Annotated in this window: 52 protein-coding genes and 1 pseudogene (2 of these 53 cut by a window edge); 24 read left to right on the forward strand and 29 right to left on the reverse strand. The window is 64.6% G+C overall.

Annotated elements, in window-relative coordinates; all coding sequences use genetic code 11:
• The 3 genes from D7S86_RS22550 to D7S86_RS22560 all read left to right on the forward strand — a co-directional run.
• Positions 1-247: the final stretch of an efflux transporter outer membrane subunit gene (locus tag D7S86_RS22550; RefSeq protein WP_420813302.1), read on the forward strand. It extends 1250 nt beyond the left edge of the window; 247 of the gene's 1497 nt are visible here — the last part of the coding sequence; its start codon lies beyond the left edge, outside the window; it ends in the stop codon at positions 245-247.
• Between the two features lie 325 nt (positions 248-572).
• Positions 573-1835 (forward strand): multidrug effflux MFS transporter, encoded by a 1263-nt coding sequence (locus tag D7S86_RS22555; protein WP_121089580.1) that lies wholly within the window; start codon positions 573-575, stop codon positions 1833-1835.
• A 301-nt stretch (positions 1836-2136) separates the two neighbouring features.
• Entirely contained in the window at positions 2137-3267 is a 1131-nt protein-coding gene (locus D7S86_RS22560; RefSeq protein WP_158602053.1) for a helix-turn-helix transcriptional regulator, read from the forward strand.
• A gap of 168 nt (positions 3268-3435) precedes the next feature.
• Here the strand turns inward: D7S86_RS22560 and D7S86_RS22565 are convergent, their stop codons facing one another.
• Together D7S86_RS22565 and D7S86_RS22570 are read right to left on the reverse strand one after the other, a co-directional pair.
• Positions 3436-4053: an OmpA family protein gene (locus tag D7S86_RS22565; RefSeq protein ID WP_240648351.1), complete on the reverse strand. Its 618-nt coding sequence runs from the start codon at positions 4051-4053 to the stop codon at positions 3436-3438.
• Entirely contained in the window at positions 4050-4517 is a 468-nt protein-coding gene (locus D7S86_RS22570; RefSeq protein ID WP_240648352.1) for a FecR family protein, read from the reverse strand. The genes D7S86_RS22565 and D7S86_RS22570 overlap by 4 nt, the downstream gene beginning before the upstream one ends.
• 315 nt (positions 4518-4832) lie before the next feature.
• Between D7S86_RS22570 and D7S86_RS22575 the strand changes: the two genes are divergently transcribed.
• Together D7S86_RS22575 and D7S86_RS22580 are read left to right on the forward strand one after the other, a co-directional pair.
• Positions 4833-5894 carry an NAD(P)/FAD-dependent oxidoreductase gene (locus tag D7S86_RS22575; protein ID WP_121089585.1) on the forward strand — a complete coding sequence of 354 codons (1062 nt, stop codon included), beginning with the start codon at positions 4833-4835 and terminating at the stop codon, positions 5892-5894.
• A gap of 250 nt (positions 5895-6144) precedes the next feature.
• A complete protein-coding gene (locus D7S86_RS22580; protein ID WP_121089587.1) occupies positions 6145-7161 on the forward strand; it encodes a LacI family DNA-binding transcriptional regulator in 1017 nt (338 codons plus the stop codon).
• 108 nt (positions 7162-7269) lie between these two features.
• Here the strand turns inward: D7S86_RS22580 and iolB are convergent, their stop codons facing one another.
• The 7 genes from iolB to D7S86_RS22615 form a co-directional block, all read right to left on the reverse strand.
• The gene (gene iolB / locus D7S86_RS22585; protein ID WP_121089589.1) at positions 7270-8088 is read right to left on the reverse strand and encodes a 5-deoxy-glucuronate isomerase; all 819 of its coding nucleotides are present in this window, start codon (positions 8086-8088) and stop codon (positions 7270-7272) included.
• The gene (gene iolE, locus D7S86_RS22590) at positions 8085-9038 is read right to left on the reverse strand and encodes a myo-inosose-2 dehydratase (RefSeq protein WP_121089591.1); all 954 of its coding nucleotides are present in this window, start codon (positions 9036-9038) and stop codon (positions 8085-8087) included. The genes iolB and iolE overlap by 4 nt, the downstream gene beginning before the upstream one ends.
• On the reverse strand, positions 9038-10951 hold the full coding sequence (iolD, locus tag D7S86_RS22595; RefSeq protein ID WP_121089593.1) for a 3D-(3,5/4)-trihydroxycyclohexane-1,2-dione acylhydrolase (decyclizing): 1914 nt from the start codon (positions 10949-10951) through the stop codon (positions 9038-9040). Before iolD ends, iolE begins: the two co-directional genes overlap by 1 nt.
• Positions 10948-12951 carry a bifunctional 5-dehydro-2-deoxygluconokinase/5-dehydro-2-deoxyphosphogluconate aldolase gene (locus tag D7S86_RS22600; protein WP_240648353.1) on the reverse strand — a complete coding sequence of 668 codons (2004 nt, stop codon included), beginning with the start codon at positions 12949-12951 and terminating at the stop codon, positions 10948-10950. The genes iolD and D7S86_RS22600 overlap by 4 nt, the downstream gene beginning before the upstream one ends.
• Positions 12952-12981: 30 nt before the next feature.
• Positions 12982-13785, reverse strand: a complete 804-nt coding sequence (locus tag D7S86_RS22605) for an ATP-binding cassette domain-containing protein (RefSeq protein WP_121089597.1) — start codon at positions 13783-13785, stop codon at positions 12982-12984.
• A gap of 11 nt (positions 13786-13796) precedes the next feature.
• A complete protein-coding gene (locus D7S86_RS22610; RefSeq protein ID WP_121089599.1) occupies positions 13797-14993 on the reverse strand; it encodes an ABC transporter permease in 1197 nt (398 codons plus the stop codon).
• 198 nt (positions 14994-15191) lie between these two features.
• Positions 15192-16226, reverse strand: a complete 1035-nt coding sequence (locus D7S86_RS22615) for a sugar ABC transporter substrate-binding protein (RefSeq protein ID WP_121089601.1) — start codon at positions 16224-16226, stop codon at positions 15192-15194.
• A 248-nt stretch (positions 16227-16474) separates the two neighbouring features.
• Between D7S86_RS22615 and D7S86_RS22620 the strand changes: the two genes are divergently transcribed.
• The 4 genes from D7S86_RS22620 (at position 16475) to D7S86_RS22635 (ending at position 20383) form a co-directional block, all read left to right on the forward strand.
• Positions 16475-17386 (forward strand): MurR/RpiR family transcriptional regulator, encoded by a 912-nt coding sequence (locus D7S86_RS22620; RefSeq protein WP_240648354.1) that lies wholly within the window; start codon positions 16475-16477, stop codon positions 17384-17386.
• Positions 17379-18437: an inositol 2-dehydrogenase gene (iolG, locus tag D7S86_RS22625; RefSeq protein WP_121089605.1), complete on the forward strand. Its 1059-nt coding sequence runs from the start codon at positions 17379-17381 to the stop codon at positions 18435-18437. The genes D7S86_RS22620 and iolG overlap by 8 nt, the downstream gene beginning before the upstream one ends.
• An 11-nt stretch (positions 18438-18448) precedes the next feature.
• Complete coding sequence (locus D7S86_RS22630) at positions 18449-19504, forward strand: Gfo/Idh/MocA family oxidoreductase (protein ID WP_121089607.1); 1056 nt, start codon at positions 18449-18451, stop codon at positions 19502-19504.
• A 225-nt stretch (positions 19505-19729) separates the two neighbouring features.
• Positions 19730-20383, forward strand: coding sequence for a DsbA family oxidoreductase (locus D7S86_RS22635; RefSeq protein WP_121089609.1), 654 nt, complete (start codon positions 19730-19732; stop codon positions 20381-20383).
• Positions 20384-20421: 38 nt separating this feature from the next.
• Here the strand turns inward: D7S86_RS22635 and D7S86_RS29265 are convergent, their stop codons facing one another.
• The gene (locus D7S86_RS29265; RefSeq protein ID WP_147432427.1) at positions 20422-20775 is read right to left on the reverse strand and encodes a hypothetical protein; all 354 of its coding nucleotides are present in this window, start codon (positions 20773-20775) and stop codon (positions 20422-20424) included.
• Positions 20776-21124: 349 nt separating this feature from the next.
• On the opposite strand from D7S86_RS29265, the gene bcsD reads away from it, so the two are divergent.
• The 9 genes from bcsD (at position 21125) to D7S86_RS22680 (ending at position 35718) form a co-directional block, all read left to right on the forward strand.
• The gene (gene bcsD, locus D7S86_RS22640; protein ID WP_240648355.1) at positions 21125-21634 is read left to right on the forward strand and encodes a cellulose biosynthesis protein BcsD; all 510 of its coding nucleotides are present in this window, start codon (positions 21125-21127) and stop codon (positions 21632-21634) included.
• A 26-nt stretch (positions 21635-21660) separates the two neighbouring features.
• On the forward strand, positions 21661-22536 hold the full coding sequence (gene bcsP / locus D7S86_RS22645) for a cellulose biosynthesis protein BcsP (RefSeq protein WP_121089610.1): 876 nt from the start codon (positions 21661-21663) through the stop codon (positions 22534-22536).
• A complete protein-coding gene (bcsQ, locus tag D7S86_RS22650) occupies positions 22533-23333 on the forward strand; it encodes a cellulose biosynthesis protein BcsQ (RefSeq protein WP_121089612.1) in 801 nt (266 codons plus the stop codon). Before bcsP ends, bcsQ begins: the two co-directional genes overlap by 4 nt.
• A 136-nt stretch (positions 23334-23469) precedes the next feature.
• Positions 23470-25725, forward strand: a complete 2256-nt coding sequence (bcsA, locus tag D7S86_RS22655) for a UDP-forming cellulose synthase catalytic subunit (protein WP_240648356.1) — start codon at positions 23470-23472, stop codon at positions 25723-25725.
• Positions 25722-28283 carry a cellulose biosynthesis cyclic di-GMP-binding regulatory protein BcsB gene (gene bcsB / locus D7S86_RS22660; protein WP_240648357.1) on the forward strand — a complete coding sequence of 854 codons (2562 nt, stop codon included), beginning with the start codon at positions 25722-25724 and terminating at the stop codon, positions 28281-28283. Before bcsA ends, bcsB begins: the two co-directional genes overlap by 4 nt.
• Before the next feature lie 170 nt (positions 28284-28453).
• Entirely contained in the window at positions 28454-29569 is a 1116-nt protein-coding gene (bcsZ, locus tag D7S86_RS22665; protein ID WP_121089768.1) for a cellulose synthase complex periplasmic endoglucanase BcsZ, read from the forward strand.
• Positions 29545-34626 (forward strand): cellulose synthase subunit BcsC-related outer membrane protein, encoded by a 5082-nt coding sequence (locus D7S86_RS22670; protein WP_121089616.1) that lies wholly within the window; start codon positions 29545-29547, stop codon positions 34624-34626. The genes bcsZ and D7S86_RS22670 overlap by 25 nt, the downstream gene beginning before the upstream one ends.
• Positions 34627-34676: 50 nt before the next feature.
• Positions 34677-35135, forward strand: coding sequence for a tetratricopeptide repeat protein (locus D7S86_RS22675; protein WP_158602054.1), 459 nt, complete (start codon positions 34677-34679; stop codon positions 35133-35135).
• Between the two features lie 55 nt (positions 35136-35190).
• Positions 35191-35718 (forward strand): hypothetical protein, encoded by a 528-nt coding sequence (locus tag D7S86_RS22680; protein ID WP_121089621.1) that lies wholly within the window; start codon positions 35191-35193, stop codon positions 35716-35718.
• A gap of 203 nt (positions 35719-35921) precedes the next feature.
• Here D7S86_RS22680 and D7S86_RS22685 read toward each other — a convergent pair whose 3' ends face one another.
• The 9 genes from D7S86_RS22685 to D7S86_RS22725 form a co-directional block, all read right to left on the reverse strand.
• Entirely contained in the window at positions 35922-37634 is a 1713-nt protein-coding gene (locus D7S86_RS22685; RefSeq protein ID WP_121089623.1) for an FAD-dependent oxidoreductase, read from the reverse strand.
• The gene (locus D7S86_RS30005; RefSeq protein WP_205962871.1) at positions 37631-37789 is read right to left on the reverse strand and encodes a hypothetical protein; all 159 of its coding nucleotides are present in this window, start codon (positions 37787-37789) and stop codon (positions 37631-37633) included. Before D7S86_RS30005 ends, D7S86_RS22685 begins: the two co-directional genes overlap by 4 nt.
• A 75-nt stretch (positions 37790-37864) precedes the next feature.
• Positions 37865-38617 (reverse strand): SDR family NAD(P)-dependent oxidoreductase, encoded by a 753-nt coding sequence (locus D7S86_RS22695; RefSeq protein WP_121089625.1) that lies wholly within the window; start codon positions 38615-38617, stop codon positions 37865-37867.
• A 1-nt stretch (position 38618) separates the two neighbouring features.
• A complete protein-coding gene (locus D7S86_RS22700) occupies positions 38619-39329 on the reverse strand; it encodes an ABC transporter ATP-binding protein (protein ID WP_121089770.1) in 711 nt (236 codons plus the stop codon).
• 95 nt (positions 39330-39424) lie between these two features.
• A complete protein-coding gene (locus tag D7S86_RS22705) occupies positions 39425-40186 on the reverse strand; it encodes an ABC transporter ATP-binding protein (protein WP_121089627.1) in 762 nt (253 codons plus the stop codon).
• On the reverse strand, positions 40183-41163 hold the full coding sequence (locus tag D7S86_RS22710; RefSeq protein ID WP_121089629.1) for a branched-chain amino acid ABC transporter permease: 981 nt from the start codon (positions 41161-41163) through the stop codon (positions 40183-40185). Before D7S86_RS22710 ends, D7S86_RS22705 begins: the two co-directional genes overlap by 4 nt.
• Positions 41160-42059 (reverse strand): branched-chain amino acid ABC transporter permease, encoded by a 900-nt coding sequence (locus tag D7S86_RS22715; protein ID WP_121089631.1) that lies wholly within the window; start codon positions 42057-42059, stop codon positions 41160-41162. Before D7S86_RS22715 ends, D7S86_RS22710 begins: the two co-directional genes overlap by 4 nt.
• Positions 42060-42181: 122 nt before the next feature.
• Complete coding sequence (locus D7S86_RS22720; RefSeq protein WP_121089633.1) at positions 42182-43387, reverse strand: ABC transporter substrate-binding protein; 1206 nt, start codon at positions 43385-43387, stop codon at positions 42182-42184.
• A gap of 58 nt (positions 43388-43445) precedes the next feature.
• A complete protein-coding gene (locus D7S86_RS22725) occupies positions 43446-44294 on the reverse strand; it encodes an SDR family NAD(P)-dependent oxidoreductase (protein WP_121089635.1) in 849 nt (282 codons plus the stop codon).
• A gap of 159 nt (positions 44295-44453) precedes the next feature.
• Between D7S86_RS22725 and D7S86_RS22730 the strand changes: the two genes are divergently transcribed.
• Positions 44454-45161 (forward strand): GntR family transcriptional regulator, encoded by a 708-nt coding sequence (locus D7S86_RS22730; protein ID WP_121089637.1) that lies wholly within the window; start codon positions 44454-44456, stop codon positions 45159-45161.
• A 61-nt stretch (positions 45162-45222) separates the two neighbouring features.
• On the opposite strand, the pseudogene D7S86_RS22735 reads toward D7S86_RS22730, so the two are convergent.
• From D7S86_RS22735 to D7S86_RS22750, 3 genes and pseudogenes are all read right to left on the reverse strand, one after another.
• Positions 45223-45399: pseudogene (locus D7S86_RS22735) on the reverse strand (IS3 family transposase); the annotation flags it as partial.
• Positions 45400-46051: 652 nt separating this feature from the next.
• Positions 46052-46498, reverse strand: coding sequence for a WapI family immunity protein (locus D7S86_RS22745; RefSeq protein ID WP_147432429.1), 447 nt, complete (start codon positions 46496-46498; stop codon positions 46052-46054).
• A 360-nt stretch (positions 46499-46858) separates the two neighbouring features.
• On the reverse strand, positions 46859-47743 hold the full coding sequence (locus D7S86_RS22750; protein WP_121089643.1) for a LysR family transcriptional regulator: 885 nt from the start codon (positions 47741-47743) through the stop codon (positions 46859-46861).
• Between the two features lie 101 nt (positions 47744-47844).
• On the opposite strand from D7S86_RS22750, the gene D7S86_RS22755 reads away from it, so the two are divergent.
• The 3 genes from D7S86_RS22755 to D7S86_RS22765 all read left to right on the forward strand — a co-directional run bounded on the left by D7S86_RS22755 (position 47845) and on the right by D7S86_RS22765 (position 49885).
• Positions 47845-48837, forward strand: a complete 993-nt coding sequence (locus tag D7S86_RS22755; RefSeq protein WP_121089645.1) for an HPP family protein — start codon at positions 47845-47847, stop codon at positions 48835-48837.
• A 99-nt stretch (positions 48838-48936) separates the two neighbouring features.
• Complete coding sequence (locus D7S86_RS22760) at positions 48937-49689, forward strand: haloacid dehalogenase type II (RefSeq protein ID WP_121089647.1); 753 nt, start codon at positions 48937-48939, stop codon at positions 49687-49689.
• A 52-nt stretch (positions 49690-49741) separates the two neighbouring features.
• Positions 49742-49885: a hypothetical protein gene (locus tag D7S86_RS22765; RefSeq protein ID WP_205962873.1), complete on the forward strand. Its 144-nt coding sequence runs from the start codon at positions 49742-49744 to the stop codon at positions 49883-49885.
• Between the two features lie 182 nt (positions 49886-50067).
• Here the strand turns inward: D7S86_RS22765 and nadE are convergent, their stop codons facing one another.
• The 4 genes from nadE to D7S86_RS22785 all read right to left on the reverse strand — a co-directional run bounded on the left by nadE (position 50068) and on the right by D7S86_RS22785 (position 52768).
• Positions 50068-50922, reverse strand: coding sequence for an ammonia-dependent NAD(+) synthetase (gene nadE, locus D7S86_RS22770; RefSeq protein WP_121089649.1), 855 nt, complete (start codon positions 50920-50922; stop codon positions 50068-50070).
• 109 nt (positions 50923-51031) lie between these two features.
• A complete protein-coding gene (locus tag D7S86_RS22775; protein WP_121089651.1) occupies positions 51032-51877 on the reverse strand; it encodes an MBL fold metallo-hydrolase in 846 nt (281 codons plus the stop codon).
• A gap of 18 nt (positions 51878-51895) precedes the next feature.
• On the reverse strand, positions 51896-52222 hold the full coding sequence (locus D7S86_RS22780) for a hypothetical protein (RefSeq protein ID WP_121089653.1): 327 nt from the start codon (positions 52220-52222) through the stop codon (positions 51896-51898).
• Positions 52223-52225: 3 nt separating this feature from the next.
• Entirely contained in the window at positions 52226-52768 is a 543-nt protein-coding gene (locus D7S86_RS22785) for a sugar ABC transporter (RefSeq protein ID WP_121089655.1), read from the reverse strand.
• Positions 52769-52935: 167 nt separating this feature from the next.
• On the opposite strand from D7S86_RS22785, the gene D7S86_RS22790 reads away from it, so the two are divergent.
• Complete coding sequence (locus D7S86_RS22790) at positions 52936-53841, forward strand: LysR substrate-binding domain-containing protein (RefSeq protein ID WP_121089657.1); 906 nt, start codon at positions 52936-52938, stop codon at positions 53839-53841.
• A gap of 70 nt (positions 53842-53911) precedes the next feature.
• Here the strand turns inward: D7S86_RS22790 and D7S86_RS22795 are convergent, their stop codons facing one another.
• From D7S86_RS22795 to D7S86_RS22805, 3 genes are read right to left on the reverse strand one after another with little or no spacing between them, the layout of a single operon-like run.
• Entirely contained in the window at positions 53912-54976 is a 1065-nt protein-coding gene (locus D7S86_RS22795) for an ABC transporter substrate-binding protein (protein ID WP_121089659.1), read from the reverse strand.
• Positions 54973-55770, reverse strand: coding sequence for an ABC transporter permease (locus D7S86_RS22800; RefSeq protein ID WP_121089661.1), 798 nt, complete (start codon positions 55768-55770; stop codon positions 54973-54975). Before D7S86_RS22800 ends, D7S86_RS22795 begins: the two co-directional genes overlap by 4 nt.
• Complete coding sequence (locus D7S86_RS22805) at positions 55767-56537, reverse strand: ABC transporter ATP-binding protein (protein WP_121089663.1); 771 nt, start codon at positions 56535-56537, stop codon at positions 55767-55769. Before D7S86_RS22805 ends, D7S86_RS22800 begins: the two co-directional genes overlap by 4 nt.
• 409 nt (positions 56538-56946) lie before the next feature.
• Here D7S86_RS22805 and D7S86_RS22810 point away from each other — a divergent pair, with 409 nt between their 5' ends.
• Positions 56947-57487: the 5' portion of an ion channel gene (locus D7S86_RS22810; protein WP_121089665.1), read on the forward strand. Its footprint extends 365 nt past the window's final position; 541 of the gene's 906 nt are visible here — the first part of the coding sequence; its start codon is at positions 56947-56949; its stop codon lies off the right edge, out of view.

Below are 57487 nucleotides of genomic sequence, written 5' to 3' on the forward strand. Positions count from 1 at the left end.
GTTCAACGAGTATCAGGCGGGCACCGTCGATTACACGACGGTCGCGACGGCGCAGACGACCGAGCTGGGACTGCGCGAGACGCAGTTGACCGTCGTGCAGGAGCGTCTCGTCGCGGCCGCCACGCTCTATGGCGATCTCGGCGGCGGATGGGATCAGACGCAACTCCAGGCGCAGAACGGCGATGCGGCCGCACCCGCGAGCGCGTCCGCCGCGGGCGGCGCGGCGGCGGGCGATACGCAGCACTGAGGCGGCGCTGAGGCAGCACTAAGGCAGCACTAGGGCAGGGCAGGGGCGTCTTCGGCACCCCGTCACGCCCGGTTTGCGCCGTCGGCGCGGCGTTGCGCGCGGTCGTTGTCGCAGGCCCGCGCCGCCGTCGGCTTCGAACGCGCGCGACTGCTTCGCGCGCTGTCGAATCGTGCGCGCGACACCCTATCCTTGCCTGCGCCATGGACTTTGGGGCGGTGCGCGCAAAAAACAGGCACAATACGCGGCCAATGCGTCGTACGCGCGTCGGCCGCGCCGTCGAAACGAAACGTGCAGCGTCATTGGACTCAGCCTTCTCGACGCTGCCATGAATCAGACTAGCCCCGATCCCCAGAGCGGCGCCGCGCGCGCCACCAATTCTCAGCAGTTCCTGCTGCTCCTGATCTGCATGTTCGCGTCCGCCGGACAGATCGCGATCGATATCTACGTCCCCGCGCTGCCCGCGATGGCGCACGCGTTCGCGACCTCGCCGCAGGCGATCCAGTCGAGCGTTACGGGGTATATGGCGGCCTATGCATTCGGCCAGCTCGTGTTCGGCCCGGTCGCCGACGCGTATGGCCGCAAGCCGGTGCTCGCGTTCGGACTCTTGATGTTCACGATCGGCTGCGTGCTCTCGCTCGCCGCGCCGAACCTCGAAACGTTCATCCTCGCGCGCGCATTGCAGGGTTTCGGCATCGCTTCGACGAATCTGCTCGCGAAAGCGATCATCACCGACTCGTTCAAGGGGCACGCGATGATGCATGCGTTCACGTATATGGCGATCGCATGGGGCGTCGGTCCGATCATCGCGCCGGTCATCGGCGCGCATCTGCAGACCCTGTTCGGCTGGCGCTCGTGTCTCGTGTTCCTGCTCGTCTACGGATTCGTCATGTGGGGGTTCGTCTGGCGCTATCGCGAGACGCTGCCGAAGCCTGTGAAGCTCGCGCCGCGCACGCTGACGACGAATACGGCCAAAGTGCTCGCGAGCCCCGTGTTCCAGAGCTGCTTTCTTGCGCAGGGCCTTTGCTACAGCATCCTGCTCGTGTTCAACATCGTCGGTCCGTTCATGGTGCAAAACACGCTGCACGAGCCGCCGACGTATTTCGGCTATCTCGCGCTTGCGATCGGCATGATGTATTTCCTCGGCGGCCTGTCGAACCGCGTGCATGGCCCGCGTCTGCCGACGCCCGAGCAGCGGCTGCGTCTCGGCGCGCGCGTCATGGCGCTCGCCTCGATCGTCATGCTGATCCTCGCGTTGACCGTGGGGCTGCGCGTCTGGACCTTGTCCGCGCCCGTGCTCGTCATGGGCTTCTGCGCGGGCGCGATGTATCCGACGTTCATGGCCAAGGGGAATTCGCTGTTCCCGCATATCGCAGGCCTGACGAGCGCGATTCTCGGCTGCGCCTTGCTGCTCGTCTCGGCGATCGTCATGGCGCTGGCCGGCTTCGTGTCGGTCCAGATCCTGACGCCGCTCGCAGCGTTCTTCGTGATCGTCGCGTTGATCGTCGTGCGGATGGTCTCGAAGCTGCTTCGCCATCTCGAACAAGCGCAGGCCGATGCCGGCGTGCGCACGAGCGGCACCGTCGCCTAGGCGTGCACGCCGGCGTCGGCATGGGTCCGCATAAGCGTGCCCATCGGCGCACCGCGTTTCTGTACGTTCGACAGTTTCATATCCCGCGACCGCACCCCTTCGACACGCTGCTGACACCGCCCGATGCGACGCTCGGGCGGTGGGTTCGCGCGCGTCCTTTATGATGTGCGCGAACGGCTCGAAAAAGCCGATGTGCACGCGATCAGCCGGTCCACGATGTAATGAAAACGTAACGTGGCGAGGCGACCCCGACGGGAGGGGCACGACGATGGATCTGTCTGCGGAACGATACGAATCTCTGGTGCATCTGCTTTACGACGCGGTCGTCGAACCGGCCGGCTGGTCGGCTTTCTTCGATTCGCTCGGCACGGCAATCGATGCGGGCACCGTGCATATGCTGGCGATCGACAAAACCTACGATTCGCTTTCATACAGCGACGGCTTCAATTTGCCGGCCGAGGGCGAACTCGCCTATATCCAGCGCTACGGCAGCATCGACCCGCGCATGGCGCTCATGCGGACCCGGCGTCCCGCCGAATGGATCCATTGTCATGAAGTCTTCGACGAAGCGTTCGTCGCGCGCGATCCGTTCTATCAGGAGTTCCTGATCCCGGTCGGCCGACGTTTCGTGTCGGGGTGCAAGCTCGTCGAGACGGACACGGTCTGCGTGATTTTCTCGGTGCTCCGAAACGTCGGCGATCAGCCGCTCGGTGCGTCCGAAATCGCCTTTCTGGATCGGCTCCTTCCGCATCTGACGCGTGCGGTCCGCATGCGTATCCAGCACTACACGTTTTCGACGAAGGCGCTCGTCGGCCACGCGCTCGTCAACAAGCTCAGACAGCCCGTGCTGCTGTTGACGACCGAGAGCCACGTCGTGCTCGCGAACGAGGCGGCGACACGCTTGCTCGCGAGCACCGCGCTCGTCCGTATCGTGGAGGGCCGGCTCGATTTGCCCGTCGGGTATCAGGCGCGTTTTCGCGACGAATGCGCGCGGCTCGAGGGCCTGGCGCGCGGCGAAATCGAGGTTCCCGATGAAGTGACGGGCTATCGCTCGATGGCCATTGCGTCGCCGCGCGGCGCTGGACAGACCGATGAAACGCTCTATGCCTTCTTCACCTTGCTCGTGCCGCCCAAGGTCGGCGGCGCATTCGGTCTGCGCCCGCTCGTGTTGCTGCTGTTCTATCACCCCGAGTCGGCGCCGCCCGTCGATTCGGATCTGCTCGGCGCCGCATTCAATCTGACGCCGGCCGAGAGCCGCGTGTCACGCTCGATTGCACAGGGGCTGTCGCCGAAGGAAATCGCCGCGCAGCACGGCATCCAGTACGAAACCGTGCGCAAGCATCTGCAGTCGATCTATCGCAAGACCGCGACGAATCGTCAGTCCGAACTCATGAAGCTCATGTTGCATTTGCCGATCAACGCGTTTGAGTGACATCGGAGATCGTGCGGCGGAAAAAATGCACGATCCGATATGAGACTGCCGAAAGCACAGATCGAAGGTGTGCGATGGCGTGCAATGACGTGGGGATGCGTGTCGTTACGTGCCGGCACACGGAGCGCGTCGTCGCGGGTATTCGGGGCCGGGAGGCGCCGCCCGGACTCACTGAATCGTAATCACGGCGCGCCGGTTCGCCTGGTTCGGCACACCGTCCGCCGTATGCACGAGCGGCTCGCGTTTGCCGCGTCCCGCGGTCTCGATCTGTTCGGGCGGAATGCCGGCCTTGACGAGAAACGCCGCGACCGACTTCGCGCGCTGCATCGAGAGGCGGTCGTTGAAGTCCTGCGAGCCCGCGAGATCCGTATGCCCGACGACGGTCAGATGAGGCGCGGGCCACGTCGCGAGCACGCGCTTGAGTTGTTCGACTGTCTGGGCCGATTCGGGTGCGAGCTGCGTCGCGGAGTCGAACACGAAGTTGATCGTGAACGTGACCGGCCGCGGTGGTTGCGCGGCCAGCAGATCACCGTAGTGGGCTTGCACGTTCGACGGCGTATCGGCCGTCTGTTCGATCGCGCGACCCTGGACGACATCGACGCGCGTATAGGCCTGATCGATGACCTGCGTCTGATTGCCGTTGTGCACGACGACCGTCCCGACGGTGCCGTCAGGGTTCGGTAAAAGCGTGATCTTGTCGGGCGGCGTGCTGCATCCGTAGAGCAGCATGAGCACGCCGGCCGCGGTGCCGGCCGCGCGCCCGCATCGTGCGATTGGGCGCTTCAATGTCCGCTCCCGCCGTCGCCGCCGACCTCGATGATGAATTCGGTGCCGCGCACGCCGAGCGTCGTCGTCGGCGTGCTGTATCGGACGGCGTCGGGGTTCGCCTTCGCGAGCTTGCCGTCGACGACGGATAGCGAACCGTGCCGGATCGTCGCATCGAGCGCGCCGTCGTATGTCGTCGTGTTGAACGCGAACTTGTTGAGTTCGAGGACGGAATTGGCGCCCTCGGTCAGCAGCGTGTCGTCGCGCAGCGTGATGCCGACCGAGGAATCGGGACCCGTCACGACGCGATCGTTTGCAAACACCTCGCTGCCGACCTGGGTATCGACGGTGTGCGCACCGCGTTCGATATGCACCGCGCCCTTGAGCGTCTTGATCGTGCCCATCGAGTCGGCCGCCTGGACCGCAATGCACGACAAGCCGCCGCATGCGAGGAACGCGATGTGCGCAATGAGGTGTGTAGGCATGGCGATCGAGTGACGGACCGTGGGTGTCGTGTGTTCGGTGGCGCAATGCGAATCCTTTGGACCATAGGCAGCGGCCCCGCGCGAATCCGTGCGGTATCGCACATAGCGCGGGTTCGATCGCGTTGCACGCTCACGCATTGCGCGCACGCGACCCCCGCGCGGCCCCCGCACGATGCCGATACCGGCACGCATCGCGTACCGACGCGAAGGCAGTAAGGCCATTGCCGTGCGCGCGGCGGCGCGGCGCATACTCGATTGCATCGCGCGTTCCGTGCCGTACCGGGACGGCGTGCGATTCGAACGAGGACAGCCGATATGGAGCAACCGGACACCACCGGGCAGGACACCGTCGAAAGGACCGACGTCGCGATCGTCGGCGCGGGGCCCGCGGGACTCTGGGCCATGTTCGAGGCCGGCGTGATCGGACTCGATTGCGTGACGATCGATGCGCTCGACCGCGCGGGAGGGCAATGCACGGAGCTGTATCCCGACAAGCCCATCTACGACATCCCGGCCGTGCCGCGGTGCAGCGCGCAGGAACTCGTGGACCGCTTGCTCGAACAGTGCGCGCCGTTCGGATTTCCGATCTATCTCGGCGAACGCGCGGAGACACTCGCGCGTTCGGGCGAGCGCTGGCGTCTGACGACGAGCGCCGGGCGCACGATCGATGCCGCCGCGGTGCTGATCGCGGCGGGCAACGGCGCATTTGTACCTCAGCGAGTTGCACTTCCCGAAGCCGAGCGTTTCGAGGGAAACGGGCTGCATTATGCGGTCCGCGAGGCCGAGCGCTTCAAGGGCCGGCGTGTGCTGATCGCGGGCGGCGGCGATTCGGCGCTCGATTGGGCGCTTGCGCTACGCGGCGTTGCGGCGCACGTCACGCTGCTGCATCGGCGCGTCGCGTATCGCGCGGCGCCCGCGACGGCGAATGCCGTGATGGCCGCGCATGCGGCCGGTCAGATCGACCTCGTGACGGGGACGCTTGAAGCGCTTCATGAATCGCATGGCGCGTTGCGCGGCGCGCGCGTCAAAACACTCGACGGTGTACGCGAACTCGAATTCGACGATCTGATCGCACTATTTGGGCTCGTTCCGGACCTCGGCCCGCTCGCCAACTGGGACGTCGATGCGCGCGCGGGGCGCATTCCTGTCGATGCCTGCCGCTATGAAACCGCGTTGCCGGGCGTCTTTGCGATCGGCGACATTGCACTCTATGACAACAAGCAGAAGCTGATCCTGTCCGCGTTTCACGAGAGCTCGCTGGCTTTGCGCAAAGCGTTTGCGTACGCGCGGCCCGATACGCAGCGCACGCATGTGCATTCGAGCTATGACTCGGCGCTTAAACAAAAACTCGAAACGGGGACTTATCGCGTTTATTGAACGTTTAAAACAGCCGTGTGTTTAGTGGGCGATCGTTTTATAGGACTAAACAACGGATATTGCGGAAATATTTCGGAGCAATCACTCAAATCCTACTTAAGTCTTGCAACATCTGCCGTTAACCTGAAGTGAAGCGAGGATTGTGCGGAAATCAGGAGAATTTTTCCCGTTTTGCACGCACACCCTCTAAAACAGCCTGGGGCACTGAAGCCGGCTGTCTCCAAAGGGATTAATGGTCGTCGGGTAATAGATGGGAACCACTGTACGGGATATCGCGCGCGTTGCGCGAGTGTCGATCGGGACCGTGTCACGTGCGCTCAAGAATCAGCCGGGTCTGTCGGATGCAACTCGGCGGCGCGTGCTGCTCGTTGCACAGCAGCTCGGATACGATCACAGCAATCTGCGTCGCACGCGCGTGCGCAGGATGACACTCGTGGGCCCGCGTGATTATGCGCATTTCGCGAGCGTCGAATTCATCGAACAGCTTCGCGCCGGCGTCGAACGCGCGGGCCGCGGCATGGGCGTCACCTCGACCGTCCTCGCGTTCGATCCGACCGAAGACCTCATCGATCAGCTGCGTCGTCATACGCCCGATGCGCTCGCCGTCGTCGGCCTCGTCGATCATGCGCATCTGCAGAAGCTTGCCTCGCTCAAGCGTCCGATGGTGCTCATCGATCAATGGGCGCCTGAATTCCGCTGCGTGAATGTCGATAACGAACGCGGCGCGCAGTTGGCGATGCAGCATCTGTTCGAGCGCGGATTGCGCCGCGTTGCATTCATCGGCGCATCGCCCGCGCATTACGGTACCGCGCAGCGCGCGCTTGGATTCCGCCGCGCGTATTTCGAGGCCGGCCTGCCGCTCGATCCCGCGCTCGAAGTCACGATTCCCGCGGGTGTCGATGCGCGCGAAGGCGCCGCTTATGCGATGGAAACGCTGCTCGCGCTCGATACGCCGCCCGACGCCGTCTTCGCATTTAACGACGTGGCAGCGCTTTCGGCGCTCGATGTGTGCATCCAGCGCGGTCTGCGTGTGCCGGACGATGTCGCGTTCGTCGGTTTCGACAATGATCCTGTCGCGCACGACGCGTCGCTGACGACGGTCGTCGTCGATGTCGAGCGCCTGGCCGATGCCGCGGTCGAAGTGCTGCTGAGCCACGACTTCGAACCGCGCAACGTGCTCGAACCCGTCGAATTCATCGTGCGCGCCAGCACGACAGGCGAGACCCTCGCCGACGAGCCGCTCGGCGCAGGCGTCTCGGATGCCTGAGCATCCGGGACGCGTATCGCGCGTCGAGCGCGCTCAAGCCATTCACATTCAAGCCATCCACGCACTGCACGCATCACGTGCACGGTACGCACGACGCGTCGGCCGCTCCTAGCGCGCCTCGATCATCCATTCGTGCGCGGGGTCGTTCTTGAAGTGCCAGACGCGCTTGGCGCCCGCCATCACGTTGAGATAGTACGAGTCATATCCGTACGGCACGACGACCGGGTGATATCCGCGCGGCACCATGACGACGTCGTGATCCTCGACGGCGAGCGATTCGTCGATATCGCGCGCATCCGTATAGACGCGCTGAAATGCAAACCCCTGCGCGGGATTGAGCCGGTGGTAGTACGTTTCCTCGAGTGCGCTTTCGAGCGGGACGTTGTCGTTGTCGTGCTTGTGCGGCGGATAACTCGACGAATGTCCGGACGGCGTGCGGACCTCGACGACGAGCAGCGATTCGGCGGTCTCGGTTTGCGGCAGGATGTCGCGGACGTAGCGCGTGTTGAGTCCGTGGCCGCGCACGCTCGCCTTGACCTGCGAAGGTTCGATCAGCCGCATCGGATAGCGGCCCGTCGCGGGCGCATCGCAGACCGCGATTTCGGCCGCGTGTCCGGTTCCCGCGGCGCTCACGCGCACGTGTGTGCCCGGCGGCGCATAGAGCGCGTAGGGCGAGGCATCGTCGAACACGGATGCGCGGCTGCCGATCGCGGACCAGCGTTCGCCGCCGGCCTCGATCGACACGTGGCCGCTCAGTACGACGATGCAGATCTCGCGATCGGCGAACGCGAGTTCGAGCGCGTCGTTCGGTCCCGATCCCGGTGCGAGCCGATAGGCCGAGAAACCGACGTAACGCCAGCCGGCCGACGCCGGCGTGACGCGCACGATCTCGCGGCCGGCGCGCGAAGCTTTGACGAGCAGACTCATGAATTGGCCTCATGTGTGGCCGCCGCGCGCGCGCTCAGCGCCTGCAGCGTTCGATAACCCAGATCCGCATACGTGTAGCTCGGCGCGACCGCGGGGTCCTGTTCGGCTTCGACGACGAGCCAGCCCCGATAGCCATGCCGCGCAAGACGCGCGATCACCGCCTCGAAATCGACCACGCCGTCGCCGGGCACCGTGAACGCGCCGTTGATGACGGATTGCAGAAACGTCCAGTCGCCGTTGCGCGCCTGGCGGATGATCGAGGCGCGCACGTCCTTGCAGTGCACGTGACAGACGCGCTCGATATGTTTGTCGAGGACGGTCAACGGATCGCCGCCGCCGAACGTCACGTGGCCCGTATCGAACAGCAGTCCGACGTCGGGACCCGTGAGCGCCATGAGCCGGTCGATGTCGGCCGGCGATTCGACGTAGGCGCCCATGTGATGGTGGTAGGCGACGCGCACGCCGCGCGAGAGCGTATAGGCCGCGAACGTATCGAGCCGTTTCGCATAGGCGTCCCATTGCGCGTCGTGGAGAAAGCGCGGCCGTTTCGAGAGCGCGACGGCCGATCCCTGGATCGAGTCGGCGACTTCGCCATAGACCATGACGGTCGCGCCGCATTGCGCGAGCAGTTCGAGATGCGGACCGACCGCGTCGATCTCTTCTTGCGCCGAGCGTTGCGCGAGTTGTCCCGAGTACCATCCCGAGACGAGCGCGAGGTCGTATTCGCCGAGCAGCGCGCGCAGCGCGTTCGGTTCGCGCGGGAATTTATTGCCGAGTTCGAAGCCCTGATAGCCGATCTGCCGGCCTTCGGTCAGCGCGACCGACAGCGGCGTTTCGCCGCCGAGCGAGGGCAGATCGTCGTTCATCCACGACAGCGGATTCACCCCGATTCGAACCTGGAAGTCATGGGCCCTGCGCGCCTGCGCAGGGCTTGCTTGCGTGATACTCATCAGCGCGGCTCCTTCTGCTGCGTCTTGCCGTTGTCATAGGCGGCGCGCGCGGCGCGCACCGATTCGCGATCCGACACTTCGGGCACCGCGACTTCCCACCACCATCCGCCGTCGTCGGTCGTTTTCGCGGGATCGGTGTCGATGCTGATGACATAAGTGCGCCGCGCGGCGCGCGCACGCACCAACGCGGCTTCGAGTCCGCGCAGGTCGTCGACGTGCTCGGACTGCGCGCCGAGCGCGCGCGCATGCTCGGCGAAATCGACATGCGGCGCGTCGTCGTCGAGCAGATTGTTGAACGGCGGCGAACCGCACGCCTGCTGAAGCCGGTTGATGCAGCCGAAGCCGCGATTGTCGAGCACGACGATGATGAGCTTTGCGCCGAGCGCGATCGACGACGCGATCTCGCTGTTCATCATCAGATAGCTGCCGTCGCCGACCGTGACGATGACTTCGCGGTCGGGTTGCGCGAGCTTGACGCCGAGCGCGCCCGCGATCTCGTAGCCCATGCATGAATAGCCGTATTCGACGTGATAGGCGCCGGGCACGCGCGCACGCCAGAGTTTGTGAAGCTCGGCGGGCAGCGTGCCCGCCGCGCAGACGACGATGTCGGTCGACGCCGAGTCGGCGCTCGAACGCTGGATCGCACCGATGACGTCCGCGTCGTAGGGCACGCGCGCCTCGGTGCCCGCGGTCAAGGTATCGACACGTGCGACCCACTGCGCGGCGGCGTCGCGCGCGCGGCGCGTCCATGCGTCGGCGGGCGTCCATCCGGCAAGACGCTCGGCGAGCGCGTCGAGCGCGACGCGCACGTCGGCGACGAGCGGCAGGCCGTCGTGCTTGAGCGCGTCGGCGGCGTGCGCATTGAGGCCGATCACGCGCGCCTGGCGAAACAGGCTGTTCGACCCCGTCGTGAAATCCGAGAGCCGCGTGCCGGCCGCGATCACGAGGTCGGCCTCGCGCGCGAGATCGTTCGCGGCCGGCGAACCGGTCACGCCGATCGCGCCGAGATTCAGCGGATCGTCCCAGGCGAGCGCGCTCTTGCCGGCCTGCGTTTCGGCTACGGGAATGCCGTAGGCCGACGCGAGCGCCTTGAGTGCCGCGCTCGCGCGGCTATAGAGCACGCCGCCGCCCGCGATGATAAGCGGGCGCCGGGCTTGCCGGATCGCCTCGACGGCGGCGTCCAATGCGCCCGCATCGGGCGGCGGCGCGCGGAAGGTCACGACGCGCGGCGCGAAGAAGTGTTCGGGATACGGATACGCACTTGCCTGGACGTCTTGCGGCATCGCGAGCGTGACGGGACCGCATTCGGCCGGGTCGGTCAGCGTCGCGATCGCGCGCGGCAACGCGCTCAGCAATTGCGCGGGATGGACGATGCGGTCGAAATAGCGCGAGACGGGTTTGAGGCAGTCGTTCGCGGAGAGTCCGCCGTCCTGCGCATTCTCGACTTGCTGGAGCACGGGATCGGGCGCGCGCGAGACGAAGATGTCGCCGGGCAGCAGCAGCACGGGCAGGCGGTTCACGTGGGCGAGCGCGGCCGCCGTCACGAGATTCGTTGCGCCTGGGCCGATCGACGTCGTGACGGCCATCATGTGCCGCCGAAAGTGTGCTTTCGCATAGGCGATCGCCGCATGCGCCATGGCCTGCTCGTTATGCGCGCGCAGCGTCGGCAGATCGGCGCGGTAGCGGTGGAGCGCCTCGCCGAGCGCGGCGACGTTGCCGTGCCCGAAGATCGCGAAGACGCCGCCGAACAGGGGCTCGGGCGGCCCGCCGTCGTCGCGCGCGACGCGCAGCGCGGCGAGGTAGCGCACGAGCGCCTGGGCCGCGGTCAGTTCGACGGTCTTGCCGGTTTTGCCGTGCTCCGCGTGGGCCTCGTGCATCGCGAGCGATCGCGCGTATTCGATGGTTTCGTTCATACGACTCGCTCCGTATCGTTGATGCGCGCGCGCTGCGCCGCGGGGCCGCGCCGCGCGGCGCGCCAGTGTTCGATGAGGGATTCGAAGGTCGCGCGCACGCGCGCCTTGACGGTCGCGTCGTCGATCTCGCCGGCCATCCAGGCCCGCGCGGGCTCGCCGAAGATCGTGCGCCCGACCATGAAGCCCTTGCATTGCGTCGAGGCGGCCGCGTCGCGGAATCCTTCGGCCAGCGTTTCGACGGGGGCGTTGAGCCCGAGCAGTACGACGCCGCGGCAATACGGATCGCGTTCGGCGATCAACGCGTCGATCGCGGCCCAGCCCTGCGCGGGCATCGGTTCGAGCTTCCACCATTCGGGGTAGATGCCGAGGTTGTAGAAACGTTTGAGCGCGCGCAGCACGATATCGGGACCCTGCGGCAGATGCTTGGGCGGGATCACTTCGAGCAGCAGCTCGTGCCCGCTCGCCTGTGCGGCGTCGTAGAGCGCACGCACCTGCAGTTCCTGTTCGAGCCGTGTTTCATAGGGCTCGTCGGGATGATAGTGAACAAGGCATTTGATCGTCTGTTCGCGCGGCCATTCGACGAGCGTCGCGCCGAAAGCGCGGCCGCCTTCGAACAGCAGCGGCGATGAGCCGGGCAGTTCGATCGGACGTCCGATCCAGAGTCCCGTGCCGGTCACCGCATTCAATGCGTCCTGTCCGTAGCGGCCGTCGATGAGCACGCCGACGCGGCCCGCATGACGCGGTTGCGCCGCGGTCTCGAGCGCCGCTTGCGCAAACAGCAGCTTGAGCGTGTCGATCCGGTGTTCGTCGCAGCCCGTTTCGCGCGCGATATCGAACATCTGGCTTCGATGATCGAATGCGAACGCAAACACTTCGTTCCATTGCGCGCGCGGCACGGTTACGCGATGCAGGCGCGCGAGCGTCGCATCGCGATCGGGGCGGCGCATCGCGTCGGGATCGCGCTTCGCGTGCGCGAGGAACGCGTGGAGTTCGGCGGGCGTCGGCATCGCCGGCGCGCATGCGTGGCGCGACACGACGAGCGCGCCGCAAGCGTTCGCGATCTCGGCGCACTCGGCATAGGCTTTCTCGCGCAGCCAGCCCGACAGGAAGCCCGATGCGAACGCATCGCCCGCGCCGAGCACATTGAGCACTTCGACCTGCACGCCGCCGAACGTCGGCGCGTCGTCGATCCGGTCCGGGATATCCGCCTCGATGACGGTGCAGCCGAGCGCGCCGCGCTTGACGACGAGCGTCGCGGCCGTGACATGCCGGACCCCGCGCAGCGATGCGAGCAGATCGCCGCCGCCGCCCGCGATCCGGAATTCTTCTTCGGTCCCGATCACGAGATCGAACAGCGGCAGCATGCGCTGGAGATGCGCGGTCACGGTGTCGTTCGCGATAAAGCGCGTCTCGCCGTCGGCCTTGCCCGTCAGGCCCCAGAGCACAGGGCGGTAGTCGATGTCGAGGATCGTGCGCACGGCGTGCTTGCGCGCGTACGTCAGCGCTTGTGTACTCGCGGCGAGCACTTTTTGCGTCGACAAGTGCGTGCCCGTGATCAGCAGGGCCTTGCTCGACGCAATGAACGGCTCGTCGACGTCGGCGATATCGAACGCCATGTCGGCGCAGTTGTCGCGATAGAACACGAGCGGGAACGTATCGCGGTCCTTGAGGCCGAGCAGCACGAGCGCGGTCAGACGTTGCGTGTCGATGACGATGTGCCGCGTATCGCAGCCTTCGCGAGCGAGCGACTCGGTCAGGAAGCGTCCCATATGATCGTCGCCGACGCGCGTGAGCATCGCGGACTTGAGGCCCAGACGCGCGGCCCCGAACGCGATGTTCGCCGACGAGCCGCCGAGATACTTCGCAAAGCTCGCGACGTCCTCGAGCCGCGCGCCGACCTGCTGCGCATAGAGATCGACCGCGAGGCGCCCGATGCAGATCAGATCGAGTTCACGGCCCGCCGCGAAGCGGCGGTGTGCGGATGCGTGTGCGTCTTCCATTGCGACTCCCATTCGTGCGCGCGTGGTTCGCTAGACCGTGATGTCGTCGAGCTCGCCGATGAGCTTCTGCATCTCGGCTCCGCCGGCCATCATGTCGAGCACTTCGTTCTTGCTGATCTCGTGCTTGGCGAAGCTGCCCATCGAGCGGCCGCGATTGAGCAGCGTGAACGTGTCGCCGATCGGATAGGCGTGATGCACGTTGTGCGTGATGAAGATGACCGAGATGCCTTTCGCGCGCGCAAGGTGGATCAGCTTGAGCACGTTGAAGCTTTGCTTGACGCCGAGCGCCGCGGTCGGTTCGTCGAGAATCAGCACGCGCGCGCCGAAGTGGATCGCGCGCGCGATCGCGAGACATTGACGTTCGCCGCCGCTCATCGTGCCGATCGCCTGATGCGGGTCGCGCACGTGGATGCCCATTTCGGCGAGCTTGGCGCGCGCGGTCGTCGCGCAGAGATCGAGATCCATCACGTTGATGAAGCCGAACAGCTTTTTCTGCGGCTCGCGGCCCATGAAGAAATTGCGCGCGACCGACAGCAGGGGCACGAGCGCGAGGTCCTGGTAGACGGTCGCGATGCCGAGGTCGAGCGCATCCTTCGGCGACTCGAAGTGCACGGGTTTGCCGTCGACGAGATATCGTCCTTCGTTCGGCGACCAGACGCCCGCGAGCGTCTTGATCAGCGTCGACTTGCCGGCGCCGTTGTCGCCGAGCAGACAGTGGACCTCGCCGCGCCGCAGCTTGAGCGTGACGTCCTTGAGCGCGATGACCTTGCCGAAGTATTTGCTGACCTGGTCGAGATGCAGGATCGCGTCGTCGTTCGCTTGCGCAGTGCTCATCGTCGCCTCCCTTATTTCGATTCCGCGACGCGGCGGCGGATGTAGTTGTTGAAGATCACGGCAAGCAGCAGCATCACACCGAGGAACACGCCGAACCAGTCGGAATCGACGTTCGTGTATGTGATGCCGATTTGCACGACGCCGAAGATCAGCGCGCCGAAACAGGCGCCGACGACCGAGCCGTAGCCGCCCGTGAGCAGCGCGCCGCCGATGACCGCCGCGATGATCGCTTCGAATTCCTTGAGCAGCCCGCGATCGGCCGCGGCCGAGCCGATATCGCAGACCTGCAGCACGGCGAACAGGCACGCGCAGAACGCCGTCAGCACGAACAGCGTGATCTTGACGCGGCGCACGGGCACGCCGACGTTCTTGGCCGCGATCGGATCGCCGCCGACCGCGAAGATCCAGTTGCCGAAGCGCGTCTTCGCGAGCGTGAACGCGCCGCAAACCGCGAGCAGCGCCCACCAGAGCAACACCTTCGGGATGCCGGGCACGAGCGGCTCGCCGCTGTCGAGCAGCTTGACGAGTCCGACGTGCGCGAGCCACTGAAACAGCGCATGAAACGCGACGCCCTTGAACAGCAGATTCGCGACGGGATCGGCGGCCGCGATATCGCCGACGCCCGAGATGATCGTGCGGTCCGAGAACAGCACCGAGAGCGCGAGCGTGAGGCCGCGCAGGATGAACAGGAACGCGAGCGTCACGATGAACGACGGCAGCCGCGTCTTGATCACGAGATAGCCGTTGAGCGCGCCGAGCGCCATCGAGCCCGCGAACGCGAAGAGGATCGCGAGCGAGATCGGCCAGTGCCAGTAGACCGACGGGATCGCGACCATCATGCCGGCGAAGCCGATCATCGAGCCGATCGAGAGATCGAATTCCCCGGCGATCATCAGCAGGCATGCGCCGACCGCAAGCAAGCCCAGATAGGCCGCGACCTGCGACCAGTTCATGATGCCGTCGAGATTGAACATGCCCGATCCGCCCGCGGCGAACGCGAACACGATGAACACGAGCACGGCGCCCGAGATCGAGGCGAATTCGGGGCGTCCGAGCACGCTGCTGAACCAGGTTTCGCCGCGCAGCCGTTCGTCGTCCCTGCCGGTCTTGGCTACGGCGGGGGATCCCGCGGGTGCGTCGGCTTCGGCGGCCTTGGCGGTGTCGGCCGGTTCGTGCGCGTGGCGTGCGCGATGCGATAGAACGCCCATGACTTCTCCTCTATCCGATACGCGTGAGGCGGGTCCGGCAGCAGTACGCGTGCGCGGCGCCGGCACGCATCCGGCGTGATACGAAAGGGCGGCGTGCGCGCCGCCCGGTCGGACTCGGCTTCACTTCGACCTCACGTGGGCTTCACGCTGACTTCACGTCGACGTCATGTCGGCCTCACGTCGTTCGAACGCGAGCGTTCAACGGTATTGCCCCGCGAACTTGACGACCTTGTCGATGTTGTCCTTCGTGATGAAGCCCGGACCCGAGCCGATGTTCTTCGGGCCATAGACGGGTTCGAGGCCATACGCCGCGAGCCGCGCCTTGAACTTCTCGTTGGCCTGCAGTTCCGTGCGGATCTTGTTGACGTCGGTCGTATGGTCTTTCTTCGCGATCGCGAGCACGGCGACCGGAATATAGCCCTGCAGATAGGGCTGCTGGTCGATCGCGAACTGGATCGTGCCGTCCTGGATCGCCTTGGCGATGTCATCCGAAAAGTCGAATGTCGCGAACCAGATCTTGCCGGCCTGGCCGCTTTGCTGAAGCGCCTTGATCGTCGGCGAGGCCGAGGTCGGTCCGAGCGTCAGGATGCCTTTGACGTCGGGATGGTTGTGCAGATACGCGCTGACCTTCGTCTGGATGCCGGTCGGATCGGTGCCCGCGTCGAGCGTCGATGCCTTGAAGTCGGCGCCGATCGCGTCGGCGAAACCGCGGCAGCGTTCGAACGAGGCCGGGTTCGTCGCATAGTGGTTCACGCAGAGAAACGACGTCACGCCCGCGGCCTTCGCCTTGAGGCCCGCCGCCTTGCCCGCCGCATATTCAGGCTGGCCGACGTGCATCATCGCGCCGAGCTGCGCGCTTTGCTCTTCGGTCCCCGAATTGATCGTCACGAGCGGAATGTGCTTTGCCGTGACCTTGCCGATCGAGCCCTTGAGCACGTCGAAGTCGGCGATCGTGACGATGACGCCGTCGTAGTTGTGCGCGGCCGCCTGCTCGATCAGGCGCGACATGTCGGCGATATCGCCGTTGGGCGGATTGCGATAGTCGGTCTCGACGTTGAAATCCTCGTCGGCCTGCTTGATCGCGTTCTTGATCGTGTTCCACCACGAGTCGGAGTCGGGCGCGTGGCTGATCAGAACGAAATGCGCGTCGGCGGCCTGCGCCGCCCCGGCCGCGAGGCCGCCCGCGAGCGCCGCGACGCTCACGCATGCGGCGCCGATGGCCGATTTCAACATCGTGTGCCAGTGCTTGCTGCCAGTCGAATGTCTCATGTCTCCACCTATTGTTGTGTTTCGTCCGTGTGCTTCACGCGGTCCGATCGCAAGGACCCGTCCGAGTGCCCAACCAGCGTAGTGCACGATATCGCGTTTTGCAAAAAAAATTGCATTGCACTGCGGAATGGAAAATTCATTCCATTTTGATGCGGCTTGCCTATACTGGCGACACACCGGCGATGGGCTCGGAACGGATACGGAGGAGCGGGATGGAGCAGCAGACGGCGGGCGCCGCGGGACAGACTGCCGAACAAGAACGCACGTCCGCGGCCGTCGAAGCGCTGATGCGGCGCATCGCGGACGAGTTCGAGACCCTGCCGCGCCAGCTCAGGAATGTCGCGAAGTACGTCGAGCAGAATCGCGGCAGCGTGATGGTCGATCGCACGAGCGACATCGCCGAAGAATGCGGCGTGCATCCGTCGGCGGTCGTACGCTTCGCGCAGCGTTTCGGTTTCGCGGGCTTTTCGGATTTCCAGGCCGTGTTTCGCCAGGCGTTCGCCGAACAATCGGCGCCGACGCAGAGTTATCAGCAGCGCATTCGCAAGCTGATCGACGGCAAGCCCGGCAAGTTGTCGGGCGGCGCGCTCGCGCGCGAGTTCATCGCGGCGAGCCGCTCGGGACTCGACGAGCTTGAACAAGGCTTCGATGACGCGCAGTTCGAGGCCGCGGTCAATCTGCTCGTCAAGGCGGAAAACATCTATGTGATCGGCGTGCGGCGTTCGTTCAGCGTCGCGAGCTATATCAGCTATGCGCTGCAGCACACGGCCAAGCGCGTGCATCTCGTCTCGGGTTTCGGCGGCATGGTGCACGAGCAGATCCGCAGCATCCGCAAGCACGACATCGTGATCGCGATCAGCTTCACGCCGTACGGCAAGGAGACGCAGGCGTGTTTGCGCGTCGCGCATATGCACGGCGCGCAGGCGATCGTGATCACGGACAGTCAGTTGTCGCCGCTCGCGCGCTATGCGAGCGCGTTGCTGACCGTCAAGGAAGGCAGCGCGTTCGCGTTCCGTTCACTGACCAGCACGGTCTGTCTGTGCCAGGCGCTGTTCGTGGCGCTCGCGTACCGGCTCGAGCTGGCGCCCGAAGAGATCAAGGACCCAGGAGGCTACGATGAGTGACTCAGCAGTCGAGGTGGCATTGTTCGGCGCGGGACGTATCGGCAAGATCCATGCGGGCAATCTCGTGCGGCAGCCGGGCGCGTCGCTCAAATACGTCGTCGACGTGAATCCGGTGTTCGCCGAAGATCTCGCGTCGAAACACGGCGCGCGCGTCGCCGATGCGCGCGCGGTCTTCGACGATCCGGCCGTCAAGGCGGTCGTCATCGGATCGAGCACTGACACACATGCGGACCTGATCCTGCAGGCCGCGGCCGCGGGCAAGCATATCTTTTGCGAAAAACCCGTCGATCTCGCGATCGATCGCGCGCGCGCATGCGCACAGGCTGTCGATCGCGCGGGCGTGCGATGCCTGATCGGCTTTCAGCGCCGCTACGATCCGACGTTCGCGGCCGTCAAGGCGCGTATCGACGCGGGCGAGATCGGCACGCCCGAAGTGCTCGTCGTCACGAGCCGCGATCCGGGCGCGCCGCCCGTCGACTACATCCGGCGCTCGGGCGGCATCTTCAAGGACATGCTGATCCATGATTTCGACATCTTCCGATGGATCCTCGACGACGAGGCGCAGACGGTCTATGCGAGCGGCAGTTGCCTGACCGATCCGGCGATCGCCGAGGCCGGCGACATCGATACGACGGCCGTTACGATCACGACGCGGCAGGGACGCGTATGCCAGATCAATACGTCGCGGCGCGCCGCATACGGTTATGACCAGCGGTTCGAGGTCATGGGCAGCGAGGGCATGCTGCAGGCCGGCAACGTCCGCCCCACGGAAGTGACCGCCTACGGCCGCAAGGCGGTCGGCACGGATCTGCCCGAGGCCTTCTTCCTCGAACGCTATCGCGCCGCGTATGCGCTCGAAATGGCGCATTTCTTCGAGGTCGTCGCAACGGGCAAACCCGCGCGCACGAGCGTCAACGACGGTCTCGCCGCGCTCGTTCTCGCCGAAGCCGCCGCGAAATCGCTGCGCGAACGCAAGCCCGTGCATCTCGGCGACGCGCACGACGGCAAGCTGACCGATGTGCTCGCGGCCGTCGGCGCGGCCGCGCAATAGGGGGAGACGGTATGAACAGTTTTTCGACGGGCGATCTCGTCCGGCTCGGCATCGTCGGCTTCGGCCGGCTCGGTCGCCGGCACGCCGAAAACCTCGCCACGCGCGTATCGGGCGCGCATCTCGTTGCCGCGTGTTCGCCGCTTGCCGACGAACGGCGCGCCGCGCGCGATGCGCTCGGCATCGGACGGCTCTACGAGACGTATGACGCGATGCTTGCCGATCCCGAGGTCGACGCGGTGTTTCTCGTGACGCCGACGTCGCTGCATGCCGACCAGATCATCGCGGCGTTGCGCGCGGGTAAGCATGTGTTTTGCGAAAAGCCGCTGTCGCTCGAACTCGATGCGTGCGAGCGCGTCGTCGCCGAGGCGAAGCAGCATCCGCGTCTGAAGGCGATGATCGGCTTCGTGCGGCGTTTCGATCCCAGCTATCGCGACGCGTTCGAGAAGATCCGCGCGGGACGCATCGGCAAGCCGTTCATGGTCCGTTCGCAGACCTGCGACAAGAACGATCCCGACGGCTTTTTCGTGCGCTTCGCGCCGACCTCGGGCGGGATCTTTCTCGACTGCAGCGTGCACGATATCGATCTCGCGCGCTGGCTGCTCGGCAACCCGAAACCGGTGCGCGCCTATGCGACCGGCACGATCGCGCTGCATCCGGGCCTCGCCGAATCGAACGACGTCGACAACGGCGTCGGGGTTGTCGAGTTCGAGGGGGGCAAGCTCGCGGTGTTCTATGCGTCGCGCACGATGGCGCACGGTCACGACACCTCGACCGAGGTCATCGGCACGGCCGGCGCGTTGCTCGTGGGCCGTAATCCGCGCATGAACCGTGTCGAGATCGCTGATGCGCACGGTCTCTCGAACGAATGCACGCCGACGTTCTACGAGCGCTTCGCCGACGCCTTCGTGCGCGAGGCGCAGGTGTTCGTCGATGCGGTTCGGGGCGACGAACCCGTGCCGCTCACGCTCCACGATGCGCTCGAGGCGACGCGGATCGGCATCGCGCTGCGCGAATCGCAGCGCTCGGGGCAGGCGGTGACGTTTGAATCGGCGTCGGCGTTGGTCTGAGTGCGCGGGGGGAGGGACTGAGACAGGGGCGATGAGGGCGATAAGGGTGCGATAACGTGGCCGGCGCGAGGCGCGACTGAACGCGCCGAGGTCGCGCCGATGTCGCGGCGAGGGGATGGATGCCGATCGCGCGTTCCGAGCGGCCTCGGCCGCGCTCGCGTACCATATCGGCGTTTGCGTACCGGCGCCCCGATCGAGGGCGCCGTTTTTGAGTGAGCCCCTTCGATGCCCAATACCCCGTCGCTATATATCGACGTCTGGAGCGACTACGTCTGTCCGTTCTGCTTTCTTGAAGTCCCCGTGCTCGATCAGTTCCGCGCCGCCTACGGCGACGCGGTCGAGTTTCGCTGGCATGCGTTCGAGCTGCGGCCCGAGCCCGCGCCGCTGCTCGATCCCGATTCCGAGGAGCTTCACCGCAACTGGGCCTATTCGGTGCTGCCGATGGCCGAGGAGCGCGAGGTGACGATGCGCGTGCCGCCGGTGCAGCCGCGCAGCCGCAAGGCGTTCGAGACCGCGCTGTTCGCGCGCGACGAGGGACGCTTCGATGTCGTGCATCGCGCGATCTTCAAGGCGTTCTTCGAGGATGGACTCGATGTCGGCGACGTCGACGTGCTGCTCGATATCGCGGCGACGTGCGGGCTCGATCCCGAGTCGCTCGAAGCGGCGCTCAACGAAGGCCGCTATACGGAGGCCGTCATCGAGGACGAACGTCTCGCGGGTGAAGTCGGCATCACGGGCGTGCCGTTCGCGGTCGTGTCGCGCGCCGCGACCGACAGCGTGCCGGGCAAGGCGATCGCGCTGCGCGGCGCGGCGCCGGTCGAACACTTCATCGAAGCCGTCGACCGGCTGTTGCCCGACGGGTTGCCTCAGCCGCAGTAAGCCGCCAAAGCGTCGGCCCTACGTCGCATACGCGGCAATCAATGCCCGCGTGTGCGAGTGCGTGCGGGTTCAAGTTCAAGTTCAAGCGCGAGCGCGAGCGCGATGCGTTCGCGCTTCGCAGATGCACCGGTATCCATGGATGTCGAATCGCCGTTCGCGGCGCCTGACATGATCGCCGGCGTCGCTAAGCGCCATCCCAGCGGTCCCTTGCCTGAATCCCCGATCGTCGATGTCTTTCGCTCGCCTGTTCGCATGCGTTGTGCCGCCGTGCTTCGTTCCATGTGACGATCACGATGCCTATTCATTCGCGTGCAAACATTTTGTTTAATACGAATGTTTGAATGCGCGCGTTTCGAAGCGATGCCGATCCGATGTCGCTTGCCGCGCGCCATCAATTGATTTTTTCCTAAGCGCTTTTGAGTGAAACGCTTCGCGATCGATCGATCGCTTGAGAAAATTCTTCACGCCCGGATCGTTGCGTCATTGCAAGGCCGGTAAGGCTTGCCGTTGGAGCCGGATCTTTTAATCGAACGCTCGCTTGAAACGCGATATCCAGACGCGCGTACGCGAGAACGCGCCGCACATTTTTTGTTTTGCTTCGGCACATATCTATTCCAGAATACCGGCGAGGCAGCACATAACATTGCGGACTGCGGATTTCCGTTAGATTGCGCACAATCTAAAGCGCTAAACGTCTCCGGCATGCGTTGATTTGGTGTCCGTCATGTTTTCGGATCGAAGGTGAACTCATTCATCGACCAGGACGGTATGTCGCAAATCGAAGGGATCCTTGCCTATTACGGCGAGCGTCAGGTGAGTGCGCAGTGGCGCGACATGCTTCGCGCACTTGCCGATGAATTCGACACACAGCTCGGCGTGCCCGAACTGCGCGCCTTGATGTCGCGCATCGGCGCGCGGTTCGCGCGCGCGAAGCCGCTCGGTCCGTGCGCGACGCTCGACGACGTCGAGCTTGCGCTCAATCGCGTCTGGGCCGCGCTCGATTGGGGCTGGGCCGAAATCGCCGACCTGTCCGAACATCTGAGCGTGCGCCATTTCTGCGCGCCGCTCGAAGGCGCATTCGGCGCGAACGGCGCGGTCTGGGCCAGCGCGTTTCTCGAAGGCGTCTATCAGCGATGGTTCGCCGATCTGGGCGCGGGAGACCAGCTTGCATTGCGGCAGGTCGAGCCGCCGCCGGCGATCGATGTCGGCGGCGTGGCGAAGACGTATTACGAATTTCAGCTTGCGCGGTAAACCGTTGCGCTCACTGGAGGGCGGCCATGAGCACTTCAGAAGATATTCAGAACCTGTTCGGCAAATTTGACGGCACGCCGCAGCAGTATCAGGAAGTCGCGCGCGACGATCAGGCGGGCGAGGCGCGTTCGCGCTGGCCGCTCTTGTCGTCGCTCGCGCTGAACGAAGCGGGCGATGTGCCCGAAGTCCCGGAACCGGGATCCGCGCGCGGACACGCATCGCCGCCGGTCTCCGGGCCGCTGGCGCGTACCGAACTGCCGGACGCGTTGCGTCGCCTGCCGTCGAGCGCGAACGACACCGGCGTCGGCACGCGGGCGAGTGGAGGGGCGAGTCCGGATGCCGGCGCGCGGAGCTTGCCATGGGGTCTGCAAGCGAGCGTGCAGCCGAGTGGGCAATCCAGTGTTCAATCGATCGGCACGCCGATGCCCGAGATGTCGGCCGCGCCCGCGTCGGCGTTTTCACCGCCGCGCGCGCCCGCGCCGCGTCCCGAGCCCTTGCCGTTCATGCGCGAATCGGCGCCCGCGTTTCGCGTGCGCACGGGCCCTGTCCATGCCGATGCGTCGCAGGCCCAGGCCGCGCGCGGAGCGACGGATTTTCCGCCCGTCGTCACGCCTCAAACATCGAAGCGGCGCGCGCCCGACGCGGTCGATTTCGCGCCGCCCGTCGTGCCCGTCAATCACTTCAAACCGTCGGCCTCGCCGATCACGGGTGTCGAGCCGGACCGTCGCGGCGTCATGAGCACGGAGCCGAGTCCGATCCCCTCAGGCTCGATACTCGGCAAGCTGTTCGCGCGGCCCGCCGAGCCGGAAACGTCCGCGCGCGCGGAAGGCGCGCGCGATCTGGGCTCGGTCTTCGGCCGCCTCGTGCACGGCCGGCGCGACGGCAAGCGGGAGCGCTCATGAGGACGATCGCGATCGTGTCGGCCAAGGGCGGCGTCGGCAAGACCACGGTTTGCGCGAGTCTTGCGTCGCTGCTTGCCGAACAGGGCCGGCGCGTGATCGTGCTCGATCTCGATCCCCAGAACGCGCTGCGATTCCACTTCGGCATTCCGCTCGAATTGATCGACGGCATCTCGCGCGCGACGCTCGCGGGCGAGCGTTGGGTGACGGCCTTGCAGAACGGTTCGGGCGACGTCGGCGTGCTGCCCTACGGCGCGCTCAATGAAGACGACCGGGCGACGTTCGAACGTGTCGTCGACGACGACCCCGCATGGCTGCGCAACGGACTCGAAGCCCTGCATCTCGGCGAGGACGATCTGCTCATGATCGATACGCCACCGGGACCGACGATCTATCTGAAAGCCGCGCTGTCGTATTGCGATTTCGCCGTCAACGTCGTGCTCGCCGATGCGGCGTCGTACGCGACGATCCCGGTGATGGACCGGCTCGTCGCGACGTATGCGCTGCCGCGTGCCGGATTTCGCGGCGTGGGTTACGTGATGAACCAGGTCGATCAAGGGCGGCAGCTCACGAAGGATGTCGTGCGTGTCTTGCGAAACGTGTTGGGCCATCAGGTGTATCCGGGGCTGATTCATCTCGACCAGGGCGTCAGCGAAGCGCTCGCGTACGACACGACGGTCAATCGCTACGACCCGCATTGCCAGGCGACGCAGGATCTCAAGGGCTGCGCGCAATGGCTGATGCAGACGTTCGAAGCGGCCGCGCGTCCGGACGCGCGCGAAGCCGTGAATCGGGCCTGAGGGTTGGAGGGTTCGACGCATACCGACGACGGGGGGCGCACGGGTCGTATCGGCATGCGTGGGGTTCGCGCGCAGGGGCCGCGCGCGGCGGGGTGCGTATCGATCTAGCTGGCAACCAGACAGACAGGACGGTTTCATGAGCGACGTCAACTACGACGCGGAACGCATACCGGTCGATCTCGCCGGCGATATCGACCCGGGCGAGCGCAGAAGCCGCTCCGATACCGCATTGATGCGCTTGAGCGCCGGGATCGTGTTCGCGCTGGCGCCTTTGCGATGGGCCGTCATCGCGCTGTGCGTCGTGCTCTGTTATTTCGTCATCGTCGTGCCGCTCGAATTCGAGGCACAGGTCGGGCTCTCGATCGCGTTCTGGCTGCTCGCGATCTTCATGCGCAGACAGCGCAGCCATATCGCGACGCTCGTCATGATGGCGCTCTCGATGATCGTATCGAGCCGCTATATGTTCTGGCGCCTGACCGAGACGACGCATTGGGAGCGGCCGTTCGACGCGCTCTGCGGCATCATCCTCGTGAGCGCCGAGTGCTATACGTTCCTCGTGCTCATGCTCGGCTATTTCCAGACCGCATGGCCGCTGCGCCGCAAACCGGTTCCGCTGCCCTCCGATCGAAACGCGTGGCCCACGATCGATGTGTTCATCCCGACGTACAACGAGCCGCTCGCGGTCGTCAAACCGACCGTCTATGCAGCGATCGCGCTCGACTATCCGGCCGACAAACTCCGCATCCATGTGCTCGACGACGGCCGCCGGCCCGAATTCAAGGCCTTTTGCGAGCAGGTCGGCGTCAACTGGACGATCCGCAGCCACAACCGTCACGCGAAGGCCGGCAATATCAACGAGGCGCTGAAGATCACCGACGGCGAATATCTCGCGATTTTCGATTGCGATCACATTCCCACGCGCTCGTTCCTGCAGATCACGCTCGGCTGGTTCCTTCGCGATCACAAGCTCGCGATGCTCCAGATGCCGCATCACTTCTTCTCGGCCGATCCGTTCGAGAAGAATCTCGGCACGTTCCGCAAGGTGCCGAACGAGGGCGAGTTGTTCTACGGCCTCGTGCAGGACGGCAACGATCTCTGGAACGCGACGTTCTTCTGCGGCTCGTGCGCGGTCTTGCGCCGCGCGCCCGTCATGGAGATCGGCGGCATCGCGATCGAGACCGTGACCGAAGACGCGCATACGGCGCTCAAACTGCATCGGCGCGGCTACTCGACCGCCTATCTCGCGATCGCGCAGGCCGCCGGACTCGCGACCGAGAGTCTGTCGGGGCATATCGGTCAGCGCATCCGTTGGGCGCGCGGCATGACGCAGATCTTCCGGACCGACAATCCGCTGACCGGCAAGGGCCTCAATCTCGGGCAACGGCTCTGTTATCTGAACGCGATGCTGCACTTCCTCTACGGCATTCCGCGGCTCGTGTTCCTGACCGCGCCGCTCACGTACCTGTTCTTCGGCGCGCACGTGATCCAGGCGTCCGCGTGGCTGATCGCCGCCTATGCGTTGCCCCATATGTTCCACGCGAACATCACGAACTCACGCATGCAGAACAAATTCCGTCATTCGTTCTGGGCCGAGGTCTACGAATCGGTGCTTGCGTCGTACATCACGGCGCCGACGCTGATGGCGCTGATCAATCCGAAGCTCGGCAAATTCAATGTGACGGCCAAGGGCGGACGCATCGAGGAAGGGTATTTCGACTGGCACATCTCGCGGCCGTACCTGATCCTGCTCGCGTTGAATCTCGCGGGCTTCGCGGTCGGCGCGACGCATCTGTTCATCGCGGGTCGCCAGGATTCGGGCACGACCTTGATGAACCTGGCCTGGACCTCGTACAACATGATGATTCTCGGCGCGAGCGTCGCGGCCGCGAGCGAGGTCCGGCAAGTCCGCGACAACCATCGCGTGATGATGACGATCCGCGCGATGCTGCGCTTCGCGAACGGCCGCACGCTCGCGTGCGAGACGATCGACTACTCCGAAGGCGGCGTCGCGATCCGCATTCCGCCGGGCATCACGATTCCGCTGCATGAGGAGGTCCACGTCTCGCTGTTTCGCGGCGACGAAGAGTTCGTGTTTCCCGCGGTCATCGTGTTCTCGCAAAGCGAGCGGGTCGGCGTGCGCTTCACGACGTTGACGCCGCAGCAGGAACTCGATTTCGTGCAGAGCACGTTCTCGCGCGCCGATGCATGGACGGACTGGGCCAAGGACCGCAAGCCCGATACGCCGTTGCGCGGACTCTGGCACGTGCTGCGCGTCGGCATGGGCGGCATGGTCCAGCTGTTCGGGCATATCTGGACCGACGTGTCCAAGATCGGCAGGCGCACATCGCGCGCATCCGACAAAAGCAAACTCGACACCGGAAGCTCACGATGAGCGACGCACGCGTGATGGGGCACGGGGGGATGGCGCGTCGGCGGCACAGGCTCGGCGCGCGCGCCATCGCCTGCGTGCTCGCGGGGCTCGGCGTGCTGTCGATCGCACAGGCCGCGACGCCGGCATCGGGCAATGCGCCCGATCCCGAACAGGCCGCGCCGGCCGTGCGCAAGGCGGCCACGTCGCGCGTGGCGAGCGCGCCGGGCGTGCCGAGTCTATCGAGCACACCCGCCGCGATCCTCGGCACCGATACATCGACTGCGCCGCTCGCGCCGCCGGTGCCGCCGCCCGGCGATGCGCGGCCGTTCGATCCGAACGCGACGCCGCTGCCGATGTTCGCGACGCCCGTGCCCGACGGCTCGCGTCTCGTCAGCGATCGCGTGCCGACCACGCGCGACGATGCGAACACGCCCTCGGGCGGCCGTCAGGCGGTCCTCACGTTCAAGCAGCTCGGCGCGCTCGACCCGTTGCAGTTGCGCGGCGTCGAAGGCCAAAGCGGCGTGCCGTTTTCGGTGCGTGCCGACGAGGTCGTCACGGCCGCGACGCTGCATCTGATCTACAGCTATTCGCCGTCGCTGCTGCCCGACATCTCGCATCTGAAAGTCATCGTCAACGGCGAACCGGCCGCGACGCTGCCGTTGCCGAAGACACAGGGCGGCATGCTGCTCGAACGCGACGTTCCCGTCGAGCCGCGTCTGCTGACCGAATTCAATCACGTGAATATCCAGCTCGTCGGGCACTACACGAAGGGGTGCGAAGACCCCGCGAGCAGTGCGTTATGGGCGACCATCAGCAACGAGAGCGCGTTGCATCTGACGTTCCAGTCGCTGCCGACGCGCGCCGATCTCGCGCAACTGCCGTTGCCGTTTTTCGATCGGCGCGATGTACGCCGGCTCGAATTGCCGATCGTGATGCCCGGGCAACCCGATCCGGGACTGCTCGAAGCGGCGGGCATCGTCGCGTCGCACTTCGGATCGCTCGCGGGGTATCGCGGCGCGCTGTTCCCCGCGTTCCTCGATCAATTGCCGCCGACGGGCAACGCGGTCGTCTTCGCGACCGCGTCCGCGAAACCGGCCAATGTCGACATTCCGCCCATCACGGGGCCGACGTTGTCGATCATCGATCGGCCCGGGGATGTGCGCGGCAAGCTGCTGCTCGTGCTGGGCCGCGACGATGCGGAACTCAAGACGGCCGCGACCGTGCTCGGCATCGGGCAGGCGACGCTGTCCGGACCGACCGCCGTCGTCACGCAACTCGACGATCTCAAGCCGCGCGAGCCTTACGACGCGCCGAACTGGGTGCCGAGCGACCGGCCCGTGCGATTCGGCGAACTCGCGCCGGCGCGCGATCTGAGCGTCACGGGCTATGGCGCCGACGCGGTCCGCGTGACCGTGCGCGTCGCGCCGGACCTGTTCGGCTGGCATAGCCGCGGCGTGCCGATCGACCTGCGCTACCGCTATACGCCGCGTCCCGTGGCCGACAAGTCGTCGCTCAACATCAGCGTCAACAACGACTTCGTGCAGGCGATCCGGATTCCCGCACAAACGGCCGTCGGATCGGATTTGAGCCGGTGGGTGAGCCGCTTTCTGCCGGATCCGTCGACGACCGCGCGCCGCACCGTCTATGTGCCGCCGCATCTGCTCGCGTCGCAGGCACAGTTGCGGTTTCACTTCTACTACGAGATTCCGAAGACGGGCGAGTGCCAGGGCACGTATGTCGATAACGTCGAGGGCGCGATCGATCCGGGTTCGACGATCGATCTGTCGTCGTATCCGCACTATATGGCGCTGCCCGATCTCGCCGCGTTCTCGACGAGCGGTTTTCCGTTCACGCGGATGGCCGATTTGTCCCAGACCGCGGTCGTGCTGCCCGATCACGCGGGCGCGCTCGACTACAGCATGTATTTCGCGCTCATGGGGCGCATGGGCGATTCGACGGGATACCCCGTGTCGGGTGTGAACGTCACGCATGCGGAGTCCGTCGATGCCGACGCCGACAAGGACCTCATCGTGATCGGCGCGCCCGCGAATCAGCCCTTGTTCGAGAAGTGGAAATCGCATATGCCGTTCTCGCGCACGGGGCAGGCGAGCACGTTCCCGGTGTCGGACATCGCGTTCCGTCTCGTCGATTGGTGGCGCGGCGCCGGACACGAGGCGCATGCGGTCAAGCGCGGCGATCTCTCGCTGATCAACGACAACAGCGGCGCGCTCATGATGGGATTCGAATCGCCGCTGCGTTCGGAACGCAGTGTCGTCGCGATCGTGATGTCCGATGCGAATACGTCGTACGACATCACGCGCGCGTTGATGGACCCGGACCTCGTGAGCCAGATTCAGGGCGGTCTCGACGTGATCCACGGCAAGACGATCACGCCCGTCTCGAACGGCGAGATCTATTACGTCGGCCAGCTCCCGCCGATCCAGTATCTGCGTTGGGCGATGTCCGAGCACCCGTGGATGCTCGTCATCTGCGGCGCGCTCGCTGCCGTGCTGCTCGCGGCGCTGATGTACCGGACCTTGCGTGGTATTGCGATCCGGCGTTTGAAGGATGACGCATGAGGCTGCATCGCGCGGCCGCGTGCGCATGCGCGCGTCTCGACGCGCATGCCGCGGCGCGCGTCGAGGTGCGAGGCGATCGGTGTATCGAGGGGCATGTCGAGCCGCGCATCGAGGCGCGTGTCCAGCGGTGTGTCGATGTGCGCGCCGGACTGCGCAGGGTTGCGCTCGCGATGGCCGGCGCGATCGCGGGACTGTCGGGCGCGGCGCATGCCGCGCCGTGCGCGTGGCCGCAATACGACGCGTGGCTCGCGAAGGTCATGCAGAACGACGGGCGCGCGCTCGACGTCGATACGAAGCGGCGGCAATCGACATCGGAGGGACAGTCGTATGCGATGTTCTTCGCGCTCGTCGCGAACGATCGCGCGACGTTCGACCGCGCGCTCGACTGGACGCGGCGCAATCTCGCGGGCGGCGTGTTCGGTCCCGACGGCGCGCATCTGCCCGCATGGCAGTGGGGTCGTCGCGACGACGGAAACGACGGGGTCGTCGATCCGAACTCGGCGTCCGATTCGGATCTCTGGCTCGCGTATGACTTGCTCGAAGCAGGACGTCTGTGGCGCGAGAGCGGATATACGCGGACCGCGCTCGCGCTGATGAGCCAGATCCGCGCGAACGAGACGGTGGCATTGCCGGGTGTCGGGACGATGCTGTTGCCGGGATCGAGCGGGTTCTATCAGAACGGCGTGGCGCGGGTCAATCCGAGCTATACGCCGGCGTTCGTGTTGCGGCGCCTTGCGCTCGAGGATCCGCAGGGACCGTGGACCGCGATCGCGACGAATGCGACCGAGATGATGCGGATCGTCTCGCCGCGCGGTTATGCGCCCGACTGGGCCGCGTTTCGCGTGGGACAGGGCTATGTCGTCGATCCGGTCGCGGGCGACGCGGGCAGCTATGACGCGATCCGCACGTATCTGTGGGCCGCGTTGACCGCGCGCGGCGATCCGCTCGGCGCGCGGCAGCTCGCGATACTCGGCGGCATGCGTGCCGCGTTCGATGCGACGGCCGCGTTGCCCGAGCGCGTCGCGACCTTGACGGGTGTCGTCAGCGGTACGGCGCCCGTGGGTTTCTGGGCCGCGTTGCTGCCGTATTTCAACGCGTTCAGCGATGCACGCGGCATCGCGGCCGCGCAGCAGCATCTCGCGAGCGATTTCGCGCAGGCGCGCTATTACGACCGCGCGTTGGCGCTGTTCGGAACCGGGGCGTTCGAACAGCGGTATCGATTCGATGTTCAAGGGCGGCTCGAGCCGCGCTGGGAGGCAGCATGCCAGTCCGACAACGCACGCTGATCGTCGCGCTCTACGCGGCGCTGCAGACGTGCGGCGGGTTCACGCCGACATACGCGGCCGAGCAGGGCGACGCGCTCGCCGTGCTGATCGCGCAGGGCAAATACTGGCAGAACCACCAGCGCGGCGATCTCGCCGAGCAGGCGTGGCGCAAGGTGCTGCGCATCGATCCGAAGCAGCCCGATGCGCTCTACGGCATGGGCGTCGTCGAAGCCGATCGCAAGCAGATGCCCGAGGCGCAGGAGTATCTGCTGCAATTGCGCGACGCGTCGCCGAACGATCCGCGTATCGACGATCTCGCGAGCCGTCTCGGCGAGAGCACGCCGCGTTCGTCCGCGATCGATCAGGCGCGGCGGCTTGCCGGACAGGGCCAGGCACAGGCCGCGGTGCAGCGTTACCAGGACGCGATCGCAAAAGGCGGCGCGGTGTCGCCCGAGCTCGCGCTCGAGTATTACCAGTCGCTGGGTGCGACGCCCGCGGGCTATGACGAGGCGCGTCGCGGCATGGAGGCGCTCGCGAAGGCGCATCCCGACGACCCGCGCTATGCGCTCGCGCTCGCGCAGCATTTGACGTATCGCGAAGCGACGCGCCGCGAGGGCATCGCGCAGTTGGCGAAGCTCGCGGGCTCGCCCGACGTCGGCCAGACCGCGCGCACGAGCTGGCGTCAGGCCTTGCTCTGGCTCGGCGGCCGCGCTTCGGACGAGCCGCTGTATCAGGCGTATCTGCAGACGAACCCGAACGACGCGGCGGTCAAGGCACGGTACGACGCGCTTGCCGCGCAGGAAGCCGCCGCGCGCGAACGCGCCGCGATCGGCGCTGCGCAGAGCGCCCGCGGACGCGCGGTCGCCGAGGGATTCGACGCCGCGCAAGACAACGATCTCGCGACGGCCGAGGCGCGTTTCCAGAGCGTGCTCAAGACCACGCCGAACGACGGCGACGCGCTCGGCGGCATGGGTGTCGTGCGGCTCAAGCAGGAGAAGTTCGGCGAAGCGCGGCGCTATCTCGAACGCGCGATGCAGGCGGGCAATCCGGGGCGATGGCGCGATGCGCTCAAGAGCGCGACGTATTGGGACGACGTCAGCGCGGGCCTCGGCGCGCGGAGCAACGGCGAGATCGAGCAGGCGAAGTCGATGTTCGAGAAGGCCATCACGGTCGATCCGAGCGAGGTGACCGCGCAGAATCTGCTCGGCGATACGTTGCTGAGCGCGGGCGATCCGCGCGCCGCCGAGGCCGCATACCGGATGGTGTTGCGGCGTCAGGCCGACAATCCCGATGCGATACGCGGTCTCGTCGGCGCGCTGGCCGCGCAGGGGCGCGGGCAGGAGGCGATGCAGTTCGCCGATCAATTGACCGAGGAGCAGCGCGAGAAAGTCGGCGGCATCAGCAAGCTCAAGGCGCAGGCCGAACAGGCCGATGCGCGCAATGCCGAGGCGCGCGGCGATCTCGGCACGGCGCGCAGCCTGCTCGAGGACGCGTTGCTCAACGACCCCGAGAATCCGTGGATGCGGCTCGATCTCGGGCGCATCTACGTGAAGCTGGGCGCGACGGGCAGCGCGCGGAGTCTGATGGACGGGCTGCTCGCCGCGCATCCCGATTCGCCCGATGTGCTTTACGCGGCCGCGTTGCTCGCGGCCGAGACGCAGGACTGGAACAGCGGCCTCCTGCTGTTGCAGCGGATTCCGCCCGCGCAGCGCACGGGCGATATGACGACGCTTCAGCATCGGCTCTGGGTGCATGCGCAGGCGGACAGTGCGGCCGCGCTCGCGGATCGCGGCCAGATCGGCGCGGCGCGCGCGACGCTCGCGAACGCCGAGCCGGTCGCGGGCAACGATCCGGAACTCATCTCGACGCTGGCGAGCGCGTACGCGAAGATCGGCGACACCGGACATGCGCTCGCGCTCATGCGCGCCGTGCTCGCGCGATCGTCGCGGCCCGATGCGGGGTTGTTGCTTCAATACGCGGGCGTGTTGTTGTCGACGCAACAGGAGACCGAGCTCGTGTCGGTGCTCCAGCGTCTCGCTTCGATGCCGTTGTCGGCCGAGCAGCGTCAGGGGCTCAGCAACATCAATATGGCCGTCGCGTTGCGGCGCGCCGACGCGTTGCGCGTGAAGGGCGATCTTGCCGATGCGTTCGAAGCGATCTCGCCCGCGCTCGCCGTGCGTCCCGACGACCCCGAACTGCAGAGCGCGCTCGGCCGCATGTATGCGTCGGCGGGACAGCCCGGGCAAGCGCTCAAATGCTTCGAACGGTCGCTCGATGTGCGGCCCAACGATCTGAATACGCTGATGTCCGCGGTCGGCGCGGGCACGGCGAATCACGACTGGCCGACCGCGAACCGATTGATGCAGAACGCGTTGCAGATCGCGCCGGACAATCCGCGCGTGCTCGCGACGGGCGGACGTCTGTATCACGCGCAGGGTCGCAATGTGCTCGCGGCCGAGTATTTCCGGCGATCGTTGATTGCGGAGAACGCGCCCGTCGGCGGCGTCAACGGTCCGCTCGATCTGCGGCTTGTCGGCCGCGGATGGGACGCATCGTTGAGCGGGGGCACGGCGCCCGTGCTCAATCCGTTCATCGGCATACGCGGCCCCGATATGAGCGCGACGACGCAAAGCGCGCCGTCCGCCGCGGGCGGCGGCGCGTATGGCTATTCGCAGATGCCCGCGCAGGCGCCGGCCGTTGCGCCGTATTCGACGGCCCCTTATCCGACACAGACCATGCCTTACACACCGCCGCCTGCTCCGCCCGCGCCGTACGTGACGCCGTCGCCGGGGCAGTACAACACGCTGGGGCCGCGCTCGTCGCTGACGGTGCCGTCGGCCGGATATGGGCCCGATGCGAATGGGGCGTCCGATTCGGGCGGGGGCGAGGCGGCGCCGGGTGACGGAGGCGCGGGCTCTGCCGGCGGGCAGGGGGATCAAGCGGCGAACTATCAGGCGTATCCGAACCAGCCGGCCGCGTATACCCAGGCGCCGCAGGTGCCCGCGGGCGTGGCGTCGCAAGTGCAGGCGGGGACCGTGTATCCGTCGCAGTCACAGATACGCGCGCCCGCCGCGCAGACCTATCCGAACCCGGGACAGCAGGCGCAGCCCGCGCAGCCGTGGGGCGGCGTGAATCAGCCGAATGCGGCGGCATATGCGCAACCGATGGTGCCGGTGCCGAGCGCGCCGCAAGTCGTCGCGCCGCCGACGCCGGCTCAGCAGGCGTATGCGCAGCAACAGGCGCAGGGCTACGTGCCCGTGCCCGCGTATCCGGCCGTGCCTCAGCAGCCAGGATATGCGCCGGGGTATGGGCCCGGTTATGCGCAGGCCGGATATCCGCAACCGGGGTATGCACAAGGGTACGCGCCGGGATATGTGCCGCAACCCGCGCCGTGGCCCGCGCAGGGGGCGCCCGGATACTATGCGCCGGCTCAGCCCGTGCCGAACGCGGCCGCGCCGTCGAGCACGGCCAAATCGACGAAGACCGCGAAGAGCAAGAAGACGGCGCAGCCTGCCCAGGCCTATGCGCAATATGCGCAGCAAGGGTATGCGCAGCCCGGGTATCCGCAGGCGGGGTATGTTCAGCCGGGCTATGCGCAGCCCGCGTATGGAGGCTATCCGCAACAGGGTTATGCGGCGCCGTATCCGCAGCAAGGCTACGGCGCGCCTGCGCCGCAACCGTATCCTCAGCAAGCGTATGCGCAGCAGGGGTATCCCCAGCAGGCCGCGCCGGGGTATGCGCCGCAACAGCCCGTCTATATGCAGCAGCAGGCGCCCGCGCCGAGTCTTTCGACGGCGTCGTCGGCGAACGCGGCCATTGCGTCGGCCTTGCCCGATACGAGTCCGAGCCGGATACAGATCGGCGCGCCGCCGCCGAATACGCCGGTCAGCGTGCAGGACGAGCTCGATCAGATCAATCGCGAGCAGGCGAGCACGGTCGGCGGGGGATTGAGCTTCCGCAATCGCGACGGCACGACGGGGCTGTCGTCGCTGACCGACATCGAGGCGCCGATCGAAGGACGCGTGAGCACAGGCGACGGGCATGTCGTGATTCGCGCGACGCCCGTCTATCTCGACGCGGGGACGCCCGATACGACGATCTACACGCGAAGCCAGTTCGGCACGGGTCTCGCGAGTCCGACGCAGGCGGTCGCGGTGGGCTCGCAGAGCGCGACGGGGACCGGTTTGTCGATCGGGTATCAGTCGCGGTCGTGGGCGCTCGACGTGGGTTCGACGCCGCTCGGCTTCCATTACACGAACATTACGGGCGACATCACGTATCACGGGGCGGTCAACGATCTCGTGTCGTATCAGCTTGCCGCGACGCGCCAGCCCGTGACGGACAGCCTGTTGTCGTACGCGGGCGCATACGACGCGCGTTCGGGCACGTGGTGGGGCGGCGTCATGAGCAGCGGCGCGCGTGCGCAGATCGGCTGGGATGACGGCACGAACGGCGCGTATGTGTATGGGTCGTTCAACTATCTGAACGGCAATGACGTCGAGACCAATACGCGCGCCGAAGGCGGCGGCGGGTTCTATACGCACCTGATCAACGCGATCGACGAATCGTTCACGGCGGGCGTCAACGCGATGTTCTTCGGGTACAACAAGAATCTGAGCGGCTTTACGGTGGGACAGGGCGGGTATTTCAGTCCGCAGACCTATGTCGCGTTGAACATTCCGTTCGACTACTACGGACGCACGGGCGATCTCACGTATCGCGTCAACGGGTCGCTTGGCGTCCAGCATTTCAACGAGGATTCGACGCCGTATTTCCCGAACAATGCGCAGGATCAGGCGGGCGCAGAGCAGGCGGCGGCCGCGTCCGTCGCGGATAACCCGGGGCTGACGGCCACGTTGCCGAGTCAGTCGAAGACGGGGGTGCGGTACAACCTGCTGGGCGTCGTCGAGTATCAGCTTGCGCCGCAGTTGTTCGTCGGCGGCGTGGGCGGCGTCGATAACGCGAGTGACTATCGGCAGTGGTATGCGTCGGTCTATATGCGGTATGCGTTTTCGCGTCAGGCAGGCGCGCCGCTGTTGCCGCCGACGCCGGTCGTCACGCCGTATCCGCAGAATTGAGCGTGGACGCGCGCGTCTTGAAGCGTATCGCGGCGCTATGGATGGTGGGGATGCTGGGCGTCGCCGGCGCGTGTGTCGCCGATGCGCAGACGCCGACGGCGGATGCCGATGCGCGTCTCACCGAGGTGCCATGGGGCGGCAATGACGCGCCGAGCGATCAATCGGCGGTGGGTCAGCTCATCGATGCCGGGCGCGCGGCCCTGGCGGCCGGCGATGCGCAGGCCGCCGCGCAGCGTTTCAGCGCGGCGCTCAGGCAGGCGCCCGACGATCCGGCGTTGCTGAACAATCTTGCGACGGCGCGTGCGATGCTCGGCGATACGGACGGAGCCTTGCAGTTGCTGCGGCGCGCGGTCGCGATCGCGCCCGATCGTACGGATATTCGGAACAATCTGCGGACCCTGACGGACTGGATGCAACGCCAAACCCCCGGACTCTTCGACGATAATGCCGTCGACGGCGACCGCGCTTCAGGTCGTCAAGGCGTCACATCGGGCGTGCAACCTTGGTAGTTTCGACAAGAAGAAAACGTTTCAAGAGAAGAATACGGGGGTCAATGTGGCAGGGATGAAGAAGGCGTCGCGCGGTCTGCGCGGCGCGGCGGTCAAGGCATGGGCGTGTGCGGCGATCGCACTGGGCGGATCGAGCGTGGCGGGGTCGGCCCAGGCGGCGGACTGGTGCGGTGGGGGGCTCTGGCTCGACGGCATGGTGGCCGCGTATCACATCAATCCGAAGGAACACTTCAACGATTTCAATCCGGGTCTCGGGCTCGAGTGCTGGGTCAACAATAATTGGGCGGTCACGGGCGGGGAGTTCCGCAATTCGCTCGATCGACCGTCGTGGTACGGCGGTGGTATATGGTCGCCGGATCTGCTGACCTGGGGGTATGCCCGCATCGCCGTGATGGGCGGGATCATTTCGGGCTACAACTACGGGAACTGGGGATTGGGCCGCAATCATACGATCGGCCCCGTCGTCGCGCCGATTCTGATGACGCATTACGGCAAGGTCGGCATCAACTTCATCCTGGTCCCGCCGATTCATTCGGATAATTTGCCGGCCACGGTGGGGTTTATGTTGAGGTATCGGTTTTAAGGGCGGGCTGATGTGCCCTGGTTTTCCGGTCCGTTTCCGATGTTCGTCGGCGACCGTTAAACGCCCGGGGTTTTCCCTTGCACCACCCTCTGTCGGGCGAAGACGGCGGCCGAGACGGATCCTGGCATTCAAAGCGCCGGCCGACATATTGCCTGCCGTGTCGCAGTGACCGCCTGAATCCGCCTCACGGGTCCGCGCGAGGATTAGCGAGAATCCGAACTACGATGGGCCGCGTGGCGGCCCGCAATTCTGCCGAACGTCAGCGCGGGTCCGAGCGTGATGCCCGGCGCCGGATATTCGCCGCCCATCACGCTCTGCATGTCGTTGCCCGCGGCGTAGAGGCCCGGTATGGGTTGCCCGCTCGCGTCGAGCGCTTGCGCGTGCTCGTTGCAACGGATACCGCATGCCGTGCCGATATCGCCGGCATAGACCTTCACCGCGTAGAACGGTCCCTGCCGCAAGGGCCCCAGGCAGGCGTTCGGCTTCTGGCCCGGATCGCCGAGATAGCGGTTGTAGGCCGTGCTGCCCTTGCCGAACTCGAGATCCTCGTTCGCCTCCGCATACCGGTTGAAGCGGTCGACGGAGTCGGCGAGCCCCTTCGCATCGATACCGAGTTGCGCGGCGAGCCCATCGAGCGTGTCGGCACGATAGAGGTAACCCGCACGGATCAGATGTTCGCGCGGCCGGCCGCCCGGCAGTGCGAGACCCAGACCCCAGCGCTCCATGAACGGGCTGTCGCAGACGAGGAACGCCGGCACGGTCGGCACCGTCTGATGCGAGCGATACATGCCGAGCACGAACTCGTGATACGACGACGACTCGTTGACGAAGCGCCGGCCCGCCGCATTCACGGCCATCAAGCCCGGCTTCGCACGGTCCCAGACGAGATGGGGATAGCGCACCTGCGTGCCGTCCGCGCGTTCGAGAATCGACACGGGAGCCCAGAACGCCGGCGACACGTGATCGGTGCCGATCGTCGCACCGGCCGCGCACGCGATGTCGATGCCTTCGCCCACATTCGTTTTGGGGAACATCGACCAGGGACCGGTCGGCTCCGGGTAGAGCTGCTTGCGCAGCTTCTCGCTCCACGCGAAACCACCGGTCGCGACGACCACGCCGCGCTTCGCGCGGATGCGCACCACGCGGCCCGCGCGTTCGATCTGGGCCCCCGTGACTTGCCCGTCACTCGTGACAAGCGATTTGAGGCTCGCGTTGAGCCAGTAGTCGATGCGCCGGTCGAGCAATGTCTTGAACAAGCGTGCCGCGAGCGCATTGCCGAGCACGAGTCGCGTGCCGCGGTGATAGCCGCGCAGACGGTCCGAGAAGAAACGCAACACGAGCTTCATGCTGGCCTTCCACGACGCAAACGTGCGCATGGCCGCGAGCAAATGATTCGCGTCGGTCATCGTGATCATCATGCCGCCGAGCACCATGAATTCAGGCAGCGGATCGCGCAGTTCGCGGAAATGCTTGCCGAGCAGGCGGCCGTCGAACATCAGCGGATCCATCGAGCGGCCGCCGAGCGCCGCGCCTTCGCGGTCGGGATGGTAATCGGGCGAATACGCGCGCGCGGCGAGCTTGACCTCCGAGTGCTTGTCGAGAAACTCCACGGCCTCGGCGCACGCATTGAGATAGGCGCGCTGCATGTCCTCGGGCGCGGCATTGCCGACCGTGTTCTGCATATACGTCCAGACCTTCTCGAACGTATCGGGGTGTCCCACGCGCGCGCTCTGCGAATTGAGCGGCGCCCAGACGGCGCCGCCGGACACCGCGGTCGCGCCGCCGATCCGGTCCGTCTTTTCGAGGACGAGCACCGAGCTGCCCTCGATCTGCGCGGTGATCGCCGCGGCCATGCCGCCGGCGCCGGCGCCGATCACGAGGACGTCGACTTCATGGTCCCATTGCGTCGCTGTCATGACACGGTCCCTCCGAGCGACTTGCCGCCGTCGATGAACACCACTTGGCCCGTGATGAAACCCATCAATCCATCTCGCGCGAGACGCTCGACCGTCGCCAGCCCCATGCCACTCGCGCCGCGCGTAACGAGCGCGACCGCTTGATTTGTACTCATTGTTTCCTCTATGACGCGCAGGGCCTGTGTCCGCCCGGTGAAGGCGAAGTGAGGCCCGCGCAATCGGACTTGAACTCAGGCCGCCAGAAAACCGCCGTCCACGGGCAGCACCACGCCATTGACATAGCTCGCCATCTCGGAGGCGAGGAACACGATCGGCCCGACGATCTCTTCGGGTTTGCCGCCGCGCTTGGCCAGGACCCGGTTCATGTACCAGTCGGTGCCGCCCGGCGTTTGCAACTGGTGCGTGACGAGCTCGGTCAGCATGAGCCCCGGCGCGACCGCGTTCACGCGCACGCCGTACGGCGCCAGATCGCGCGCGAGGACCTGCGTGAGCGAGCGCACCGCGCCCTTCGATGCGACATAGCCCGCGGTCGAGGGGCCGGCCACGTATGCGACGATCGACGACAGATTGACCACACAGCCCTTGCTTTGCTTGAGCGCCGGCACGAAGGCATGCGTGACGTTGAACAGGCCTTGCAGATTGACCTCGATGACGCGGTCCCAGACCTCGGCCGCGTTGTCGTCGTCGATGCGCGCCTTGCCCGTGATGCCCGCGTTGTTCACGAGGACGTCGATCGGTCCGAGACGTTCGGTCAGCGATTGCGCGAGCTGTTGCGTGGCCTTGCGGTCGGTCACGTCGAGTGTTTCGGCCCAGGCCTCGCCGCCGTCGGCGCGAATCGCGTCGGCCACGGCCTGTGCTTCTTCGCGGCGCACGTCGAGCACGATGACGCGCGCGCCTTCGCTCGCGAAGCCGCGCGCCGTCGCCGCCCCCAAGCCGCCGCCGCCGCCCGTCACGAGGACCAGCTTGTTCTCTGCCAATTTCATGTCATACCCCGAGGTAAGCCCGGCGCACCGCCGGGTCATTCAAGAGATCCTTCGATGCACCGTGGAGATTCATCTCCCCGTTCTCAAGGATGTAGGCGTAGGTCGAGACACGCAGCGCGAGTCTCACGTCCTGTTCGACCACGAGGATCGTGAGACCTTGTTCGCGATTGAGGCGCTGGATGATCTCGAAGATCTGTTCGACGAGCAGCGGCGAGAGGCCCATCGACGGCTCGTCGAGCAGGATCATGCGGGGCCGCGCCATCAACGCGCGGCCGATCGCGAGCATCTGCTGTTCGCCGCCCGAGAGCGTGGAGGCGCGTTGCTCGCTGCGCTCCTTGAGCCGCGGAAACATCGTGTAGACGCGCTCGAAGTCGTCGGCAATCTCCTTGCGCGCCGACTTGCGCAGGAACGCTCCGAGTTCGAGGTTCTCCCGCACGCTCATGTCCTTGAAGACCTCGCGGCCTTCGGGCACCTGCACGAGGCCGCGCCGCACGATGTCGTCGGACGGGGCGCGGCTGATGAGCTCGCCGTCGAAACGGATCTCGCCCGCCGACGGCTCGATGAGATGCGAGATCGCGTTGAGCGTCGTGCTCTTGCCCGCGCCGTTGCTGCCGAGCAGCGCGACGATTTCGCCGCGCGGGACTTGCAGCGACACGTTCTGCAGGGCCTGGATCGCGCCGTACGACGCACTCACGTTGCGGACGTCGAGCATCAGGTCCGTGCCCGGGGACGCGGCGCTCCGGTCGCTGCGCATCGGATCGGCGGCCGCTGAAGCGGTCATTGAAGGACTCACGGTGGTGGTCGCGGTCATTGCGCGGCTCCCTTGCCCAGATAGGCTTCGATCACGCGCGCGTCGCTGGCGACTTCGGCGGGCGTGCCTTCGGCGATCTTCTGGCCGAACGACATGACGGTGATGCGGTTCGAGATCGACATGACGAGCTGCATGACGTGTTCGACGAGCAACACGGTGATGCCGTCGCGCGTCGTCAGTTCCTTGAGCAACCGGTCGAGGTTCTCGATGTCGCGATTGCGCAGCCCTGCCGCGGGTTCGTCGAGCAGCAGCAAACGGGGCTTGAGCGCGAGGGCGCGTGCGAGTTCGAGCAGCTTCTGGTGACCGAAGTCGAGTTCGCGCGCCGTCGTGTTACGGTCGTGCGTGAGGCCGACGCGTTCGATGAGGCTGTCGACGAGGTCGCGCGTTTCGGCGTTCGGACGCCGCAGCAAACGCCCGAGCGTGCCGGCGCTGTGCGGATAGCAGCCGAGCAGCACGTTTTCGTAGACGCTTAACTGACCGAACAACTCGAGGTTCTGGAACGTGCGCGCGACGCCGAACCGCGCCATATGGCTGGCGGGCGCGTGCGACACGTCCTGGCCGTCGAGCACGATGCGCCCGGCCGTGGGTTGGTAGTAGCGCGAGATGCAGTTGAACGTCGTCGACTTGCCGGCGCCATTCGGTCCGATCAGCGCATGGATCGTGCCGCGCTGGACTTCGAACGACAGGTCGTTGACCGCGGTCAGACCGCCGAAGCGCACCGTGATGTTCTGAACATTGAGAAAAGGTGCGGCGCTCATACGTGGTCCTCCTTCGCGGCGCCGCCGCCGAGCCCCTGTTGTGCCGCCGCGCGCGCGACACGGCGCTTGCGTTCGGCGAACAGGCCGTTGGGCTTGAACATCATGAATCCCATCAGGATCAGACCGTAGATCACTTCCTGGACCGAGGGCGCCTCGCGCAGCAGCTCCGACAACACGCCGAAGGTGATCGCGCCGGCGACCGCGCCGCGAACCGAGCCGATGCCGCCGACGACGACCATCGTCAGCACGAGGATCGTCGTCTGGAAACCGAGGCTTTCGGGGTTGATGTACGAGACGAACAGCGTATACATGCCGCCCGCGATGCCGGCGAACGCCCCCGAGATCGCAAACGCCGATTGCTTCATCGCGCGTGCGTTGATGCCCATCGCCGTCGCGGCCACATCGCTTTCGCGCACGGCGCGCAGCGCCGAGCCGAACTGCGAGCGCGAGAGCGCCGCGGTCAGCCACAACATGAGCGCCGCCAGAATCACGACGAACGGGTAGGCCTGCAGGTCGTTCGTGAGCTTGAGCCCGAAGAAGACCGCCGGCGACAGACGCATGCCGTTGGAGCCGCCGGTGACGTCGTTCCAGTTGAGGAAGACCCATTGCATGGCTTCGCCGAACGCGAAGGTCGCGAGCGCGAGATAGATGTCGCGCATGCGCAGCGCGAGAAAGCCGATCACGTAGCCGATGACCGCCGACAGCAGGCCGCCCGCGAGAATCGACACGACAAACGGCGGATGCCATGCCGCGTTGACGATGCCCGCGGTATAGATGCCGATGCCGTAGAACGCGGTGTGCGACAACGCGAACTGACCCGCCTCGCCGATGACCATGTGCATGCCGAGCGCGAGCACGACGAACACCATGAGCAGATTCACGACATACAGTACATAGCCCGTGACCGTGAACGGCAACGCGCAGAGTACGACAAGCGCCGCAAGCAATGCGACGCGGTTGAACGTGGCGTTTTTCATACCTTCTTCACCTGTACCTTGCCGCCGAGCAGACCTTGCGGGCGCACGATCAGCGTGACCAGGATCGCGAGGAACGGCGCGACGACGATCGCGTTCGTCGAGACGAACAGGCCCACGAGGTTCTCGACGATGCCGATCAGCAGGCCGCCGAGCACCGCGCCCGGCAGACTCGTGAAACCGCCGACGATGGCCGCTGCGTACGCGAGGATCGCGATATGGGCGATGTCGGGCGTCACGAGCACCTTGGGCATGATCAGCAGTGCCGCGATCGCCGAAATAAGGCCCGACATCGCCCAGACCATCATGCGGATGCGCGACAGCCGGATGCCGACGATCTGCGCGGCACGCGGGTTCATGCCGACCGCGCGCATCGCCTTGCCGATCCGCGTATGCGTGAACATGAGGTAGATCAGCACCATGACGACCATGGCCGCGACGAAGATCGCGATGTCGAGTCGGCTCACGACGGCGTCGCCGATCTGCACGGGGTCGCTCGAAATGAGCGCGGGCAGGGAGCGCGGCGTATCGCCGAGGCCCGTCAGGCTGACCAGACCCTTGAGCGCGTAGGCGAGGCCCAGCGTCGCGATGACGAACTGGACACCGACGCCTCGTGCGCGCGTGACGCGTTCCATGACCACGCGCTGAAACACCGCCGCGAGCGCGGTGATCGCGACGAGCGTCAGCGGGATCACGGCGGCATAGCTCAGATGCGCCGCAAGCAACAGCAGGGCGACATAGCCGCCCGCCATGAAAATTTCGCCCTGTGCGAAGTTCGGCACATCGGTGGTCTTGAATACCGCGACGATCGCGAGGGCGAGCAGCGCATAGACGCTGCCCGTCGAGAGCCCCGACAGCACGCCTTGCTGCAGGAACAACCAGATATCACTGAGGCTCATGTCAGTCTTCCACTGCGCTCGCGAACGACATGCCGCGAGGCATGAAACAAGCCGGTAGGCGCCCTCGGCCACGTGTCGCGTCTGATAACGCGACACGTGGCCGAGGGCGGGCATCCACTTCTTTACTTCGTGTAGGTCCAGGCACTCGTATAGGTGCCCGGCACACGCGTCTGGGTCGTGCCGTCGAACTTCATGTAGATCGCCGACTTCTGACCCGCGTGATCGGTCGGGGTGAAGACGATCGGGCCCGCGGTGATGCCGGTGTCGAGGTTCGTGTGAGCGAGTGCGTCGGCCACCTTTTCGCGCGTCAGATCGGGGCCGACTGCCTTGAGCGCATTGACGATGACCATCGCCGGCGTGATGCCTTCAGGCATATAGGTCGTCGGGTGGCCCGGCTGCGACGCGAGGTCGGGGTAGGTGGCCTTGTACATGTCGTAGACCCACTTGAGCTTGTCGCCGCCCGGCACGTCGGACAGCAGGCCCTGGGTGTAGACGTTCGCGAACGCGGCCGGGTCGCCGACGTTCGCGGCGAGCTGCTTCGTGTCGGCCGTGCCGTTGACGCTGATGATGATCGGCTTGTTGAAGCCCAGTTCATGCGCCTTCTTGATGAAGAGGCTCGTCGGGCGATCGTAGACGGCGAGCACGAGCACATCGGGGTTCGCCGCGCGGATCTTGAGCATCGGCGCCGTGACGTCGGTCAGCGTCGGGTTGATCGACTGCACGTCGAGCGTGGCGCCGTTCTTCTTCGCCTGGAATTGCGCGGCTTCGAGGTTCCACGAACCGTAGGCGTCGTCGTGGTTGATGTAGCCGATCTTCTTGGCCTTCAGGTGTTCGGTCGCGAATTGCACGATCGAGCCGCCCACGGCGTACTGCGAGATCGACAGCGCGCCGAAGATGTACTTCGACGGCGGATAGAGCGCGCCGTCGCCCGAGGCGGCCTGCATGACGAGCGGCACCTGCGCGCGATCGATGTAGTCGCGCGCGCCGACGACGGCCGACGAGCATCCGCCGCCGTTGAGCATGAAGACCTGATCCTGTTCGACGAGCTTCTTGACCGCGGCCAGCAAATCGTTCGCGTTGCAGCGGTCGTCCTCGATCACGAGTTCGATCTTGCGGCCGTTGATGCCGCCTTCCTTGTTGATCTTGTCGTAGTACATCTTCGCCGCGTTGATGACGTCGAAGCCGTAGGCCATCGAGTTGCCCGACAGCGGTCCGAACATGCCGATCTTGATGGTCTTGTCCGTCAAGCCCGGCTCGCTGTGCGCGCTCGCGCTGAGGACGACGGCAGCGGTGGCCAGCGTCGCGGCGAATACCTGTTTGATTCTCATGCGGGTCTCCTAGTGAATCGATTTGTTTGATATAGGCGATTGACGATGGCGAATTGCCTCAGGCCACGGACGACGCCTCGGCGTCCTGTTTCTCGAAACCCGGGCGCGGGATCAGTCCGAGCCAGGCCTGTGTCAGCGCCCCGTCGACGAGAATTTCCTGCCCGCTGATGTAGTCGGCGCGTTCGCTCGCGAGGAACAGCACGGCGCCGGCGATGTCCTCGGGCGTGCTGATGCGGCGCGCGGGCACGATTTGCTCGCGGCGCTCGCGGACGTCGGGATTGGCGTAGATGCCTTCGCTCATCGGCGTGCGGATCATCGCGGGACTGACGACGTTGCTGCGCACGCCTTGCGCGCCGAGTTCGACGGCGAGCTGGCGCGACAGCATCATCACGCCGGCCTTGCTTACGCTGTAGGCGCCGCCGTAGGGCTGCGGAACGCTCGCCGAGATCGAGGCGATATGCACCATCGAGCCGCCGCCGGCCGCGACCATTTGACGCCCGAACACTTGGGAGCACAGCAGATAACCCGACAGATTGACCGCCAGCAGCCGATTCCACTTGTCGAGCGAGATATCGAGCAGGGCGTCGGCGAAGAGCACGCCAGCGTTGTTCACGAGCAGCGTGACCGATCCGAACGCCGCCTCGATCTGCGTGGCTGCCTGAAGAATGCTGTCCGCTTGCGTTACGTCGCAGGCCAGCGACATGACATCGGCACCCGTTTTCGCGATTGCGTCCGCGACGCCTTTGACGTTATCCAGATCGCGATCGAGCAATGCCACGCGCGCACCGGCTTCAGCGAGTTGGCGCGCGACCTCGGCACCGATGCCGCCGCCGGCGCCCGTGACTGCGCAGACGCGCCCTTTGAGTCCGAGCCAGTCGCGGTTCGATGCGGCGCCTGCGTGCTTCATGTCGATGCTCCAGCCAATAGATGAGGTTTCAGCATTATGTATACACAGATATCTTTTTCCTTCGGTATTTACCCTTAATTTCTCTGAAAAATCCACGATATGTATACTTGGCGGGTGTAGTCTATACTCGCCCGAAAATACAAAACCCGTCGACATTTCATGCAAACACTGGCCCAGAACGTCACGGATACGCTGCGTGACTGGATTCTTCACGGGGAAGTCCGGCCCGGTGCGCGGCTCGAGGAGATCCCGCTGGCGGAGCAGCTCGGCGTGTCGCGTACGCCGGTGCGCGCGGCGCTCGGCACCCTAGCGACCGAGGGTTTGATCGATCATCAGCCCAAGCGCGGGTATCAGGTCCGGGCGTTCAATATGGAAGAGATCGTGGCGGCCTATGAGGTGCGCGCGGTCCTCGAGGGGCTCGCGTGCCGCAACGCGGCGTTACGGGGCCTGCCGCAAGAGCAGGCGCGGCAGCTCAAGGACTGTCTGGCGACCGGCGACCGGATCCTTGCATCGGGGACGTTGCAGCCGGAGGACCACGAGCCCTATCAGTTGATGAACGTGACGATTCACGACACGTTGCTGGCCGCGTCGGGCAATCCGTGGGTGACGCGCTTCGCGGAGCAGGCTCAGCACATTCCGTTCGCCTCGGACCGGATCGTGCTCTGGGACGATCACGCGATCATTCTTCGATCGCACGGGGACCATCACCGCATCATCGAAGCCGTGATGGCGAGAGACGGACAACGGGCTGAGCAATTGATGCGCGAGCACGTCTATTACGCGGGGATCATCCTGCGTCGCAACTACGAGCAGGTGCTTGCGGCTGACGAGGCGGGTGCGCGCACGAGACGGGAGCACGCGCGATAAGTATTCGCGGAGATTACATATTGCTGCGTATCCTGCTTCCTGGCGCGCGTATGCATATCCGTGAGCCCCTATCGCTGAGCCATTCGATTTCGCTCGGCGCATGCAACATATCGGCGAAGCGATTTTCGATCGCAGCGAGCATGACGTCACGCACCGCGTCACCGCTATGGCCGCCGGTCGTTGCGGCCCAGCTCATCGCTTCTCGGTCGCGGCAATCGAGAGTGAACATCACGCGAAGGCGTAAGCGCCCCTGTCAAGGAGACATCGGTCGATAGATGTTCGAGGCGATGGTTAGCCGAGGCATGTACTGCGTCGGCGGGACGTCGTCGCCCAACGATTCGTGGGGACGGTCGTCGTCGGAATGAATGTCGGCGCAGGGTTGCATAGGATCGGTGATCCCGAGGCCCTGATCGGATTTCGCAGTCCCCTGATCCGCACGCGCGGCACCTGTAGCGGCGAGTCTGTTCCCGAATATCCTGAGCTCGCGATACGTCTGTCCAGCAAGGTAGCAGGCGATTTTGTCTCGCAATGACGGCACTGCGCGCGGAGGGCTGCGGCGAAAGTTAAACGGTTTCGCAGAGACCGAGCACCGATTGGGGGCTGTGATCTGCGGACACGCAAGGGACTTACTTAGTTAAGGACGTTGATGTACTTTGACAGGTGAACGGCGGGGGAGAGGATAAAAAATCCTTAACGATCGAAGGCGATCGGATACCTTGTCGTACTCGAACGGCTGGCCGTCTATTGAGCCCATGCAATCGGTGCGAGCGGGCTGGCTGAACAGGTGTAGAAGACCGAGTTCGGCCAGGAGGGGACATCCACGAGAGTCCGCATTGGAGCAGCATAGTGCTTTCACTAACTTTCTCGCGGGTCGCGGAGATCGCTGCAAATCAATCGTTGTTGTGCCCTGGACTTCGGACTGGATACTCGGCCAGAAGCTCCCGGCATTGCAGGATGATTGCGGGCAAGAACGTCTGGTCAATCGATCCCTTGAACTCATGCGCCTCCGCCATGTGGTCGGGCGTGATATGAATCTCCACGTCAATGCGCCCACCTGTGCTTGCAGTCAGCGTGGCTGCGAGATTGGGCTCCATGCATTGGAGTTTGGCCGCACCGGACAGAGATTCGTAAAGGCGCTCGCATCCTTCCAACAAGCCCTCGACTTCACTCAAATGAACGATGGGACCCATCACTGAAACAGACGACCGAGAGGAGTCGTATTGTGCTGTCACGTGCAACCAATTCCCATCCCAATAGTCCTCAGCCGCAGGGAATTGACGGCGATGAACCCAAAGTTTCAATCCCGCAATCTGCAAGGTGGGTTGGTCTAGATTCATGTCGGTTTGCGCGTGTATCCCGTGGCATTCAGATGGTGTGTTCCTCGCGGGATAGAGACGCGAGTATATAGGTGCGTACTTCGCGCGCGCGAAGGGCCGATTTCGGGCAATCGACCTTGCACCAGCGACCGACCGCTCGGGGTCGAACTCGGTCGGCCATCGAGCTGCCGAGTTTGACCGAGAGGCGCTTGCCCTCAAGCACGCTGCAATCGCCTTTCAAGCGAAAAACGACGCTCATCGATGGCGTGTGCGGCACCTCATAGGCCAATGAACCCCCCTTCTTTCAACGGACGAGCGACATGCTCACTCCGGTTCGCAAAGACCATCGGCACCGAGATCGAAGGAGGCATCGCAACACGACTAGACGCGCTTGTTCGGCAGAGACTCGAGGCCGGGATGGTCCGCCACGATCTTCGCGATGAAGTCCATCACGGCGCGCACAGGCGGCGTGCGGCGAAGATCACGATGGACTGCGATCCAGATGTCGCACGAGAACGGCTCGGCGTCGGGTGCGACCCGTTGCAGTCTGGCGTCGGTATCGCCGATGAAGACGGGCAGGCCGGCGACCCCGGCGCCTGCCTGGGCGGCCGTCAGATGACCATTGACGTCGTTGATTTCGCAGGCGGATGCGCGCTCACCTTGAAAACGCGCTAACCATTGCCGCCGCGGCACATCCGCAAAACCCTCGTTGTACGTGATGAATTCCCACGCCGGCGGATGGTGGAGATGAATGTATTGCCGGCTCGCATAGAGACCGAACGGCATGCGCCCGATCTTGCGCACGACACTCGATGGTTCCTCCGGCCTGGAGAGTCGGAGGATCACATCGGCCTCGCGTCGTGCGAGTGACACCTTGCGCGTCTCGCTGGAAACCGATATCCGCACCGCCGGGTTTTGCTGGCGAAAGCTGGCCAGACGTCCGGCCAAAAAATTTGCGACCAGAACCGGCGGGGCGCTGAGCGTGACCGTGCCGCTCAAGGGCGAGCGGCTTGCGTCGATCAAGCGCTCGATGGCATACGCGCTCTCTTCCATGCCTTGCGCGAGTTCGACCACGCGCTGCCCGATGGGCGTCAATCTGCACGCTCGGGGCAGGCGTTCCAACAGACGGACCTCGACCTGTTCTTCCAGGCCGGCCAGACGCCGGCTCACCGTCGCGTGATCCACGCCGAGATGGCGCGCGGCGCCCGATAGCGATCCGGTATGCGCGACCGCCAGCAGGTAACGAAGATTTTCCCAGTCGATCATCTGTGCGATTTTGCAGATAAGGTATGCAAGTTTGAGGATTTTCGCATGAAGGCCATTTCCATAGTATGGCGACCTCACGATCAGCTTTCCCTTGATTCCAGATGAGCTTGTCAACGCATGACGGACTTCGCGGCACACACGCCCCGGCGCTTTTCATCGGCGGGTCGCTGACGCTCTTCCTGCTGGGTGGGCTCGCGAAGATCGCGCTGATCACTGGCGTGCTGTATCTGCTGTTCCCTGAACTCGCTGCGCTCAGCTATGAGGTCTTTGTACAGCCGGCCGGTGCGTGGGCGCGCGCGCCGTTCATGCTGGCGGTCACGCCTGCCGTCACCGCGGCGATCGGCACCGGCCTCGCGCAGACCATGCGCTATGGCCTGACTTCGGTCGCGATCAGCATCGCCGCCGCCGTGCTGATCGTCAGATTGATGCGCTCGCCGATTGCGCCGGCCGTTTCAGCGGGCTTTCTGCCGATGGTGTTCGGCATCACGAGCGGGTGGTATCCGGTATCGATTGCTGTGGTCACCTGCGCGCTCGCGATCGCATCGTTGATCCATCGGCGTGCGCGGGGCGCGATCGCGGCAGGGCCGACCGAGGCAACGCACGCTGCGTCGAAGTTCGCCGGCATCGCGCCGCCGGTTCGCCCCGAAGTCTGGTTGCCGGTCTTCGCTGCGTTTCTGCTGCTCGCGTATGGGCTCGCCACGGTCACGGGCTTGCGGCTGGTTCTGTTCCCGCCGCTGGTGGTGATCGCGCTGGAGCTGTTCGCCCATGCAAACGCCCGCGCCTGGGCGAAGCGCCCGCTCGTCTTGCCGATCGTCTGCACGATTGCGGCGAGCGCGGGTGTCGCCATGCTGTCGCTGTTCGGGCTCGGCACAGTGTCCGTCGTCACGTCGTTGCTGATCGTCATGGTGACGATGCGCGTCCTGCGCCTGCACTTTCCGCCCGCGCTGGCCATCAGCCTTCTGCCGCAGATGCTTGCGCATCCGGACTGGCATCTGGTGCCGGCGGTGCTGATCGGAACCACGACGCTGGTGGCGGTGTTTCTGCTTGCGCGGCCGCTGTTGCGCGCGCCGCGAGACGCGATGGAAGCCTGCTGATCGCCGTCATGAAGTGAGGGACTCAGAGGCGCGTGTTCAACGCGTCGTTCGCAATATCGAGTCACCGTTATCGACGCATTTTCAATCGAGGCAAGCATCATGAACCGACGGCATTTCATCGGCGCGCTCGTGGCAAGCGCTGCCGCGGGCTCAGTCAAAGCCGCGCCTGTATCGGCCGCAACGCACGGAATCAAGGCCGTGGCGTTCGACGGTATCGCATTGTTCGACCCGAGACCGATTTTCGCGCTCACGGAGCAGATGTTTCCGCAGCGAGGGGCCGCACTCGTCGCCACATGGCGTGCACGGCAGTTCGACTACACGTGGTTGCGCACGATGATCGGCCGCTACGTCGATTTCATGCAGGTGGCCGATGACGCATTGACCTTCGCCGCCGACGCGGAAAAGTTGGCGGTCACCACGCAGCAACGTCGGCAGTTGCTGGCCGGCTTCATGACGATGAAGGCGTGGCCCGACGTGGCGCCGGCTTTACGCACGCTCAAGCAGCGCGGCCTGGGTCTGGCACCGCTCACGGACTTCAGTCTGCCCATGCTCGACGCCGCGATCAGCAATTCGCAGCTCGACGGTGTGTTCGATCATCTGCTGTCGACCGATCTCGTGAAGGCCTATAAGCCCGATCCGCGTTCCTATCAGATGGGCATCGACGCGTTCGGTCTCTCACGCGAAGAGATTGCATTCGTCGCGTTCGGCGGGTGGGATGCGGCGGGAGCAAAGGCCTTTGGCTACCGTACCCTGTGGGCCAATCGTCTCAACATGCCGACCGAGCGCCTGGGCGTCGTGCCGGACAGGATTGCCCCGGATTTCATAGGGCTGCCCGAGTTCGTGCAGGGCTAGCAAGATCGGCAGTATTCGGCTGTTGCTGCCGTGCGTACTCAGTGAGAAACCTGTGTTTCATCCATGCGCTCAAGCGCGTGCGTTGCTGCGCGGCGAGGTCGAAAAACTCGACATTCGGCTGCGCGAACTGAGTGAGACGCGAGTCGTCGTGAGCCTGCTCAAGTCGATCGACACCAACGAGACTTTGCCGCTCTGATATTTTTTTGCGTTTAAGTATTGAGGCACTGGTGTGCCCAGTGAAATCCGGTCTGCAATACGTGCTCGCCTGGCGACGCAATCCTTCGAAGAAGGAGGCAGTCATGAAGCGCAAACGGTTCTCGGCCGGGCAGATCGCGGCGGACACCCTGGCAGGCGTCGACAGGGTTCCTGCGCAGAAACTCATTCTGGCCAGTCGAACGGCGTGTAGGGCAAGACCCGCTTGTGCCGGGTCGCCTCATAGAAGCGCAGCACTGTGTCGTAAATCGTGTTGCTGACCGGTTTGCATTCTAGAAAATCGTCAATCGCGTCGTATGGAATCCCGTACGCATCCTCGTCTGGACGTTGCGGACGCAGCGTTTCCAGATCGGCAGTCGGCACCTTGCAAGCGATGGCCTCGGTGACACCGAGCGCGATCGCCAATGCACGAACGCGTCGCTTATTCAAGCCTGCGAGCGGCAAAACGTCGGCGCCGCCATCGCCGAACTTTGTGAAAAATCCCATGACGGATTCCGCAGCGTGATCCGTGCCGATCACCACACCCCTATCCGCGCCTGCCATCGCGTACTGCGCGATCATTCGTTGGCGCGCCTTGATGTTGCCGTGAACGAAATCCCGATACGCGTCGCCAGCGAACACCATGCCGCTTGCAACCAGCGATGCCAGCATGGCATCGGCGGCAGGTTTGATATCGACAATCAGCGTTCGATCGGCACGAATGAACCCGAGCGCCTGCTGTGCGTCCGCTTCGTCATGCTGAACACCATAGGGCAAACGTACGGCGATAAAACGCGCGTCATAGCCGTTGGAGCGGAGACGTTCGACGGCAAGCTGCGCGAGCCGGCCCGACGTGGTCGAATCGACGCCACCACTGATGCCCAGCACATAACAGCTCAAACCGCTCTTGCGTAAATAGTCCGCGAGAAAGGCAACGCGCCGCTCGATTTCCTGTTGCACGTCAAAATGCTCCGCCACGTACAAGGCGTCGGCGATCCGCCGTTGAACGCGAGTTCGGTCTATGGGGTCGGTGGGGTTCATCGGTCGGTTCTCGTTAGCGCGTCGCTATGTCATGCAGCAGACAAAGAAACACCCGCGGAATATGCGTATGCCTTTGGCGTCATGCTAGCCGCCGGATCGCTGGTTTCGTTCATCCTTGGGTTTCATAAAGCAGGCCGTATTCCTTTCCCTTTCGGGTGATGCGTGCAAAACCGAGTTCGCCCAAGTGCATGCCGGCGATCAAAAGCCCGTCCGCACTGACACGATCCAGCAGCCGCAATCGTGTGGCGGCTGCCAGGGACGCGTCTTGGTCGAAGGCGATCGATACGTCGGGCCGCTGAATCTGGATGTGAGGAAAATGAACCACGTCCCCCCAGACCAGCAGTCCCCGATCACGCGATTCCAGAACATAGCCGGTGTGCCCGTCCGTATGCCCAGGCAGCGGCATCGCGCTGATCCCGGGGAGTACTTGCCCGTCGTCAAAGGTACGCAATCTGTCGCGATAGGCGTCGAACGCCTGACGCGCGATCAGGAAGTTACCGCGTCCCCGTTCGCTGGCGCGAGCGAGATTGCCGTCGTCCTGCCAGAACCCGATCTCTCGCCGATGCACAACGAGCTCCGCATTCGGGAACGCGACGTGTCCTGCGCGATTCACCAAGCCGCCTACGTGGTCGGGATGCGCGTGCGTGAGCAGGATCGTGTCGATCGCGGACGGCTCGATACCGGCATGCCCCAGATTGACGTTCAGGCGGCCACCCCATTGCTTGAACCCTCCCGCCCCGCCGTCGATGAGCACGGTGTGTCCCCCTCCGCGTACGACGTAGCAGTTGATATGCACGGCGTCGGGTTCCGTCTGCCCTCCATCGCGCTGCATCCTGGACGCGTCCGACGGATCAATGTTCGACAGGAAGTCGAGGCTGGCGGTGAGATAGCCATCGCTGATGGCGGTAATCGTGAAGTCCCCGACATGCTGGTCAGGAAAGGGAAGCGTGGGCACCGTGTTTCTCCGAGCCGGCTAATTGCGGGCGTATAGGTTCGATGCGGCATAGCCGAAGCAACGGACGCGCGCGATGAGGCCGGTGCGATGCACGATCGCGTCGTCTAGGGCTTCGATGAACCGGTTCATGACGGCCGGCGTGCGAAACGGCTCGAGTCGGTACAGGATTTCCGCGAAGATCGGATGGCCGTGCCCATGCCGCACTTCCAGAAAAAGGACATGAACGTTCTTGAGCTCGGCATCAAGCACCTGCGTACAGAGCTCGATGCAGTCGCGCGAAAGCTCGGCAAGACGTTCCTCGGACGGCATCCGCGTCGCATCGATATGGAACGTGACGTTGGGCATGGACTAGTCTTGCGCAATCGAAACGGAACCGGCGCTCGTCAACTGCGCCGTCATGGGCGAATACAGGTGCACGTCTTCGGAGAGCCCTTCGATATGCCGGGCGTGTTCGCGCGACAGCACGGCGAGCCAGCGACGCGCCGGAAACTGCTCCAGAGCGACGGCGTGCATGGCCTGCGGCTCAAGGTCCATTCGGATGAACGGATCGGGGCCGCTTGCGCAAAGCGCGAGGCATTGATCGCGGTTGACTGCTGGCGCAAGGCCGATGCCGCTATAGAGATTTCGATGCCAGTCGGTAATGTGCTGCTGCCACTTCGCGAAATTCCCGCCGCCTTTGCGGCGATATTCGTCGCCGGTCAGGACTTCGAGGCCGTCGACCGTGTGAATGGCCAGATAAGTAGGGCAACCGTCGCTGATCGCTTTGAATCGTTGTGACGTGTGAAACCCGGTGACCGAGATCAGGGCCGGCAGCTTTTCAAGGCTGTAGAAGCGGTTCCATTCGGCTTCTTCGGTGGGGTCGGTGAAGCTGCATTCCACGGTGTAAATCATCAGATTGTCGTCGGGAAAGGATGCGGGTCCTTCCGCGAGCGCTCCATATTCATTGCAATAACGTCATGCTAGGCTCGCTTTTTTCTCGTATAAAACGAAATAAAGTCAGGTTTTAGTGACATTGACTCAAGCTGACAGCCAAACGCCTTCTGTTCGGAGAAACGCCCGTGCCACGCAAGATTCCCAGCAATTCAGCGCTCCAGGCGTTCGAGGCCGCGGCACGGCACGGAAGCTTTGCGCGCGCCGCCGATGAGCTGGCACGGACCGAAGGCGCCGTCAGCCGCCAGATCGGCCGGCTTGAGGCGTTTCTGGGCGTCACCCTGTTCGAGCGCATCGGCAATCGGGTGCGGCTTGCCCCTAACGGGGCGCGGTACGCGGTGCAGGTTCGCGAGATACTGGATCGGCTGGAACGGAACAGCCTGTATGTGATGGGCCAGCCCATCGAAGGCGCGAGCATCGATATCGCTGCCATTCCGACCTTCGCTACGCGCTGGCTGATCCCCAGGCTCAAACATTTTCAGAACCAGCATCCGGACATTACGGTGCATATCGCCGAACGGATGGAGCCGTTTCTTCTGGCAGGCAGCGGTTTCGACGCCGCCATTCATTTCGAGCATCCGGCATGGGCGGGGATGCATCTGCATCCGCTGTTGGGGGAGGTGTTGGTGCCCGTCTGTAGTCCGGCGCTGCTGGCCGACGCCGGAGCGAACCCATTGTTGGACGCGCTGCCGCGCTTGCACCGGCGACAGAACCCGGACGCATGGCGGATCTATGCACAGGAGTCCGGCATCGCGCTGACCCATCCGGCGATGGGTGCGCGCTACGATCTCCATTCGATGCTGATCGAGGCGGCGTTGGCGGGCCTGGGGGTCGCGTTGGTGCCGCGCCTCTACATCGGCGCCGAGCTCGAACAGGGACGTCTTGTCACGCCCTGGCCGGATGGCAAGGTGGTCAGCAAAAACTTCTGTCTTGTCCTTCCCGAACCGATTGAGCTGGCGGATGGGCCGCTACAGGCATTTGCGAAATGGATGCTGAACGAAGCCCGGGGATTGGCGCCTCATCGCGGCACCTGACAACAGGCGGAAGGGACGCCGGTCTTCAATCGAGCCATCTCCGAGATCGCCGTCGTCCGAATCGGGCAATTTATTTCCCCTTGTAGGCCTTCGCCATCGCAATGATCTCCGTTTGCCCGAAGTTGTTGATGTCGTCGACGAGGTCGTTCGTGATCAGTTCGTTCGCGGGAACCTTCTCCTGGGTCACCCCCCACTTCTGCATGAAGTCCGCATATGCCGCGTAGTGCTTCTCGGAGCTTTCCCCCCATTTTGTGACGCCGGATTTCTCGAGCTTCAGGTTCGCGACGCGTGCTTCGAGGGTGATGACCGCCTGGCGGAGCGCCGTTGCTTCATCGACACCTGTCGGCTTGGTCTCCGGGTACACGTCCCACAGAATACGAATGGCGGCTTCCGGATTGGCGATGGTAAATACTGTACCCTTCGCGAAGCCTTGAGCTAATGCGATGGCCTGTTTTCGCTGAGTGCTCAAGGTCTCTTCGAGCGCGAGGAAGCCGTTCGACGGGAAAGCCTCGATCTCTTTGGTGGAGAGAAGCCGAAGCTTGACGCCGGCATTTTCGATGACCGCATACTGCGTGTCATATTCGCTCAAGGCATCAATCTGGCCGGCGCGAAGCAGCGCGACCGTTTGCGCTCCTTCGCCCGTGACGACGAGGTGTATGTCGAGATCGGGATTCAGCCCGGCATTGGATACCAGCGCACGCGCGATGATCACGCCCGCCGAACTCATCGAAATGACACCAATCGAGGTGTCTTTCAGATCGGCGACTTTCGTGACTTTACTGTCTTGAGGCACGGCGAGGCCGTAGATATTGCCTTGATAGGCGGTGTAGAAGATTTTCGCCTTGACGCCCTGCTGACGAATGATCGCAAGCGGCTCGACGGATGGAAGCGAATAGGCGAGTTCCTTGGTCGCGACGAGTTTGACGCAGTCGGTGGAGCCGCCGACCGGCACGAGCTCGACTTTGATGCCGTCCTTCGCGTACCAACCCATTTTCATCGCAACGGCGAATGGCGCTGCAGCGACGCTAATCGTACGCACGCACCAACCGACTCGCACGAGCGTCTGTCCGCATGCGTCAAGAGGGACTTGGCTTAGCAAACCGGCGCAGATGGCAATCAGGGAAATGGGCTTCATCTGACTTCTCCTTCGACCGGCAGATTGGAAATTCCGCCCTGTGACGCATCCCAGAAGAGCAGCCTCTTTCGGACCGCAACAATGATCGTGTGAAGCAGTAGTCCAAGCACGGAGAGCACGATAAGCACCGAAAACTGTCCCGCGACGTCCATCGTGTAGGTCATGCTCATGATCAGGACGCCAAGCCCTCTTTGTGCGCCTACGAATTCCGCGACGATCGAGCCGATGAGCGCCAGCATCATGGCGATCTCCAAGCCGGCAAAAATGTACGGTGTCGCGCCCGGTATGCGCAGCATCCAGAAAATCTGCATGTTCGAAGCGTCAAGCGAGCGCATCAGGGAAACGCGATCTTCGTCGGCGGCGCGTAGACCGGCAACGGTGTTGACCATCAGTGGAAAGAACGCAGTCAGTGAGGCTTGCGCTACCTTTGAGCCGACGCCGAGACCGAACCAGACGATGATCAGCGGGGCCAAAGCGATCTTCGGCATGGCCTGGAACATGAGAATGAACGGATAGAGAAAGTAGTCGCAACGTCGACTCAGCGCGATGAGCGTACCGAGGACGAGCGCCACGACCGATCCCACCGCAAAGCCGAGCAGCGTTTCAAGGAGCGTTGTCCAGAGATGGCGAACGTAGATCGTGGACTCGATGCCGTGATACAGGGCGATGCACACCTTGGACGGCGGCGGCAGAATATAAGCCGGGATATTGCAAAGCCGAACGATGCTCTCCCACGCCGCGAGCACGACGAGTATCAGCAGTGGGCGCAGCAGCGCTTCAAGAGGGCGACTCATAAGGCGAGGTCAGCCTGAGTTCTAAAATGATCACGGACCCGTTTCACATGTCGGCCGAACTCCATCGTCGTCATGACATCAAGGGCGCGTGGGCGACCGAGCTCAACAACGACGTCATCGACGATTTGTCCGGGGCGCGGGGTCATCACCAGGACCCGATCCGCAAGGAACACGGCCTCGGGAATCGAGTGCGTGATAAACAATACCGTCTCCTTGCGTTCGAGCCAGATATGTTGGAGCTGCATGTTCATCTGCTCACGCGTCATGGCATCCAGGGCTCCGAATGGCTCATCCATAAACAGAATGGCCGGATCATGAATGAGTGCGCGCACCATGGCGGCACGCTGTTGCATGCCGCCTGAAAGCTCATGCGGATAGCGATGCTCGAAACCCTGGAGACCGACGAGGGTGAGTAGATCCATCGCGCGCGTCTTGAGCGCGTTGCGGCCAAGGCGCAGGACGTCGACGGGAAGCAGGATATTCTCGAGCACCGTGCGCCAGGGAAACAGTACGGGCGATTGAAAGACGACGCCGATGTCGCGGCGCGGTCCCGCGACTGCTGTGCCGTTAAGTCGCGCCTCGCCTCGCGAAGCCTTCACAAGTCCGATCAGAATCTTGAGAAGCGTGGATTTCCCGCAGCCGGACGGCCCTACGACGGCGACGAATTGCCCCGCTTCAATCGTGAAGCAAATGTCCTGCAATGCGACCACCGGACGGTCGCGCGTGGCATACACTTTGCTGACGCCGTTCACCGCGATGCGTTCCATGACGGCACCTTGGGGCGATCGCACGCTCGTCCGCGTCGCCAGATTCTCGTGGGCGTGGTTGCTTCCTCGTTGCTTGGATAGCGAGCGCTGCACTATCACGCTTATTGCGTGCGCCCATCGCTTTAAGCGCAGGCGTCGATCCTCACGACAGAGGGTCTTATAGAGTCTAGGCGAAATACGTGGACGGATAGGAGACGATCGGCTTGCAAGGCGATCGGATGGATTCCGGTCGCGCGCCTCTAGCTTGGGGCAGTGCACGACGGTCTTCGCGTGTTCCATCGGGCGCGCTCGCGATCGTGTGCGCGATGCCGGACCTGAGGTGGAATGCCGCGCTCAAGACGGCCTTGGGAATGTCGGCCGGACGGTAGAATGCCATCGGGCCGATTCCGGCAAACACCTCAGGCGAACGATGACAGACGACCGCGCACCACGGCCCGATAGCGAACGACATGGGCCACCACCTCATCACCGGCTGCGCGTCGATGGTGGCCGACACGTTTTCACACACGGCCTTCGGCAGTACATCTGGCAGGACATCTATCACCACGCGCTCACCATGCGCTGGCCGATTTTTTTTGCCGCGGCGGCGGTGTTGTTCATTGTCCTGAATTGCGGATTCGCATTGCTGTTCCTGTGCGGCGACCATGCGATCGCCAATCAGGCGCCTGCAGGATTTCTCGGCGCTTTTTTCTTCAGCGTCGAAACGCTGGCGACCGTCGGTTATGGCGATATGCATCCCGCCACGATTTACGGCCACGTGGTGGCGACTGTTGAAATCTTTGTCGGTATGTCGGGGGTCGCCTTGACGACGGGGATGATCTTCGCGCGGTTCTCGCGACCTCGTGCGCGGATCATCTTTGCGAAATACGCGATCGTGCGGCCGATCGAAGGTCGTACAACCCTGATGGTCCGCGCGGCGAACGCGCGGCAAAACGTGATCGCGGAAGCTA

The sequence above is a fragment of the Pararobbsia silviterrae genome (assembly GCF_003628125.1).
Lineage (GTDB): Bacteria > Pseudomonadota > Gammaproteobacteria > Burkholderiales > Burkholderiaceae > Pararobbsia > Pararobbsia silviterrae.

Bases quoted from the DNA above. Each gene is read 5' to 3' on its own strand.
- D7S86_RS22555 (WP_121089580.1), top strand. From the start codon at position 573: ATGAATCAGACTAGCCCCGATCCCCAGAGCGGCGCCGCGCGCGCCACC.
- D7S86_RS22570 (WP_240648352.1), bottom strand. From the start codon at position 4,517: ATGCCTACACACCTCATTGCGCACATCGCGTTCCTCGCATGCGGCGGC.
- D7S86_RS22575 (WP_121089585.1), top strand. From the start codon at position 4,833: ATGGAGCAACCGGACACCACCGGGCAGGACACCGTCGAAAGGACCGAC.
- D7S86_RS22580 (WP_121089587.1), top strand. From the start codon at position 6,145: ATGGGAACCACTGTACGGGATATCGCGCGCGTTGCGCGAGTGTCGATC.
- iolB (WP_121089589.1), bottom strand. From the start codon at position 8,088: ATGAGTCTGCTCGTCAAAGCTTCGCGCGCCGGCCGCGAGATCGTGCGC.
- iolE (WP_121089591.1), bottom strand. From the start codon at position 9,038: ATGAGTATCACGCAAGCAAGCCCTGCGCAGGCGCGCAGGGCCCATGAC.
- iolD (WP_121089593.1), bottom strand. From the start codon at position 10,951: ATGAACGAAACCATCGAATACGCGCGATCGCTCGCGATGCACGAGGCC.
- D7S86_RS22600 (WP_240648353.1), bottom strand. From the start codon at position 12,951: ATGGAAGACGCACACGCATCCGCACACCGCCGCTTCGCGGCGGGCCGT.
- D7S86_RS22605 (WP_121089597.1), bottom strand. From the start codon at position 13,785: ATGAGCACTGCGCAAGCGAACGACGACGCGATCCTGCATCTCGACCAG.
- D7S86_RS22610 (WP_121089599.1), bottom strand. From the start codon at position 14,993: ATGGGCGTTCTATCGCATCGCGCACGCCACGCGCACGAACCGGCCGAC.
- D7S86_RS22615 (WP_121089601.1), bottom strand. From the start codon at position 16,226: ATGTTGAAATCGGCCATCGGCGCCGCATGCGTGAGCGTCGCGGCGCTC.
- D7S86_RS22620 (WP_240648354.1), top strand. From the start codon at position 16,475: ATGGAGCAGCAGACGGCGGGCGCCGCGGGACAGACTGCCGAACAAGAA.
- iolG (WP_121089605.1), top strand. From the start codon at position 17,379: ATGAGTGACTCAGCAGTCGAGGTGGCATTGTTCGGCGCGGGACGTATC.
- D7S86_RS22630 (WP_121089607.1), top strand. From the start codon at position 18,449: ATGAACAGTTTTTCGACGGGCGATCTCGTCCGGCTCGGCATCGTCGGC.
- D7S86_RS22635 (WP_121089609.1), top strand. From the start codon at position 19,730: ATGCCCAATACCCCGTCGCTATATATCGACGTCTGGAGCGACTACGTC.
- D7S86_RS29265 (WP_147432427.1), bottom strand. From the start codon at position 20,775: ATGGCGCGCGGCAAGCGACATCGGATCGGCATCGCTTCGAAACGCGCG.
- bcsP (WP_121089610.1), top strand. From the start codon at position 21,661: ATGAGCACTTCAGAAGATATTCAGAACCTGTTCGGCAAATTTGACGGC.
- bcsQ (WP_121089612.1), top strand. From the start codon at position 22,533: ATGAGGACGATCGCGATCGTGTCGGCCAAGGGCGGCGTCGGCAAGACC.
- bcsA (WP_240648356.1), top strand. From the start codon at position 23,470: ATGAGCGACGTCAACTACGACGCGGAACGCATACCGGTCGATCTCGCC.
- bcsB (WP_240648357.1), top strand. From the start codon at position 25,722: ATGAGCGACGCACGCGTGATGGGGCACGGGGGGATGGCGCGTCGGCGG.
- bcsZ (WP_121089768.1), top strand. From the start codon at position 28,454: ATGGCCGGCGCGATCGCGGGACTGTCGGGCGCGGCGCATGCCGCGCCG.
- D7S86_RS22670 (WP_121089616.1), top strand. From the start codon at position 29,545: ATGCCAGTCCGACAACGCACGCTGATCGTCGCGCTCTACGCGGCGCTG.
- D7S86_RS22675 (WP_158602054.1), top strand. From the start codon at position 34,677: ATGCTGGGCGTCGCCGGCGCGTGTGTCGCCGATGCGCAGACGCCGACG.
- D7S86_RS22680 (WP_121089621.1), top strand. From the start codon at position 35,191: ATGAAGAAGGCGTCGCGCGGTCTGCGCGGCGCGGCGGTCAAGGCATGG.
- D7S86_RS22685 (WP_121089623.1), bottom strand. From the start codon at position 37,634: ATGACAGCGACGCAATGGGACCATGAAGTCGACGTCCTCGTGATCGGC.
- D7S86_RS30005 (WP_205962871.1), bottom strand. From the start codon at position 37,789: ATGAGTACAAATCAAGCGGTCGCGCTCGTTACGCGCGGCGCGAGTGGC.
- D7S86_RS22695 (WP_121089625.1), bottom strand. From the start codon at position 38,617: ATGAAATTGGCAGAGAACAAGCTGGTCCTCGTGACGGGCGGCGGCGGC.
- D7S86_RS22700 (WP_121089770.1), bottom strand. From the start codon at position 39,329: ATGCTCGACGTCCGCAACGTGAGTGCGTCGTACGGCGCGATCCAGGCC.
- D7S86_RS22705 (WP_121089627.1), bottom strand. From the start codon at position 40,186: ATGAGCGCCGCACCTTTTCTCAATGTTCAGAACATCACGGTGCGCTTC.
- D7S86_RS22710 (WP_121089629.1), bottom strand. From the start codon at position 41,163: ATGAAAAACGCCACGTTCAACCGCGTCGCATTGCTTGCGGCGCTTGTC.
- D7S86_RS22715 (WP_121089631.1), bottom strand. From the start codon at position 42,059: ATGAGCCTCAGTGATATCTGGTTGTTCCTGCAGCAAGGCGTGCTGTCG.
- D7S86_RS22720 (WP_121089633.1), bottom strand. From the start codon at position 43,387: ATGAGAATCAAACAGGTATTCGCCGCGACGCTGGCCACCGCTGCCGTC.
- D7S86_RS22725 (WP_121089635.1), bottom strand. From the start codon at position 44,294: ATGAAGCACGCAGGCGCCGCATCGAACCGCGACTGGCTCGGACTCAAA.
- D7S86_RS22730 (WP_121089637.1), top strand. From the start codon at position 44,454: ATGCAAACACTGGCCCAGAACGTCACGGATACGCTGCGTGACTGGATT.
- D7S86_RS22745 (WP_147432429.1), bottom strand. From the start codon at position 46,498: ATGAATCTAGACCAACCCACCTTGCAGATTGCGGGATTGAAACTTTGG.
- D7S86_RS22750 (WP_121089643.1), bottom strand. From the start codon at position 47,743: ATGATCGACTGGGAAAATCTTCGTTACCTGCTGGCGGTCGCGCATACC.
- D7S86_RS22755 (WP_121089645.1), top strand. From the start codon at position 47,845: ATGAGCTTGTCAACGCATGACGGACTTCGCGGCACACACGCCCCGGCG.
- D7S86_RS22760 (WP_121089647.1), top strand. From the start codon at position 48,937: ATGAACCGACGGCATTTCATCGGCGCGCTCGTGGCAAGCGCTGCCGCG.
- nadE (WP_121089649.1), bottom strand. From the start codon at position 50,922: ATGAACCCCACCGACCCCATAGACCGAACTCGCGTTCAACGGCGGATC.
- D7S86_RS22780 (WP_121089653.1), bottom strand. From the start codon at position 52,222: ATGCCCAACGTCACGTTCCATATCGATGCGACGCGGATGCCGTCCGAG.
- D7S86_RS22785 (WP_121089655.1), bottom strand. From the start codon at position 52,768: ATGATTTACACCGTGGAATGCAGCTTCACCGACCCCACCGAAGAAGCC.
- D7S86_RS22795 (WP_121089659.1), bottom strand. From the start codon at position 54,976: ATGAAGCCCATTTCCCTGATTGCCATCTGCGCCGGTTTGCTAAGCCAA.
- D7S86_RS22800 (WP_121089661.1), bottom strand. From the start codon at position 55,770: ATGAGTCGCCCTCTTGAAGCGCTGCTGCGCCCACTGCTGATACTCGTC.
- D7S86_RS22805 (WP_121089663.1), bottom strand. From the start codon at position 56,537: ATGGAACGCATCGCGGTGAACGGCGTCAGCAAAGTGTATGCCACGCGC.